55 protein-coding genes and 1 pseudogene (1 of these 56 running past the window's edge) are annotated in these 57,671 nt (G+C 46.8%); 13 read left to right on the top strand and 43 right to left on the bottom strand.

Translation table 11 applies throughout. From position 1 onward, the window contains the following. Positions 1-662, bottom strand: partial view of a polynucleotide kinase-phosphatase gene (locus tag LQZ19_RS02080; protein ID WP_411045977.1) — the start only. Its footprint begins 1,999 nt before the window's first position; the window shows 662 of its 2,661 coding nt (coding positions 1-662); the start codon lies at positions 660-662; its stop codon lies beyond the left edge, outside the window. Next, entirely contained in the window at positions 653-2,110 is a 1,458-nt protein-coding gene (locus LQZ19_RS02075) for a 3' terminal RNA ribose 2'-O-methyltransferase Hen1 (RefSeq protein WP_411045976.1), read from the bottom strand. The genes LQZ19_RS02080 and LQZ19_RS02075 overlap by 10 nt, the downstream gene beginning before the upstream one ends. A 268-nt stretch (positions 2,111-2,378) precedes the next feature. Between LQZ19_RS02075 and LQZ19_RS02070 the strand changes: the two genes are divergently transcribed. Beyond that, positions 2,379-3,032 (top strand): Abi family protein, encoded by a 654-nt coding sequence (locus LQZ19_RS02070; RefSeq protein WP_411045975.1) that lies wholly within the window; start codon positions 2,379-2,381, stop codon positions 3,030-3,032. A gap of 66 nt (positions 3,033-3,098) precedes the next feature. On the opposite strand, the gene LQZ19_RS02065 is transcribed toward LQZ19_RS02070, so the two are convergent. The 4 genes from LQZ19_RS02065 to LQZ19_RS02050 form a co-directional block, all read right to left on the bottom strand. Then, positions 3,099-3,425, bottom strand: a complete 327-nt coding sequence (locus tag LQZ19_RS02065) for a hypothetical protein (RefSeq protein WP_411045974.1) — start codon at positions 3,423-3,425, stop codon at positions 3,099-3,101. Positions 3,426-3,446: 21 nt separating this feature from the next. Further along, positions 3,447-4,472 (bottom strand): FliG C-terminal domain-containing protein, encoded by a 1,026-nt coding sequence (locus LQZ19_RS02060; protein ID WP_411045988.1) that lies wholly within the window; start codon positions 4,470-4,472, stop codon positions 3,447-3,449. Positions 4,473-4,532: 60 nt separating this feature from the next. Beyond that, entirely contained in the window at positions 4,533-4,901 is a 369-nt protein-coding gene (locus LQZ19_RS02055) for a hypothetical protein (protein ID WP_411045973.1), read from the bottom strand. Positions 4,902-5,156: 255 nt separating this feature from the next. Then, a complete protein-coding gene (locus LQZ19_RS02050) occupies positions 5,157-7,373 on the bottom strand; it encodes a leucine-rich repeat protein (RefSeq protein WP_411045972.1) in 2,217 nt (738 codons plus the stop codon). A gap of 281 nt (positions 7,374-7,654) precedes the next feature. Between LQZ19_RS02050 and istA the strand changes: the two genes are divergently transcribed. Beyond that, complete coding sequence (istA, locus tag LQZ19_RS02045) at positions 7,655-9,163, top strand: IS21 family transposase (RefSeq protein WP_411045971.1); 1,509 nt, start codon at positions 7,655-7,657, stop codon at positions 9,161-9,163. Continuing rightward, complete coding sequence (gene istB / locus LQZ19_RS02040) at positions 9,153-9,902, top strand: IS21-like element helper ATPase IstB (RefSeq protein ID WP_411045970.1); 750 nt, start codon at positions 9,153-9,155, stop codon at positions 9,900-9,902. The genes istA and istB overlap by 11 nt, the downstream gene beginning before the upstream one ends. Before the next feature lie 120 nt (positions 9,903-10,022). Here istB and LQZ19_RS02035 read toward each other — a convergent pair whose 3' ends face one another. The 4 genes and pseudogenes from LQZ19_RS02035 to LQZ19_RS02020 all read right to left on the bottom strand — a co-directional run bounded on the left by LQZ19_RS02035 (position 10,023) and on the right by LQZ19_RS02020 (position 12,629). Beyond that, positions 10,023-10,319 carry a leucine-rich repeat domain-containing protein gene (locus LQZ19_RS02035; protein ID WP_411045969.1) on the bottom strand — a complete coding sequence of 99 codons (297 nt, stop codon included), beginning with the start codon at positions 10,317-10,319 and terminating at the stop codon, positions 10,023-10,025. Between the two features lie 278 nt (positions 10,320-10,597). Then, positions 10,598-11,774, bottom strand: a pseudogene (locus LQZ19_RS02030) (PDDEXK-like family protein). A gap of 123 nt (positions 11,775-11,897) precedes the next feature. Beyond that, positions 11,898-12,200 (bottom strand): hypothetical protein, encoded by a 303-nt coding sequence (locus LQZ19_RS02025; protein WP_411045968.1) that lies wholly within the window; start codon positions 12,198-12,200, stop codon positions 11,898-11,900. A 96-nt stretch (positions 12,201-12,296) separates the two neighbouring features. After that, on the bottom strand, positions 12,297-12,629 hold the full coding sequence (locus tag LQZ19_RS02020; protein ID WP_411045967.1) for a potassium channel family protein: 333 nt from the start codon (positions 12,627-12,629) through the stop codon (positions 12,297-12,299). Between the two features lie 188 nt (positions 12,630-12,817). Here LQZ19_RS02020 and LQZ19_RS02015 point away from each other — a divergent pair, with 188 nt between their 5' ends. The 3 genes from LQZ19_RS02015 (at position 12,818) to LQZ19_RS02005 (ending at position 15,062) form a co-directional block, all read left to right on the top strand. After that, a complete protein-coding gene (locus LQZ19_RS02015; RefSeq protein ID WP_411045966.1) occupies positions 12,818-13,144 on the top strand; it encodes a helix-turn-helix domain-containing protein in 327 nt (108 codons plus the stop codon). A gap of 217 nt (positions 13,145-13,361) precedes the next feature. Next, positions 13,362-14,012: a DUF262 domain-containing protein gene (locus LQZ19_RS02010; RefSeq protein WP_411045965.1), complete on the top strand. Its 651-nt coding sequence runs from the start codon at positions 13,362-13,364 to the stop codon at positions 14,010-14,012. 3 nt (positions 14,013-14,015) lie between these two features. Next, positions 14,016-15,062 carry an HNH endonuclease family protein gene (locus tag LQZ19_RS02005; RefSeq protein WP_411045964.1) on the top strand — a complete coding sequence of 349 codons (1,047 nt, stop codon included), beginning with the start codon at positions 14,016-14,018 and terminating at the stop codon, positions 15,060-15,062. A gap of 73 nt (positions 15,063-15,135) precedes the next feature. Here the strand turns inward: LQZ19_RS02005 and LQZ19_RS02000 are convergent, their stop codons facing one another. From LQZ19_RS02000 to LQZ19_RS01980, 5 genes are all read right to left on the bottom strand, one after another. Beyond that, positions 15,136-15,414: a hypothetical protein gene (locus LQZ19_RS02000; protein ID WP_411045963.1), complete on the bottom strand. Its 279-nt coding sequence runs from the start codon at positions 15,412-15,414 to the stop codon at positions 15,136-15,138. Further along, entirely contained in the window at positions 15,401-15,688 is a 288-nt protein-coding gene (locus LQZ19_RS01995; RefSeq protein ID WP_411045962.1) for a hypothetical protein, read from the bottom strand. The genes LQZ19_RS02000 and LQZ19_RS01995 overlap by 14 nt, the downstream gene beginning before the upstream one ends. A gap of 199 nt (positions 15,689-15,887) precedes the next feature. Beyond that, on the bottom strand, positions 15,888-17,978 hold the full coding sequence (locus LQZ19_RS01990) for a formylglycine-generating enzyme family protein (RefSeq protein WP_411045961.1): 2,091 nt from the start codon (positions 17,976-17,978) through the stop codon (positions 15,888-15,890). 35 nt (positions 17,979-18,013) lie between these two features. Then, entirely contained in the window at positions 18,014-18,220 is a 207-nt protein-coding gene (locus LQZ19_RS01985) for a hypothetical protein (RefSeq protein WP_411045960.1), read from the bottom strand. Continuing rightward, the gene (locus tag LQZ19_RS01980) at positions 18,220-18,576 is read right to left on the bottom strand and encodes a hypothetical protein (RefSeq protein WP_411045959.1); all 357 of its coding nucleotides are present in this window, start codon (positions 18,574-18,576) and stop codon (positions 18,220-18,222) included. Before LQZ19_RS01980 ends, LQZ19_RS01985 begins: the two co-directional genes overlap by 1 nt. Positions 18,577-18,857: 281 nt before the next feature. Between LQZ19_RS01980 and LQZ19_RS01975 the strand changes: the two genes are divergently transcribed. After that, on the top strand, positions 18,858-19,106 hold the full coding sequence (locus LQZ19_RS01975; RefSeq protein WP_411045958.1) for a helix-turn-helix domain-containing protein: 249 nt from the start codon (positions 18,858-18,860) through the stop codon (positions 19,104-19,106). Between the two features lie 212 nt (positions 19,107-19,318). On the opposite strand, the gene LQZ19_RS01970 is transcribed toward LQZ19_RS01975, so the two are convergent. The 4 genes from LQZ19_RS01970 to LQZ19_RS01955 form a co-directional block, all read right to left on the bottom strand. Further along, entirely contained in the window at positions 19,319-20,443 is a 1,125-nt protein-coding gene (locus LQZ19_RS01970) for a hypothetical protein (protein ID WP_411045957.1), read from the bottom strand. Positions 20,444-20,635: 192 nt separating this feature from the next. Then, positions 20,636-22,684 (bottom strand): AAA family ATPase, encoded by a 2,049-nt coding sequence (locus tag LQZ19_RS01965; RefSeq protein WP_411045956.1) that lies wholly within the window; start codon positions 22,682-22,684, stop codon positions 20,636-20,638. Then, the gene (locus LQZ19_RS01960; RefSeq protein WP_411045955.1) at positions 22,681-23,295 is read right to left on the bottom strand and encodes a 3'-5' exonuclease; all 615 of its coding nucleotides are present in this window, start codon (positions 23,293-23,295) and stop codon (positions 22,681-22,683) included. The genes LQZ19_RS01965 and LQZ19_RS01960 overlap by 4 nt, the downstream gene beginning before the upstream one ends. Next, positions 23,235-24,236: a helix-turn-helix transcriptional regulator gene (locus tag LQZ19_RS01955; protein ID WP_411045954.1), complete on the bottom strand. Its 1,002-nt coding sequence runs from the start codon at positions 24,234-24,236 to the stop codon at positions 23,235-23,237. Before LQZ19_RS01955 ends, LQZ19_RS01960 begins: the two co-directional genes overlap by 61 nt. A gap of 336 nt (positions 24,237-24,572) precedes the next feature. On the opposite strand from LQZ19_RS01955, the gene LQZ19_RS01950 reads away from it, so the two are divergent. The 4 genes from LQZ19_RS01950 to LQZ19_RS01935 all read left to right on the top strand — a co-directional run bounded on the left by LQZ19_RS01950 (position 24,573) and on the right by LQZ19_RS01935 (position 28,489). Further along, positions 24,573-25,298 (top strand): DUF5058 family protein, encoded by a 726-nt coding sequence (locus LQZ19_RS01950; protein ID WP_411045953.1) that lies wholly within the window; start codon positions 24,573-24,575, stop codon positions 25,296-25,298. 13 nt (positions 25,299-25,311) lie between these two features. Continuing rightward, entirely contained in the window at positions 25,312-26,079 is a 768-nt protein-coding gene (locus tag LQZ19_RS01945) for a hypothetical protein (protein WP_411045952.1), read from the top strand. Between the two features lies 1 nt (position 26,080). Then, positions 26,081-27,517 carry an amidohydrolase gene (locus LQZ19_RS01940; RefSeq protein ID WP_411045951.1) on the top strand — a complete coding sequence of 479 codons (1,437 nt, stop codon included), beginning with the start codon at positions 26,081-26,083 and terminating at the stop codon, positions 27,515-27,517. A 171-nt stretch (positions 27,518-27,688) separates the two neighbouring features. Then, on the top strand, positions 27,689-28,489 hold the full coding sequence (locus LQZ19_RS01935; protein ID WP_411045950.1) for a carbonic anhydrase: 801 nt from the start codon (positions 27,689-27,691) through the stop codon (positions 28,487-28,489). A 10-nt stretch (positions 28,490-28,499) separates the two neighbouring features. Here the strand turns inward: LQZ19_RS01935 and LQZ19_RS01930 are convergent, their stop codons facing one another. The 23 genes from LQZ19_RS01930 to tssA all read right to left on the bottom strand — a co-directional run bounded on the left by LQZ19_RS01930 (position 28,500) and on the right by tssA (position 55,423). Continuing rightward, entirely contained in the window at positions 28,500-28,901 is a 402-nt protein-coding gene (locus LQZ19_RS01930; RefSeq protein WP_411045949.1) for an ATP-binding protein, read from the bottom strand. Next, complete coding sequence (locus tag LQZ19_RS01925) at positions 28,898-31,012, bottom strand: SpoIIE family protein phosphatase (RefSeq protein ID WP_411045948.1); 2,115 nt, start codon at positions 31,010-31,012, stop codon at positions 28,898-28,900. Before LQZ19_RS01925 ends, LQZ19_RS01930 begins: the two co-directional genes overlap by 4 nt. Beyond that, on the bottom strand, positions 30,993-32,027 hold the full coding sequence (locus LQZ19_RS01920) for a hypothetical protein (protein WP_411045947.1): 1,035 nt from the start codon (positions 32,025-32,027) through the stop codon (positions 30,993-30,995). Before LQZ19_RS01920 ends, LQZ19_RS01925 begins: the two co-directional genes overlap by 20 nt. Positions 32,028-32,052: 25 nt before the next feature. Beyond that, positions 32,053-32,352 (bottom strand): STAS domain-containing protein, encoded by a 300-nt coding sequence (locus LQZ19_RS01915; RefSeq protein WP_411045946.1) that lies wholly within the window; start codon positions 32,350-32,352, stop codon positions 32,053-32,055. 53 nt (positions 32,353-32,405) lie between these two features. Continuing rightward, complete coding sequence (locus LQZ19_RS01910; protein ID WP_411045945.1) at positions 32,406-32,942, bottom strand: hypothetical protein; 537 nt, start codon at positions 32,940-32,942, stop codon at positions 32,406-32,408. Positions 32,943-32,965: 23 nt separating this feature from the next. Further along, positions 32,966-37,513, bottom strand: coding sequence for a type VI secretion protein IcmF/TssM N-terminal domain-containing protein (locus tag LQZ19_RS01905; protein WP_411045944.1), 4,548 nt, complete (start codon positions 37,511-37,513; stop codon positions 32,966-32,968). Then, the gene (locus tag LQZ19_RS01900) at positions 37,513-38,217 is read right to left on the bottom strand and encodes a DotU family type IV/VI secretion system protein (protein WP_411045943.1); all 705 of its coding nucleotides are present in this window, start codon (positions 38,215-38,217) and stop codon (positions 37,513-37,515) included. Before LQZ19_RS01900 ends, LQZ19_RS01905 begins: the two co-directional genes overlap by 1 nt. A gap of 2 nt (positions 38,218-38,219) precedes the next feature. Then, entirely contained in the window at positions 38,220-39,581 is a 1,362-nt protein-coding gene (gene tssK / locus LQZ19_RS01895) for a type VI secretion system baseplate subunit TssK (RefSeq protein ID WP_411045942.1), read from the bottom strand. 24 nt (positions 39,582-39,605) lie between these two features. Then, a complete protein-coding gene (locus tag LQZ19_RS01890; protein WP_411045941.1) occupies positions 39,606-40,157 on the bottom strand; it encodes a hypothetical protein in 552 nt (183 codons plus the stop codon). Positions 40,158-40,174: 17 nt separating this feature from the next. Further along, complete coding sequence (locus LQZ19_RS01885; RefSeq protein WP_411045940.1) at positions 40,175-41,383, bottom strand: DUF6931 family protein; 1,209 nt, start codon at positions 41,381-41,383, stop codon at positions 40,175-40,177. Positions 41,384-41,402: 19 nt separating this feature from the next. Beyond that, the gene (locus LQZ19_RS01880; protein ID WP_411045939.1) at positions 41,403-41,792 is read right to left on the bottom strand and encodes a hypothetical protein; all 390 of its coding nucleotides are present in this window, start codon (positions 41,790-41,792) and stop codon (positions 41,403-41,405) included. Beyond that, the gene (locus tag LQZ19_RS01875; protein ID WP_411045938.1) at positions 41,793-42,293 is read right to left on the bottom strand and encodes a hypothetical protein; all 501 of its coding nucleotides are present in this window, start codon (positions 42,291-42,293) and stop codon (positions 41,793-41,795) included. 37 nt (positions 42,294-42,330) lie between these two features. After that, the gene (locus LQZ19_RS01870) at positions 42,331-43,923 is read right to left on the bottom strand and encodes a hypothetical protein (RefSeq protein WP_411045937.1); all 1,593 of its coding nucleotides are present in this window, start codon (positions 43,921-43,923) and stop codon (positions 42,331-42,333) included. Beyond that, positions 43,923-45,140, bottom strand: coding sequence for a contractile injection system protein, VgrG/Pvc8 family (locus LQZ19_RS01865; protein ID WP_411045936.1), 1,218 nt, complete (start codon positions 45,138-45,140; stop codon positions 43,923-43,925). Before LQZ19_RS01865 ends, LQZ19_RS01870 begins: the two co-directional genes overlap by 1 nt. Before the next feature lie 9 nt (positions 45,141-45,149). Continuing rightward, positions 45,150-45,440 carry a hypothetical protein gene (locus LQZ19_RS01860; RefSeq protein WP_411045935.1) on the bottom strand — a complete coding sequence of 97 codons (291 nt, stop codon included), beginning with the start codon at positions 45,438-45,440 and terminating at the stop codon, positions 45,150-45,152. Next, positions 45,440-48,094 (bottom strand): type VI secretion system ATPase TssH, encoded by a 2,655-nt coding sequence (tssH, locus tag LQZ19_RS01855; RefSeq protein ID WP_411045934.1) that lies wholly within the window; start codon positions 48,092-48,094, stop codon positions 45,440-45,442. The genes LQZ19_RS01860 and tssH overlap by 1 nt, the downstream gene beginning before the upstream one ends. Beyond that, positions 48,087-49,145: a type VI secretion system baseplate subunit TssG gene (tssG, locus tag LQZ19_RS01850; RefSeq protein WP_411045933.1), complete on the bottom strand. Its 1,059-nt coding sequence runs from the start codon at positions 49,143-49,145 to the stop codon at positions 48,087-48,089. Before tssG ends, tssH begins: the two co-directional genes overlap by 8 nt. Further along, on the bottom strand, positions 49,121-50,908 hold the full coding sequence (gene tssF / locus LQZ19_RS01845) for a type VI secretion system baseplate subunit TssF (RefSeq protein WP_411045932.1): 1,788 nt from the start codon (positions 50,906-50,908) through the stop codon (positions 49,121-49,123). The genes tssG and tssF overlap by 25 nt, the downstream gene beginning before the upstream one ends. Positions 50,909-50,917: 9 nt before the next feature. Continuing rightward, positions 50,918-51,430, bottom strand: coding sequence for a type VI secretion system baseplate subunit TssE (gene tssE, locus LQZ19_RS01840; RefSeq protein WP_411045931.1), 513 nt, complete (start codon positions 51,428-51,430; stop codon positions 50,918-50,920). A gap of 60 nt (positions 51,431-51,490) precedes the next feature. Further along, the gene (locus LQZ19_RS01835) at positions 51,491-51,985 is read right to left on the bottom strand and encodes an Hcp family type VI secretion system effector (protein WP_411045930.1); all 495 of its coding nucleotides are present in this window, start codon (positions 51,983-51,985) and stop codon (positions 51,491-51,493) included. Between the two features lie 59 nt (positions 51,986-52,044). Beyond that, positions 52,045-53,529 carry a type VI secretion system contractile sheath large subunit gene (tssC, locus tag LQZ19_RS01830; protein WP_411045929.1) on the bottom strand — a complete coding sequence of 495 codons (1,485 nt, stop codon included), beginning with the start codon at positions 53,527-53,529 and terminating at the stop codon, positions 52,045-52,047. 12 nt (positions 53,530-53,541) lie between these two features. Beyond that, positions 53,542-54,066 (bottom strand): type VI secretion system contractile sheath small subunit, encoded by a 525-nt coding sequence (gene tssB / locus LQZ19_RS01825; protein ID WP_411045928.1) that lies wholly within the window; start codon positions 54,064-54,066, stop codon positions 53,542-53,544. 298 nt (positions 54,067-54,364) lie between these two features. Further along, the gene (gene tssA / locus LQZ19_RS01820) at positions 54,365-55,423 is read right to left on the bottom strand and encodes a type VI secretion system protein TssA (protein ID WP_411045927.1); all 1,059 of its coding nucleotides are present in this window, start codon (positions 55,421-55,423) and stop codon (positions 54,365-54,367) included. A gap of 398 nt (positions 55,424-55,821) precedes the next feature. Between tssA and LQZ19_RS01815 the strand changes: the two genes are divergently transcribed. Then, entirely contained in the window at positions 55,822-55,992 is a 171-nt protein-coding gene (locus LQZ19_RS01815) for a hypothetical protein (RefSeq protein ID WP_411045926.1), read from the top strand. Between the two features lie 253 nt (positions 55,993-56,245). Here LQZ19_RS01815 and LQZ19_RS01810 read toward each other — a convergent pair whose 3' ends face one another. Then, positions 56,246-56,851: a TetR/AcrR family transcriptional regulator gene (locus tag LQZ19_RS01810; protein ID WP_411045925.1), complete on the bottom strand. Its 606-nt coding sequence runs from the start codon at positions 56,849-56,851 to the stop codon at positions 56,246-56,248. Positions 56,852-57,164: 313 nt separating this feature from the next. Here LQZ19_RS01810 and LQZ19_RS01805 point away from each other — a divergent pair, with 313 nt between their 5' ends. Further along, positions 57,165-57,488, top strand: a complete 324-nt coding sequence (locus LQZ19_RS01805; protein ID WP_411045924.1) for a hypothetical protein — start codon at positions 57,165-57,167, stop codon at positions 57,486-57,488. The last annotated feature ends 183 nt before the right edge of the window (positions 57,489-57,671 follow it).

The raw sequence follows: 57,671 nt of genomic DNA, 5'->3' as shown, positions 1-57,671 counted from the left end.
ACTGCCCTGCGCCCAGCGGGTGGGATGGCGGCATGGGCTTCCCGGTCCAGGGTATAATCCATCTTTTCAAGGAGGGCGCAAAGTTCATCGTAACAGCCGTGAACATCCCCGATAATATCAAAAGGACCCTTTTCATCCCGCTTGTCGTTCCAGAGCCTGGTCCTGACAATCTCCGCCGCTGCCGCCTCTTCCGGACTTGAGAGGACATACACATAGCGGAACCCCTCTTTTTGTAAACCCCGGATGCTCCGCTTCAGTTCCCGAATATGTCCCTTCACTACTTGCGGCCCGAAGTTACGGTCCGGCCGCTCCTTATTCCGTTCAAGACAGAGAGATTCATTCATATCAAATACAATTGCTGCTGCTAAAAGATTTTGTTCCCTGGCAAGGCGGAGCACCGCTTCCCGGGATTTTTTCTGCACATTGGTGGCATCGATGACCGTGAGTTTCCCTGCGTCAAGCCGTTTGTTGGCGATATAGAAAAGACTGTCGAAGGCTGCGGATGTAGCGCCCTGATCCGTTTCGTCATCCGAAACGAGTCCCCGGAAATAATCTGAGCTGAGGACTTCAGTGGCTTTAAATTTCCGGGCAAAGGTGGATTTTCCACTGCCTGAGGCGCCGATGAGGGTTACTACGCACAGTTCAGGAATAACTAATTGCATTTAGTAAATACTCCCATTTGGGTCGGCGCGCCCAGAATTTCGTCCGGGTCACCAATTTCCTCAATACGGAAAAGATACCCGTATCGGGCAGCGACCTTTTCCGCCCAAGTCCGGAACTCCGCCCTGGTCCATTCAAAGCGGTGGTCCCCGTGGCGCAGTTTTTCACTCCCCCCAAGGCCGGGATAGTTTTTATTGTACTCCCGGTTAGGGGTGGTAATCACCACGGTTTTCGGGGCGGCGCAGGAGAAAACCACCGAGGCAAAGGCGCCCAGGCGGTTTTTGTCCAGATGCTCTATCACTTCTACTGCCGCTACCGCATCATATCCTTCAAATCGCTTATCTCGGTAGATGACGGAACTTTGAAAAAGGGCGGTACGGTTTTTCTGCCCATCCTGACGACCTGTGTCCTCCGGCGTGATGATCAAATTAAGCCGCTCCCCTGCCCGCTCCAACGCCGAAGCTGACACATCAACGCCGGCTATCTTTTCAAAAGACTTTTCCTTCAATAATAAACGGAGCAGGTTTCCCTCTCCGCAGCCCAGATCCAGAATCGACTTGGCGCCGCTTTCCTTCAGCGCCCCCAGAACCGCCTCAAGCCGCCGGATGTTCAGGGGGACAAAGGGTGCGGCTTCAAAAGTATCCGCGCCGGTGGGTACAGGAACAGAAAAATCCGTAACCGCCGATTCCTCCTCACGTACAATATCCTGGGCGCCACCTTCGCCGTTGTCCAGCTGGTCCAGGGCCATCCGGGTATAGCGGTGCAGCTTGTTGAAATAACGGCGGGTGATAAGGGCCTTGGCGGGATGATTTTCCAGCCATCCCTCGCCATGGCGCAGAAGTTTCTCCACCTCATCATCCCCGATCCAGTAATGCTTGCGGAGATCAAACACCGGGATAAGCACATAGAGATGCCGGAGCAGGTCACGGAGCCGCTTCTTCCCCCGGAGATACAGGTTCACATAGCAGCTCTGCCCCCAGAGGGGATACTCCTCATCCAGCAATTCGGCAGTAAAGCTGATTTCATACCCCAGTGGGCCAAATATCCGTTCCAGTAATTCTGTATTCCCCCGACAGGGCAGCATTATTACCTGCACCGTCAGATCAAGCTCCGCCTCAGCAAGCTCAGGCCGTTTTTCACAGCGCCCACCCAGGGCGGTTCCGTAGACCCGGGAAATGGCGGTACTCATAAATGAGGAACTCACATAGGGGCGGTCGTTGACATAGTCGAAGAGCCCGCCATCCCTGGACCCAATTTTCCCCCTTGCAAGCTCCAGGGGATCAATATCCAGGAGCAGGGCTGCGGTACAGCTATCCTGCCGGACTTCGGGGTAAAATACATGAGCCTTCCCCATGGCAAGCTCCACAGTCTGGGGCCTTCCGGGGTTTTTGTGGAGCAGATACCCCAGATCCGGGGCATTTTCTCCTTTATAGGTAATGGTTAACAACATATTGGTTCCCTGTATAGTTTGTCAGAAAATGCCGGGTTTGAGAACAGGCATATCATCAACCGTAAGGCCGTAGATTCCCGTAAATAGAATCGAATAGGAAACCCTATTATGCCATAATATCTATTATTGTCATAATAAATTGAGGGAAATCCTCAAAATTCTGCTTGACCAATCATCTCAATCCGAGTTATACTATAAGTAACATACCTGCTAGGCCTATACCGGACGAAAGTCTGGCAAGCACACTCGGCGGGTTTTTTTATATTCTATGGCAAAACAACTATATGTTAAAAAACCCCTATCCGTCTCTGATCAAATAACCCTAATCCAAAGTCGGGGCTTGGTCGTTCCTGATACGGCTAAAGCAGAACGATACCTTGCCAATATCAGTTACTATCGCTTAAGTGGGTATATGTACCCATTTTTGGATGATCCGGTTCAGCATAAATTCAAGGCCGGGACTGCCTTTGAGGATGTTGTAAACCTTTATAAGGCGGACAGGGAGCTGCGGCTACTGGTATTTGCGGCAATGGAAAAGATTGAAATTGCTGTCCGGGCACAGCTTATAGACCGCTATTGTGTTAGTTCCGGCGATCCATTTTGGTACGAAAAACCGGCTTGTTTTAAAAACCCGCAGGAACACCGTGAGCTTTTACAAAATATTAAGACAAGTATCAATAGGTCTACAGATACGTTTGTCGGGCATTTCTACAGCGTTTATTCAAACCCCAATCCACCGTCTTGGATTACCTTTGAAGTTCTCCAAATGGGGCAACTTTCAATACTTTACAGCAAGCTTGCGCCATCCCCTGAAAAGAAGGCTGTTGCTGCTTACTTTGGCGTTATGGAGCCGGTTCTTATTTCGTGGCTTCACTCGCTTGTCTATGTTCGTAAGGAGTTAATCGCCCAATATTTTTACTGAATTTTTTCTTTTTTAATCCCTCAAAAACATGACAATTTACACATTCACGCTTCCTTAAAATACCCCTTAATCTGTCTTGATAGCGCAATACATTTTTTCAGGCCAAGACCGCCTAGAGCGCGCGGTACTCATAAATGAGGAACTTACATAGGGGCGGTCGTTGACATAGTCGAAGAGCCCGCCATCCCTGGACCCAATTTTCCCCCTTGCAAGCTCCAGGGGATCAATATCCAGGAGCAGGGCTGCGGTACAGCTATCCTGCCGGACTTCGGGGTAAAATACATGAGCCTTCCCCATAGCAAGCTCTACAGTTTGGGGCCTCCCGGGGTTTTTGTGGAGCAGATACCCCAGATCCGGATCGTTTTCTCCTTTATAGGTGATGGTTAACAGCATATTGGTTCCCTGTATAGTCTATCACTCCGGCAGTATCCCGCCTCCATACAATATATCACCTTTCACAATATTACTTCCGTCCATAAGGTTAAGGGCCAGTTTGGCGGGGGTGTATAGCAGCAGGTTGCTTATAAGCGTAGGCCTGGATTCCAGTTCTTCCAGCGCTACGTCATTTTTTACTACCTTAACATGGTCATTATAATAAATATTATGCCTGTTTTTTGTCAACACTTTCTTATTATTCTGTATAAAGCAATTTTCTATTGCTTCAACAGTCTGCCCTCTGCATAAAAACTGCACTTCGTTTTTTGGCGTGCCATCGGATATGACAAGAGACGGTAGGAAATATGATCCGCATTCAGGACAGCAGAACCTGGTATCTCGTCGGTATTGATCGGCCTTATCCCTAAACGCCGTATCTAGTTTGGGATTTGAATAGTATTCTGACAGTTCTTTAAAGGAGAAAATTCTGTTACAGTTGGGACAAACCGAATAATTTATAAGCTTAATCCGTGTATTCGGGATTCCGGAATTTATCAGACCCTGCTCCTCGTTTTTCGTTTCAATATCAGAAAGAATGTTTTCACCAGCCCTTGAACGAAAAAAACTACACATGGGTACTTCATTATGAAAAAAACCATAAGGTTTTTCCGGATATTCCGGTTTGCTTGTAAGAAGGGAGTCAAACATGTCGGTCAAATCGATTGAATCGCCAATGAAATCTTCACTCCAGTTTGGCGGACAAGAGATAAAATTTTTGATATTGCCTTCTACTTCGCAATTTTTTATCAATGATCTAATAATTCCAAGGATTTCCTGCTGTGATTCTTCGAGGTCTTTTAATCGGGCAGGGCCTAAAAAATCTAAATATTCTTTGTTTGCCGCTACTGTGCGTTTTGACATATTCCGAAATATTTTATTTACAACTAAATCATCCGCAATCTTAAGAGCTTTTGTCAGAGTTTGAGGATAGACCTTCTGTAAAACCTTCTGCAAATCCCGGTCACTCAATTTGGTTATATTATTGAGTGTAAATTTTGGTGACATTTCATACACAGTCTATATTTCCTTTTTAACCTATGTTTTCCCGCCGAAAAACAGGAATATTTAGTCGTATTTTTTCATAACTTCTTCTATCCCTATATTAACATAAGAATTCAATAATAATAAAATCATCATTTGGCTTTGCCTTTCCTGTATTGCAAGCACCGCTTCTTTTTGTATGGTTTTCAATATTTTTTTATCAGTGTCTGTTTCAAGATTCACAATATTGGTTAATATTTTATTAACTATTTCAGCATCAAAGCCATCAATAATTAATCTTGTGCCAAATTCCAGTATATCCCTTTTATAATATTTTTTGAGATCTATCATTTCTTCCAATGATAAAAAACCTTCACGGTGAACCTTTTCAGCTAACAATAAGGCCTTCTCCACGATGGCATTATATTCTTTTGAAAAATCATCGACTTTCATATTTATATCTCCTGAGAAAAAAATAAATTCCTAATCAGATTCCTGTGATTTCTTTGCAAATATGGCAAAAATGTTTCAAAACTGGTTTAAATAAGGTTTCCATGGTTTCCATACTCTATAATATAGCATATTGATCTGTCATATAATGATAGGTGATAAAAATATTTTTTGAACAAGTGGACCTCACAATCCTGTAATATGGTCCATAATATCCCTGAAAGTACAAATATTTAAGTAATATGACCATAAAACCCTTTAATAATTCATGGTAAACCCTATAGATGTCTCCTTTAGTCCATTAAAAATTCGTTTAATATCATTGGATTGGCAGGCATTATCAATATCAATAGCCAGTATTTTATTATCATCAGAACGCAGGATGGACTGTATTTGAATCCGTTCGAATATTTTACGAACAACACGGGCATTTGAAAAGTCTTTATCTTTATTTTGCACCACCCTTGTAAGCAATGACAAGATAGATTTTTCTGCTTCGTCTTCCAGAATCAACTGGTTTTTCGCAGATAAATCTTTAAATATTAAGATTAATTCTTCAACAGAATAGTCAGGAAAGTCGATGTAATATTGCATTCTGTCACGCAAGCCAGGATTCGATTTTAGCATTTGATCCATTTTATCAGTATAGCCCGCCATGATACATACAAAATCCTTGCGATTGTCTTCTAATCGTTTGACTAATGTGGCTATACATTCATGACCAAAATCCCTGTCAGAATCACTATACACTAAATTATATGCTTCATCAATAAATAAAACGCCACCTAATGCCGTATCTATTTGTATTTTAGTTTTTTGTGCTGTATCACCGATGTGTTCGCCAATCAACCCGCATCTATCTGTTTCAATAAAAATATCCTTTGATTTTAGTATGCCATATTGAGCAAATATTTTTCCTATAATGCGCGCTACAGTTGTTTTACCGGTACCGGGATTACCGCGGAAAACCATATGGAGGCAGGGAAGAAAATCTTTACCTTTAATTTCAACTATACGGCGAATCTCGCTGATTTTTTGCTTAACTTCTGTTAAACCTATCAAATTATCCAATTCCGATTGAATATCACAATCCTGATCCGGACTATTCTTTGAGGAAGTACCCGTCTTTATCTTCCCATCATTAAATGCTGATTCTCCAATATGAATAAGCCCGGCTGGTAGATTAATGCTTGTTAAACTATCGCATCCACAAAAAGCATAATCTTCAATATGAGTAATTGTCTGGGGTAAACTGATATTTTTTAGATTCTTGCATGAAGCAAATGCACATCTACCGATATGAGTTAAACTTGCCGGGAGTGCAATATGTTCAATATTTTTACAATCATTAAATGTACCATAATTTATATTTGTGATTTTTGCGGGCAAATTAATGCTCCTTAAAGATTTACATCCTGAAAATACTGAATTCCCAATATACTCAATATCCGCAGGTAGATTGATGCTTACCAGGCTTTCACAATATTCGAATGCACAATCCTTGATAAATATAATTTTAGGCGGTAAGTCAAGACTTACTAAATTTTTACATCCATAAAATGTTTCTTTTTCTATTTGGGTTAATTCAAAAGGTAGGATGATGTTTTCAAGTTTTTCACAATATTGAAATGCGGAACATCCTATAAAATTCACATTTGCAGGTATATCAATATTATTCAATATTTTACATCCAGAGAATGCCGCATTACCAATATATAAAAGATTTTCCGAAAGAATGATGCTACTTAAATATTCGCACTCATAAAATGCACAGTTATTAATACGGGTAATACTTTTCGGCAAACAATATGTCGAATGTTTTTTACCAGAAGGATAACATAAAAGAGTTGATTGTCCTTTATCAAGTAAAACACCACCATCATCTGTATACGAAGAATTATTTGAATCAACTATAATGTCTTCAATATTTTTACAACAACTAAATGCATTTGTACCGATATGGCCGACATTTGAAGGTATACTTATATTGTTTAAGCTCTCGCAAGAAGTAAAAGCATTATCTCCAATATGAGTTAGGCCAGAAGGCAAATTAATATTCCTTAATTCACTACAATTCCTGAATGCGTTATCCCCGATATGAGTAATATTTGAAGGTATGATAATATCAGTTAAAAGAGAGCATCCGCAAAATGTCGCATCATTAATCTGAGTCATATTTGATTTTAAATCAATGCTTATCAATTTAACACATCCGTTAAATGCATTATGGCCGATATGAATAAGTCCGTCCGGCAAGGTAATATTTACTAAATTCTTGCACTCATAGAATGCACTATTCCCGATATGGGTTATACTAACAGGTAAATTTATATTGCTCAGATTGGTACATTTATAAAATGCCTCGTCGCCAATATGGGTTATACCTAAAGGCAAAGTAATACCCATTAGATTTTTACAGCCATTGAACGTATTGTTGGCGATATGAGTAAGACCGGAAGGCAGGTTGATACTCATAAGATGCGTATTTCGCTCTGATTTGAACAGTGAATACGCAACACTTGAACAAAAATGTGAAATACTTGAACAGAAGTACGCAGGACTTGAACGCTGAATACGCACCATTTGAACACCAAAACGCTGACACTTGAACACCGATTACGCAAACATTTGAACACCAAAACGCGAACATTTGAACATCGATTACGCACCATTTGAACACTATGCCGCATATTGAGATAGAATTCCCCCGGGCGCGTTGCTGCCCAAGGGAGAATCTCATTATGAGGAGAATGGACATGGAAAAAGCGAAGGAAATCCTAAAGCTGTTCTGCGAAGCAGGATTGAGCCAAAGGGATGTGGCCAGTGCGACTGGGTGTTCACTGGGAACAGTGAGTGCCATCCTGGCACGGGTGAAAGGGGCGGGGGTAAAAGACCCCTTGGCGCTGGACACCAAAGAATTGGGGTCAATCGTGTATCCCCCTGGAAAGAATAACGGAGAGGACAAAGCCGAACCGGACCTCCCGTACATCGACCGGGAGATGAAGAAGAAAGGGGTAACCCTGTTTCTGCTCTGGGAAGAATACAAAGAGCAGCATCCGGAAGGATTTATGTACACCCAGTTCTGCAAGAAGTACCGGGACTACCGCAAGGAGAACAACGTCTACCTGAGGAAAGTATACAAGGCCGGGGAGCGGATGCTGGTAGATTGGGCGGGGCTCACCATGGCCTATACTAACGAGCAGGGGAAGGAATGCAAAGCATATCTTTTTGTGGCAGTCCTACCGGCAAGCTCGTATTTGTATACCGAGTCGTTTCGGGATATGACTTTGCAATCCTGGATCGAGGCGCATATCCATGCCCTTGAATATTTCGGAGGGACGCCGCATCTCATGGTCCCGGACAATGCCAAGACAGCGGTTGTCAAGGCAGACTATTATGATCCGGTTTTAAACAAGACGTATCGGGAGATGGCAAACTATTACGGGGCAGCTATTGTCCCTGCCCGGCCTTTAGCGCCAACCGATAAGGCTCCTGCGGAAACCGGAGTACAGATTGTGGAAAGGCGTATCATCGCGAAGTTGAGACACCGGCAATTGCTGTCCTTTGCGGAAGTACAGGAAGCGGTCAAGGCCGAAAACGAAGCCCTGAACCGGAAACCCTTTCAAAAGCTGCCGGGAAGCCGCCTGAGCGCCTTTCTTGAAACCGAAAAATCAGCATTGATGCGGTTGCCCATGCGGCGCTATGAGTTTGCCCAATGGAAAAAGGCAAAAGTCAATTTTGACTACCACGTTTCTTTCGGGAAAACCCTGTTTTACAGCGTTCCCTATCAGTTTGCGGGGAAAGAAGTGGACATTCGAGCCACTTCAAGCACCATTGAAGTATTCTGCGAGGGGGAACGGATTGCCTGCCATGTTCGCAGTTATGATACCCGAAGGCGGTATACTACCTGTAACGAGCATATGCCGGAGAAACACCGGGCGGTTACCGACTGGTCTCCGCAGCGATTTATCTCTTGGGCCGCAAAGACCGGTGAACAAACTAAGGCCTACATCACATGGCTCCTCGAACAGCGGGACCATCCCGAACAAGCATACAAATCCTGTGCCGGTATTCTCCGCCTTGCCGGGAATGTCCCTGCCGAAAGGATGGAACAGGCCGCCTCATTGGCCCTGACCCAAAATGCCTATTCCTTCAGGCATTTCAAGACACTGCTTGAAACGCTGGGGGAAGCATCCCCTTCCCCTATCCGGCATGAAAATCTCCGTGGCCCTGAATACTACCAGGAGGAAAGCCATGTTGAATAACGCAACTATAAACCAGCTTCACGATCTCCGCCTTCCGGTCATGGCCACAAAACTGAGGGAACAATTGGAACAACCGGATATAGCCGCACTCTCGTTTGAAGAACGGTTCGGCCTTTTGGTCGAGGCTGAATGGCTCACCCGCCATTCCAAACGTATTGAAAAGCTTATCGCCCATGCGGATTTCCGTTTCACCGCTCACCTTGAGGATATTGACTACCAGGGCAAGCGGGGTATTTCAAAACCGGATATCCTGCGCTTAAGCGCCGGAGGCTATATCAAGAAAAACGTGAACCTCCTCATCTCAGGCCCCACCGGGGTAGGCAAAACGTACCTTGCCTGTGCCCTTGGCAGAGCTGCCTGTTCCCAAGGAGTTCCAACCGTTTACATCAGAGTACCGGATCTTTTCCTCCGCCTTGCGGATGCCCAGACGGAAGGGAAGTATGGTTCCCTCAGAGACAAATTCACCAAAATCAATCTGCTGATCCTGGACGATTGGGGCCTGAGAAAATTCACCCTTGATGAAACCCAGGAACTTATGGAACTCGTAGAGCGGCGTTATGGCAGGGCCACAACAATCATTTCAGGCCAGCTTCCACACTCTGCCTGGCATGATCTGTTTCCTGACCCTACCTTAGCCGATGCGATTCTTGACCGGATTATCCATAACGCCTACAAGTATAATATCTCAGGCGATTCCATGCGGAAAGTCCTTGCGGAACGGGATCTCAAATCGTGCTAATTTAATAAAACAGCGCCATAGGCGCACCGCCCATATATGCAAAATTGGCGTGTATGGGCAACTCCTCATTTTGCGGCACAGTGTTCAAGTGTTGCGTATTTTTGTTCGTATATTTGCATATTAGGTGTTCAAGTTAAGCGAAATACGCATAAGACTTATGCACCCAGAAAATGCCCCGCTGCCAATATACTTTAAACTTACAGGTAAACTGATGCTTACCAGATTTTTGCATCCGGAAAATGCATTGTTACCAATATTTGTAAGATTCACGGGTAAACTTATGCTTGACAGGCTTGTATTTTTTCTAAATACAGTATCACCGATTTGCGCGACACTATCGGGGACCATAATATCGGTGTCCTTCCCGTTATATTTGATTAATGTCCCATTCTCATTAATTTCAAAATCAGAACTCATTTTCGCCCCCTTAATTTAGATGGATCCCTTTATTTAAGTTACAATATTAATATATACCAACCGATCTGTCAGGGAGTGATGGATCAAGAGAATTTATAAAAATTTTACTTTCAAGTATTCTTTAATGGTTTGTGATATGATGGTTTTAAAATTGTTTATATACAGAATAACAAAATAATTAGCCGTTCGTGAAACTAAATGCCGGGCTTATTTCTTTACTTAACTATTTGCTATATCGTTAATGGTAAAATGTCTATTCTACCATTAACGATATAGACTTATAATCCTTCTCCAATCTTTTCGGCTATTTTTAATAATTCCTTTATTTTTGAATCGATCTCATTAGTTATTTCATTCGTCTGCCCTTTGGCAAGTTCTGCAAATTCATCTTTACCCCAATCCCGATAAACATCCATATATTTATATAAAGGCAATCCTTCTTCATATTTATATAAAGGAAAGCCTTCCTCATATTTATAGTTTTTAAATTTATTTTTGATTTCATTGGGCATTTGCTTTTCCGGGTTATTATAAAATCCATAATAAAAATTCCTAAAATTCTCTTTGTCAAATTGAAAATGTATTCTTATATATTTCCAATCACAATTTACAAACTGAAATCCAAAATACTTAAGGTTAGAATCAAAAGATTCTAAATCCAAGCCATTATTCGATGCTATACCCTGTAACGCTGGAATTAAATGCTTGTATATTATGCGTTTTTGTAGATTAGGAATACTATCATGTATATCAAAGGCTGCCTTAATATTTTCTTCATCCTTCATTAAAATATCAACTACGTCATTAGACATTTTATCACTCCTTGATTGACCTGTTAATTTATTAATCAACAATATATATTGTTTAATGTTTTCCCTTACGAAAGGCAAATCAGCTACTTCCTGTTTGCACTTTTTCAACCAAGTAATTATTGTATCTTTATAAGCTATACATTGGTAATCTTTTTTTTTTAAATCAACAGCACTTTCTTCACTGGCCTTATCACCATATAAATTAAGATAAATCAGTTTGGTTTTTTTTTGTTGTTTTATATTTAGATAAATAATCATTATACCGTGAAAGTTGCTTAGGTTGATCGTTTGCATATATTTTATTCTCATTTATAATTTCAAATTTATCACTATGTAATAGTATATCAATACGACCTGATTCAATGGAAAATTCTTTATCGACTTCTATCTTTTTTAAATCATCATCAGATGGTACATCTTTGTCTATTAGGTTTAAAAAACATTTAAGGAAAATTTCCCCCTGCCCATGCGCTCCTTTAGGGTCTAACAATGTGGCAATAAATTTAGAGTGTTTAAGTTCATCTGTTGATAAATTTAATATTTCAAAAATATTGAAGTTTTCACCGGAAATTCTGGCTATTTCCTCATGCAACTTACATATTCCATATATTTGTTTTATCAAAGGTTCATAATTATTACTCATGTAGCGTACTTTACATTAGGGTTAATTTTTTGTCAAGTACAATCCAATTTTAAATAAAGTGGATATTCTTCATAACTAAACCTCCTATTTACCCCTTGATAAATCTAGGGGTAAATAAAATATTTAAACAGACCTATAACTTATTTCTTTACAACTTTTATCAAAAGTGTAAATAAAAGAACCTTTTTTTGTGGTAAAATTACTACCGGCTGCTCCCCGTACTTCATGATCTGACTTTGACATATAAGCGATCTCTTTGCACTGATCATCAAAGGTATAAATAAAAGAACCTTTAACAGTTACGAAAAAATCACTCCCAATTCCGACAACTTCATGATCGGATTCTGACATATAGGCGATTTCCTTACCAGAGGAGTCATATGTAGAAATAAAACTTCCCTTAACCTGAACATCTGAGATTGCCATTTTTTGGCCTCCTAAAAATATATTATTCCACAATAGTAAAAACCATTGCAAAACACAATGAGAACCGGAGCCGTTGATCCCCGCTTAAAAAACATCTCATGTCTCCTTCCCGCAATGAGGACATATTTGCGTTTGCTGTCCTTTATCGCTTACTTCTTTTAACAACCCGGAACTGATTATCCCGGAAGGCAGCGCGACCAAACCAATGCCCAAAAGCGCGATAACACAGCTCAGGATTTTTCCTGGTATGGTAACAGGGTACACATCGCCGTAGCCTACAGTCATGAGGGCAAAATCAAAGGACCCGACAATTACGGCAATAACATTCAGGGATATTAATATCATTAAAAAATAATCAAAAACAGAGCTTGCCCTATCATGGTCTTGGCATTTCTCAATTATTTCAAACACCCTTTTCTTTGTTATCATACCACCCCTTTTTTTTAGCATATCTAAGAGCTTATCACCCTTGATCTGTCATCTACTGCTAATCCTTTTTTAAAATTTCAATAAATAGTCTGTATTTTAATAATATCATTCATATTTTATCCCTATTGCATACATTTGTCAATCCAGATTAACCCCACTTTGCAGACTGATCTGTCATAATTTGCTATATGAATGCTGAATTCTTCTGGAAGATAGTTAAGAGGGAGGTAGACCGGCAACAGACCAGTTTTGAATGGCTGTACCGGAAGACGGGTATTCCCAAGGGCACCTTCTCTTCCTGGAAAACCCGGAATATCATCCCCCGGGCCGACGAAGCTTACCTGATTGCGGAAGCCCTGGGGGTGTCGGTGGAATACCTCCTTAACGGCAGGGATGGAACCGGCCATTCCTCTAATCCATCACTGGAAGAAATTGTAAAGACTATCATCCCCCTTGACCAGGTTGACCTGGACGCCGTAAACGCTTTGGTTAAAGCTCTGGATAAACGGTATTAACATTTTTAGTAATAAATATTTTTTGATCTGTCATTATATGATAGATTAGCTATTGTATAATAATATTCTATTGCTTGAGTCTGTCTCTATGGGCTCGTTTATGCCTGTATTTAGTTAGATAGAATTTTAATGCAACAAACATTTGAAAACAGCTATTGACAAAAACAATAAAATATAACCTAATGGTAAATATTTGTTTGAAAAGGAGATATATTTTATGGAAACATCAACTGATATTAGGTCCATGCTAAGTGGTAATAGAATATATGTTCCATCATATCAAAGAGCCTATTCATGGGATGCCGGAAATGAACAAAAACAAGTCAATGTTTTTCTCTCGGATATTAAAGACTGCATAAAGAGTTTATCTGCCTCAAAATATTATTTTGGTCATTTTCTTTTTGAAGAAAACGGCAATAAGACCTATGGTATTATTGATGGTCAACAACGACTTACTACTATTGTAATATTTATATCTGCATTGTTTTCAAAATTAAAAGCAATACGAGATTTGTCAGAATTTGAGAGCGAATTATTTGAAGACTTGGTAAAAAGAAATTCCACCTATCGCTTTGATACTGTAATATATGATGACCAATTATTCAAAGATTACGTTATTAATCAGAGTAAAAAAGATAAAAACGGCCTCAAGACTGAATCAGCAAAACGCATTATAAAAGCGTTTGATTTTTTTGTATCGGAATTCTCAAATACAGATGAAGAAATGTTGTTAAAAATGTTAAATACAGTTCAGGGAGCAAAATGTACAACACATCTTGTGGCCGACGAAACAGAAGCAATACAAATGTTTATATTCCAAAACAATAGAGGTAAAAGGCCGTCTAACCTTGAAATAATAAAGGCCTAATTTATGTATAATACGCATTTATATGGCGGAGAAGGTAAAGACGAACTCCTCGAAGAAATAAAAAATCGATTTCAGGAAATATATGAATCTATCACGAGTATTGAGAAATATGTGGATGAAGATGATGTACTGACTTATACTTTAAGAGTATTTTTTAATTCGCTGGGCGAATCAAACGCTTTGAATAAAATTACTTATATTCTTTCCGGAGTTGAATACGATCCTATTGTTTTTATAAAAGAATTTACTGAATATCTTGCAAAAAGTTTTGCGGCATTAAAAACATTCTTTTGCGAAGACGGAAAGGAATATATAGAAGTTCATTCTCTCGTAACATTGGGAAGATTTGGAATAGTAATACCGTTTATAGTTAAAGCTTATAATTATGGACTTTTAAAAGAAGAAATATGCAGTCTCTGCTCTGCATTAGAAACGTTGGTTTTGCGGCATAGATTGATTGGCACAAAAGCAAATTTAATAACAAGAATTGAGGATGTATACGAAAAATTCAATGCAGAAAATCATTCAATCAAAGATATATGCGATAGAATAAATTTGATGAAGATAGTTCCCGGCAGTAATTGGTGGTATGCATATTGGAATAATGATGCCTTGGAATATGCGCTTCGCGGCGGCTTGGAACATTCAATAGCAAAGTACATTCTTTGGAAGTATGAAAACTGGCTAAAAAATAATGGTAAATCCGGATATTCATTTACACGTTTTGATAGTATTGACAGACCCCATCTGGAGCATATAGCGCCGCAAAAACCAACGGATGGGGAACCAATTGCCGCTGGTTATTCTGTATATGATGAAAAATTTGTGATGGAGTGCATTGATTGTCTCGGGAATTATTTGTTATTATCTGCTCCCCACAATGAATCAATAGGGAATAAGTCTTTTAAACAAATAAAAAGACCAAGCTATACACAGCTCATACAACAACTGGAAATTGTAAAATTAACTGAAAATGATGAAGTTTGGGATAGGGCAAAAATAGAAACACGAAATAATGTGTTAAAAGAATATGTGTTAAACAACATCTAAACTACCGGAGAATCGGTTTCAGCAATTGTTGTTTGGAATTGGCAGTAAATCGCCCACATTCGCAAGAAAAATTTTACTGATTTGTATTCAGCTTCTTTTTAACAACAATCACCTTTCTTGGAACCTGTTCATTGCGTTGATGACCATAAGATTCCCATACCGCTTGTTCCCGGCGAATGTCTTCTTGGTATCGCAGGTTGTCTTTATAGTTTGCCCATTCTTTATCCGGCTTTTCTGAATATCCGGCTTTTTCTCGATCTTGCTGTTCTTTATAATATTTTGCTACATACTCATCTATACAATCTTCATACCACCCATCGGGTAATTCATCTTCAGTTTCAAAAAATTGCATAAATGTTCCTCCTTATACATGCAAAGTTTAGCATACTTACTATATTTAGAATTTCTTTATAATCAATTTTATTTTTCAGCCCATTATCAGCGCCTTCCTTCACAGGACTATCGATATATTCCACCAGAATAGCCCAATAGTGCTGATCAATAGCCGCGACCAGTTCTTTTCGTGTCTGAATAACGCGGTGTCCCCGGATAAACCGGTTCAGGGCTTCCTGTTCGGGGCTGTCGGCATAGAGGGGTAATAAAAACGGCGCATATTGTAGTTTCATGGCAGCTTATGACCAGTGTTGTTCCCTTTCTTGTTGTTAGAATTTGGGGGGCACGCCCCCCAAACCCCCCTAAAATTTATTCCCTCTATGCCTGCGGTCCCTGCTCCGCTCCATACCCTCTCCTTCGCCCCTCCGGGGCTTCGGTCGGGTATTTCGCGGCGCCGGAACCTTCCTTTTCTTGGAACCTTGCCGGTACCTATTATAAACTGGGGCGAACAAGACGGAAGCCCAGGTAATCGTACTGGCGAGACGGAATGATGCCGTACCGGGCCGCCGAACGCAGGGCCTGGGCATAATTGTACGATGTCCCGCCCCAGCTCCCGCCGCGACTCACGCGGAGCTGACCCGAGGACGCACCCACCGGATTGGTCTGCGCTCCGGAGTTATAGCTACCATACCAGTCCCAGCACCATTCCCTCACATTCCCGTGCATATCGTACAAACCCCAGACATTGGGCGCAAAACTGCCTATCGCCGTTGTCTTTTGCCGGTATATTCCTTTGGCGTTATTGTTATACGGATTATTCCCGTCATAGTTCGCCTGATCCGTGGTGATATTGTTTCCTGTGTTAAAAGGAGTGCTTGTCCCCGCCCGGCAGGCATATTCCCATTCCGCCTCCGTAGGCAGCCGATACCCGTTAGCGGCGTAGTTCCAAGTTACGTTATTCCCCTCTATCGTGTAAGCCGCCGTAAGCCCTTCCAGAAGGCTCCGTTCATTACAGTACTTAACCGCATCATCCCAGCTTACTTGCTCCACCGGAAGGTTAGACCCCTTAAACTCACTGGGATTTCTCCCTATCACTTCCTCGTATTCCTGCTGGGACACCTCGTATTTACTCATATAGAAGCTGTCCACCGTAACCGAATGTAAGGTTTCATTACTATCCCGGTTCCTCTCGGAAGCGGGGCTCCCCATGGTAAAGGTTCCACCCTGGATACGGACAAGCCCATTTCGTGCAATAATATTGGGTAAACGGTAGTATTCCGCTTGCGTTATAATATTGATCCCCTTGGTTCGTGCGGCAGTTTCAGCGGCGGTTCCGTCTATGCTGGTAATTCTGATGCTCAATTTGTCGGTGATTAAATCCGCCTTAACCGCAGGAAAGGTAACGGCCTTTCCACGATCCGCAGTAAGATTATAGGATTTGCCTATCTTCGCCGACCAATTCAAAACAATTTCCTGTCTGCCTATACTCACCCCCTGATCGTTCAGCAGTTCCGCCACCACCGCAAAACGGGCGCTCTTTTGCCGCTCCTGCCCAATGGCAAGCCCCCAGGATGCGGCTTTCCCGGTTGTCTGTAAACCCTCATCCACTGTGGTTATAACCCGCGTTATGGTATCAAACCAGGAGCGGTCCGGGTTCAGGCTGATAGTAAAACTGATAGGCAGGGTTTCATTCTGCCAATTAATAGCCCCCTGCTGTAAATCGGTGGAATAGACCAGATATACCGGCGGGTTAGCATTTACATAATTGCCGACATACTGTTCCAGCTCTTGCAGCCGCCCCAGCCAGGACCGCCGCCAGGCAATTTCGTTCCGTGCGTCCGCCCCGATATTGCCGCTGGAAACATTGGCCGAAAGGATATTGAGCCTGCTCGCCGCTTCCGCAGAGGCGGGGTCCAGACCGGCGGCCTGGATATAATAGGACAGAGCCTCCACCACCGTACCGCTTTTCTGGGCGGTTATCCCCTTTGAAAGTACCACCTCCGCATCCACCGTTTCCTGCCGGGCCATCTTGTGCAGTTCCGCTTTCCCCGCTTCCGTCAGGGTTACGCCCATCTGGACAAGCAGATCCTCCACCGCATCGGCGGCGGCTTTCCCGCTCTGAATTTCCGCAGCGGTGCAGTTCCGGGGAGGGTAGGAGAATTTACGTTCCCCGCTTTCGGCGTCCGAAATCCCCAGGTCCAGGATATACCCGGCGTTGATTTTGGTAAGATTCCCCGCCAGTATATATTGGGTATTGGTAAAGTTCCCAATTTTGATATAGTCATCGTCAGAAAAATTACCCCCGACGGAAAGATTCTGTTCATCCAGGATCCGGTCCATATTCTGCCGGTCCAGCACGGTGATAGCGGAAAAGCGGTTAAAGCCCCCGGTAAGGGAGCCCTGCACAAAAGCCGGGAGGTAGTCATCGTCATCGGTTAAGCGGACCGCCTTGGGCGCCAGCACCGCCAGCCGGGTTCCCCTGCCGCCCTCGCCGTTAAAAAAGACCGGCGGTTTCGCCGCATCCTCCGCAAAAGCAAAAACGCCGCACAAAAGCAAAGCGGCGGCTAATACCATTCTTTTCATAGAACCACTCCTTTTATTTGCTATGTCCATGAGGTTTACACACATAGAACTCTTCCGGTACTATTATAAACATCTTCAAATTTCTTTTGTAATTTTCGTAAACCCGCAAAAACATTTTTAGCCTCTAATGAATTATTTTCACCACGTAACAAATCATCTCTGAAATTTCCAAAATTGAAATCTTTTTTAGATTCCTTGCTATTGTTTTTACCTTTGAAATAGGATTTGACAAGTAGTCCCATTACTGATCCGTCAGTATGATAATGTTTTTGAATTTCATGTTGATTCCACCAATAAAGCCATTTATCCCATTCTCTGGCATATCGGCTTCGTAGTAGGTTTTGTTCCCATTTTTCAGCCTCTTGCTCTTTTGGTTCTTTTCTATTATTCCATCATCTTCACTTACGGTTACGCCTTGCAAAAATAATTCTTTCTTTGGTGAGTAATAATTTATAATGCTCTCCATGAAAAACAAAACGGAATCTTTTTCGGTTCCCCTTGATTTTCCCCAAATATAACCCCGTTGATAATAGGGTATGTAAAAAGGTAAGTCTTTTTCTAAGTAATCATTTAAAGTGATTAATGTGTTTTCTTCCATTATTATAACAAAAGCTCCTTATACCCCCCGACATCCCTGCATTGTGACACTCTGTCCCACAGTACTTACATGTTAAAGCCATAATTAACCCCCCTAAAAATTATCTACTGGTATTATATACCAGCTGATCTGTCATATAATGCTCTTCATTATCAGGCTTCTTCAAATTATTATAAAATAGTCTGTATTATCATAATATTTATCATATAATACCTCATACGCATACATCTGTCAATCCTTTTCAATCCCCCAATGCAGACTGATCTGTCATAATTTGCTATATGAATGCTGAATTTTTCTGGAAGATGGTTAAACGGGAGGTAGACCGGCAACAGACCAGTTTTGAATGGCTGTACCGGAAAACTGGTATTCCCAAGGGCACCTTCTCTTCCTGGAAAACCCGAAATATCATCCCCCGGGCCGACGAAGCCTACCTGATTGCGGAAGCCCTGGGGTGTCGATGGAATACCTCCTTAACGGCAGGGATGAGGCCGGCCATTCCTCTAATCCATCACTGGAAAAGATTATAAAGACTGCCATTTCTTTTGACCAAGTTGACATGGACGCTGTAAGCGCTTTGGTTAAAGCTCTGGATAAACGGTATTAACTTTATCAATCATTTTACAATATTTGTCTTTGGATGTTTGATACATCAATTTTGCTCCGATTATATTTCTCTTAAGTCAACCATGCAGTCCCGGAGTAGGGAGAAGATAATCATCTAATGCATTCTTCAAAAATATCATTTTGTCAGATCACGATATTTTTTCATAAACTCTTTAATTGACAGATTATCCTTTCTTGTTTTAGCTTCATTAAAATAAGTCTTTGCACGATTTGCTAATTCTGTACATATTGTATTAAAATTTCCTTTATACTGGTTGATATTATCGTTGAAAGACAATCTTATTTCTTCCGAAAATGAATTGCCCTGCGCACTATCGCTTTCTGTCCTTAACTGTTTATTTAGACAAGGAGGATATTCATCACTACAAGAGGATTTCAGCCCTAACAAATATCTATTCCATCCTCTTTGACCATTACGATATTCATCCACTTCCCGGATATAAGTTTCAATGAAAATTCCAAAATAAATATCTTCGTTATCCTTTGTATTATTAAATGGGCCAATGAATATCTTACAATCATTGAATATTTCTTCATTGAATTTAAAGCAAATATATTCTCCCTCGAACCCACCTTCTTCATGGCGTTCATATGTTCCATTTTGTATTATTTCTGCTTCTCTTACAAATATTTCATCCATCATTTTTAAAAGAGTCTTTCTAAATAATATAGGAAACATACAATCTTCTAATTCTTTTTGACCTGTTTCATCAACATACCCATCAAACCCCAGTTCTTTACTTAAAACATTAATTATAGAAAATATATTTTTTCTCAACATTTCATCATCATCTGCAGTACTATTAAGTTTTTCCACGTTGTTCCTAATTTCAATCAGACTTTCTTTTATTTTCTTTGATGAATCTTGTTTTAAATATATCATGAGTTTGCTATAATAATCTGAAATGAGATTTTCATATTCCTCGGCAGATAGAAATCGGTCCTTCCAGACCTCCCATACAAGATTTATATATTTTTCAAATAATTCTGATTTTTTTTCGAATACCTTTACATTCCTTTCTTTTACTTCCTCCGCTTCTGTCTGTCCTTTTAGCAATACAACGGTAATGACAGCCGTTATGATTGCTTCCAGAAGTGCGGCAACGATATTTAAGGGAAGCTCGTCAACTTTAAACAAATTTGATGTTGTAGCTACTAAGCAAAATACCACTACACAGAGAAGCGCCAATAAAGTCGCCTGTACCCATTTCGATTTAATCAAATTATTTGGCTTAAACATATTCTTACCCCTTAGTTTCAATTTTAACCAGCCCGATCTACCATCCATCGCCGGAGGACCCATTTCTCCTAAAAATTATTCAAAAAGGGTCTGCGATAGAATTGCACAAACAATATTGTGCCCTATATGCAGATATTCGTCAATCCAGGGATTCACATATATGTGTCCAATTTCGTATAACTGATTCCTACCCTATGTCCCAAACCCAATCCTTCCCGTCTGTTTTTCCAGCACCTCTTCCTGGCAAAACGAAACAAGCCGGTCAATCGAAGGTTCTTGCCCGGAAATTATGTTCTCCACCGTTCGCTTGCGGGCAATGTTCTCAATCTGCCCTCCGCTGAATTCAAACCGGGCGGCCAGTTCCCGGGCATCCGCATCGGATAAATCCGGTATGATGGACTGCCAGATAGATTGCCGCGCCGGAAGAGCGGGCTTCTCAAATTCTATCTTATACAGAAACCTCCGTTCAAAGGCTTTGTCCAAATTGTTGGTCAAATTGGTGGTGGCAATCAATATGCCGGTGAGGTTCTCCATTTCCTGCAGGATTATGTTCTGGATAGTGTTTTCGGTTTGATCCACCGCTCTGGAGCTATCGCCCAGTTCACGGCGCTTCCCGATAACCGCATCTGCTTCATTAAAGAGCAGGATAGGCGCGATTTCGTTTGAATCAACAAATGCCTTGTACTGGTTGAAAATTTCCTTGATCTGTTTTTCACTTTCCCCATACCACTTGCTTTTTGTTTCCGCAATATCCACCAGCATAATATCCCTGTCGGTCTTTTTGGCTATCTGGTACACGGTTTCGGTCTTTCCGGTTCCCGGGGGGCCGTAAAAAAGGCAGGCAAAACCTCTGCGCATACCACCTGAAGCCAGGCGATCCTGAATGGATTTAAAATTATTGTTCTGCAGGAGCGAGGCAAGTTGCTCTATTCTTTGAGTTTCCTTTTCATTGTAGAACAGTTTCTTTTCCGGGAGTTTTTCATGGAGCGTCAACCGCTTCTTGTTGCGGCCAAGTCTCATTTTCATGTCCAGCTCACCGAGCAATTCTTTTTTTGCCTTATCGGTAAGTTTAAAAGCTTCCTGATCGCCAAAACCGTCAGAGGAAACATTTTCTATAAATTCATTTTCCAGCAGAAAATGTTCCCCCTTTTCGAATTGCCGTTTTATTGAATTCTTGACCCAGGACTCTGCATAAATATATTCAAAATCATGATGCCGTATTTCATCATCGTTATTATTGGCAAAAAGATGGCAGAAACAAATCAGCAATACTTTATCCTGGTCACCTATATGGATATTTTTCATGCGCTGTGAAAAATGAAGGTGCATGTTATTGTCCATGAGGTCATACAATTCCCCTGCCAGGGTTTCAAAGGTTAATTCGTCATCTCCCCTTTCTTCAAAAAGAGTTTCCACGATAGTAAAAAACTTATCTATTGACAGGTTTGAATGGTCAGGGGGCTTAAATTCCTCCCCTTTCCTGATAGCGTTTTTAACGTCCCAGGGAACCCTGTAAGTAACCGAATTGCCCCTGCTGCACCGGATAAGTTTCTTTTTTTCCAGGCCTTCAAGGTCATTCATATATTGAAGGGTGCGTATCATATTGCAATGTATATCCTCGGCTATTGAGCTGATAAGGATAGTGTTCTCTTGAGATCTGTTAAGAAAATGGGAAAAAAATACCGCTTGTATTGGAGAAATGTCAAGCTTTTCAGTTATATATTGAATATGGTTATCAGCTATCTTAAAAAAAGTTTTTGTCAACCCGTTTTTATTTGAAAGTGTAATAATTTTATCCGCATGGTCCAGCAGGGTTAATTCTTTTGTTGTGGTGAATATATTCAATGCCTCTGAAATATTTTCAATTTTATTGCTGGTAACTGTAAGTTTTTCAAGGGAAGGGAGATTCTTGATTGTTTCAGGAATATCCCTGATAAGATTGGATGAAAGATCAAGGGTTTCAAGAGAAACCAACTTGCCCAGGCTGTCCGGCAGAGATTGCAGGCTATTATGGCTTATATCAAGGTACTCCAGGGAAACCAGCTCCCCAATAAAATCCGGCAATTCAGTGATCTTGTTATTACCCAGGTCCAGTACGGTGATCTGGGTTAATTCCGCTAATTCAGGGGGGAGTCGTTCAATCCCTTGCCCTGACAAATCAAGTTCTTTTTCCCCGTTTTTGCGGCACCGGCTTATTAAATTTTTCACGCCCGACGAATTGCCTGATTCTGTTACTATCATCCCAATACCCCCATTGTTACCCCTGCTGCCCCGATCAGCCCCTTGAGCGTTTTCCTGCCATAATTCTCCGCCGCCAAACACGCGATAGCCCCGCAGGTCCTGGCATCATCAAGGGCGTTGTGGGCTTCGTAGACAATGCCGAAGGTTTCTCCCAACCTGGTAAGGGCGTGGGATTCCAGTTCCGGCCAGGCGCGGCGGGCCAGGGCGAGGGTACAAAAATAGTTTAACTGCGGAACCGGCAATGCATACCACTCAAGTACCGCCCGGAGTACGCTCATGTCGAAGGGGGCATTGTGGGCGCCCAGAGGGAGGCTGCCGATAAAGGGGCGGATACTGCTGTCCCAAAGATCGGCGAATGTCGGGGCATCCCGCACATCGTCAACCGTAAGGCCGTGGATGTCGGTAAAATCCGGGCGGATATACAGTGACGGAGGACGGATCAGGGAATACCATGAATCAACCGGTTTGCCTTCCTTGTACTTAACCAGGCCCACCGCACAGGCGCTTTCCCGTGAGTGTTTCGCCGTTTCAAAATCAATGGTTACAAAATTCAATTTTTCCCCTCCGTCTTTTTTTCCCCTGCCATCTTCCGCATCCTTGCGGCGTGCCATTTCCAGTCCCTTACCAAGTCCTCCGGTTCAAGGGGTTTCGCAGTACAGCCGCGGGATAATACCCACTCAAGGACTTTCTCGTATTGGGTGCTGGTAAAGGTGATAACCGTTCCTTCTTCGGTTTCCTCAATTACCTGATCCGCCGCCCATTTCCGCTCCTCTACCCAGAGTTTCGATTCTCCGTAAAAGATGATGGAAAAGCGGTATTTTGTATTTCCCGCGAAAACGCCGAAGTTACTGCCATCGGCACGGGAACAGTAATCGTAATTGGGAGGAAGGGTAAAGGTATATTTTGTGAGGGCTGCATTTTTCATCCGGGAAAGATTAAACACCCTGATAGCCCGGCGTTCTTCCGCATAGCCGTAAAGAAACCAAACGCCGTTATCAAAAAGGAGCTGATAGGGCCGCACCCGGCGGGGTTTAAAATCATCATCCCAGGCGCCCCGGTATGTAAAGGCAAGGATCTTGTTCTCCTTAAGACCCGCAGTGATGGTGTTCCAGGTTTCGGTTTCCACATTGGCAGCGGCTACCGGGGGTACCACAATCCTGTTTTCATACAGCCCAGGGTTGTTCCGGTCAACCAGGGGGGCGGTAATGCTCTCCAAAAGATTCCGGGCGGCATCGTAAAGCGGGGTATCCCGGTACAGGGAAAGTAGTGTTTTGGCCATGCCCAGAGCCTGCATGTTTTCCGTGGTGGTAAAACTGCCGGGCAGGCGAAAAGTTTTTACCGAGTAATAGTAGCCCCGGCGCAGGGCATCGTATTTTATGGGCGCCCCCAAGCTGTACTTCATGAAATCAATGTCCCGGCTTATGCTGGACATACTGGTCCCATAGTCTTCCGCCATCTGGCGGGTACTGGGGTACCTGCCAGAGGCGATCATCTCGTCAATACGATACAGCCTGGGCAGGGCGGCCTTTGGAAGGGCTTTTCTTGCTTTCATACGTCCCCCTATATACTGCACCGCCATGCGGCGTTGCAAGGTCATATTATGAATATATCATATTGGTCTGTCAAATACTGAGGGACCAGTAAAAAAATGATATTTTATCTAATTGCGGAATAAGTTTCCCGGTATCCGAAGGGGGCTTTTCCCCATTGCCCCAGTTAAGGTATAATCTGAGCCGTGAACCGCATTGGGCTGGCCGTCGTAGTTATGTCTACCGGGATATTTGTTCAATAACTTCTTCAAAAAAATTTACAAATTTATTAAAGAGTGTGGTAAAATTACGTAGCGTTTAACCGTTCTTTGGTGAACGTATTTTTTTAGGAGGGTTTTATGAGTTTTTATGATGTTGCAAACCATTGGCTTATCTACCTGATGGTGAGCATTGGCATCCTTTTCGTAGCGGGCCTTGCGGTTGTATCCATGCAAAAATCCTGGAAACGGGCCGTAGCAAAGGGTTTCCCCCGGGAAAAACTGATGACCGTGGTTAAAAGCGCCGTTTCGGCCACGATTATCCCTTCCCTGGCCATTGTGATAGGGTTCTTTTCCCTGGTCACTATCCTGGGCGTACCCTGGCCTTGGTGGCGGCTTTCGGTGGTAGGGTCGGTTACGTATGAAACCATGGCCGCCGATTCGGCAGTCAAAGCAGCCGGGCTTGATATGACCAAATTAAGCATGGCCACCGCCGAAGATTTTGTGCTGGTGATGTTCGTCATGTCCATCGGTATCATAGGCGGGCTCTTTTTCTCCCCCTTTGCATCAAAATCGATACAGGCGGGAACCATGAAGCTTAAAGTCGGGGACAAACGCTGGGGCGCCCTGGGGAGCAGTGTTTTCTTCATGGTGATCCTGACAGTCTTTGTGGTACCCATGTTCCTTGACTACAGCAAAACCGGTATAGCAAAACTGTTGACCCTGGTAACCAGCGGGGTGATAACCGTCATTTTGAATGTTCTGGCGGACAAGTGTAAGCTCGGCTGGTTGCGGGGTTTCACCCTTGCCCTCAGCCTCCTCTTGGCCATGGCGTCTTCGGTCCTCTGGGTCGGACTTTTGAATTAAGGAGAACAGTACAATGAGTGATAAAAATAACAAGCTTGGCATTGATGCCGAAAGCAAAGCCCATATTGATTCCATGCACCGTCTCGGCCGTATCGGCGCGGCTTTTGCCGTTACTATTATGATCGGTATGCCCGTTATTGCGGGGATATATTTTAACGCCATGCCCGGTCTGGTCAAGATTATTACCACTTCCATCGGGCTTTTGGCGCTCTTTGTTCCCGGGGCTATTTCCGAAGTTATCGCCTATACCCCCATATTCGGAAGTTCCATATACCTGGCCCAGATAACCGGAAACATCATGAACCTGAAGCTGCCGGTGGCCAATGCGGCCCTTCAGCTTTTGGATGTGGAAAGCGGCACCGAGGAAGCGGACATCGTTACCTCCATTGCGGTGAGCGTTTCCAGTTTTGTTACCATCATAGTTATTTTCCTGGGGGTCCTTCTGATCCTGCCCCTGCGGCCGGTGCTGACCCTTCCGGTGGTTAAACTCGCCTCGGGGTACATCGTACCAGCACTGTTCGGTTCACTTGCCATCGGAGCTATCGGCAGTAATATTGGCGGCGGTATTAAAACTAAGGGCCGCTTAAAGGGAATGATACTTCCGGTCATTATTGTTGCTGTTGTTAACATTATTGTTGTGTATATTATAAAAAAGCCCATGCTGCTTGCGTTCTACCAGGGCTTCCTCATGCTCGCCCTGCTGCCGATTTCTTATTTTGGCACCAAAATACTGTTCAAAAATGGACAGATCCAGGTATTCCTGCCCGGAGAAGGAAAATAAAATGGGTGATAAAAAAAGACTTGTTGAGTTGATAGACGGGAAAAAAGAAAAGTTTGCGAAATTGAATGATCGTATCTGGGAATTTGCAGAAATCCGTTTCAGTCTCAAACAGTCCGCCGATGCCCTCTGCGAGGTTTTGGAAAAGGAAGGGTTTGCCATAGAGCGTGGGATTGCCGGGATGGCCCATGCTTTTGTCGCCAGCTACGGCAAGGGCAGCCCGGTTATCGGCATACTGGGCGAATACGACGCCCTGGCCGGTATGGACCAGGCTGCGGGGCTTACCGAAAAGAAGGCCCTTAAGCCCGGCGCCCCGGGTCATGGCTGCGGTCATGCCGCCCTGGGTTCCGGCGCGGCTGCGGCTGCGGTGGGGATCAAGGATTATATGAAGGAGAAGGGGCTGGCCGGGACCATCAAATACTTCGGCTGTCCCGCCGAAGAGAGCGGTTCAGGCAAGGCCTATCTGGCCCGGGCCGGCGCTTTTAACGGCCTTGATTCGGTCCTTACCTGGCATCCCATGATGGAAAACGCCCTCATGGGCATAAGTACCCTGGCCAATTACCAGATATTCTTCAGCTTTGCCGGGCGGAGCGCCCATGCGGCCATGAGCCCCGATCAGGGCAGGAGCGCCCTGGACGCAGCGGAACTGATGAACGTGGGGGTAAATTATCTTCGCGAGCACATCATCCAGGAGGCCCGTATCCACTATGCCTACACGGATGTCGGCGGCGGCGCCCCCAATGTGGTGCAAGCCTCTGCGGAACTGCTCTATTTTATCCGGGCGCCCAAACAATCCCAGGTGCAGGAAATCTACGAGCGGGTGGTAGACATAGCCAAGGGCGCAGCCCTGATGACGGGTACCGCCATGAGCCTGCGCTGGGACAGCGCCTGCGCCAATATCGTTGTGAATGAGGTCCTGAGCAAAGCCCTGTACTCGAACATGACATGGCTGGGACCGAACAGTTATACTAAGGAAGAGCTGTTCTTTGCCAAAACCCTGGTGGACAGTCTGGATGAATCTTCCAAAAAAGGCATCCCGGCCAAAGCCGCCAGGACCTTCTTCGACAAGAGTCCTGAGGACCTGGCAAAAATAGCCGTCAAGCCCCTGGTTGATGACATTGCCCCCTATTTCTTTACCGATAAGGCCATACCTGCCTCTTCCGATGTGGGAGATGCAAGCTGGCACGCTCCCACGGCGCAGTTCACCACCGCCTGTTATCCCTACGGTACGGTGTCCCATTCCTGGCAGGTTGTGTCCAGCGGACAGTCCGGCATGGTTCACAAGGGACTCGATCAGGCGGGGAAAATAATTGCCCTGACTGCTCTGGACCTTTTGGAAAATCCGAAAATGATAGAGGACGCTAAGGCGGAATACAAGGTACGTTTAGGGGGTGAGCAGTATCACTGTCCTATACCGGGGGAGGTAAACCCCGAGGGCTAAAACTTTTGTTCAAAAACGCCGGTGGGGTGGGGAATCCCCACCCCACCGGCGCCTATGCGCAGAGGTTTTACTCCGGCTGGTTCATTATACAAAATGGTAATTTTTCAAAATCTATGAGTTGTGCGGTGTTGTGCGCGTATCCTATTCTGTTAATACCTAAGAGGATCATCTATGATGAACAGAAAAAATAATAAGCTGGCGTTGGCGGTTCTGGTCTTTGTAAGCCTGTTGCTTTTTAGTTTTTGCGCGGGGAGCAAGGTTGTAAACAGCGCTGTCATGGGCCATTGGTCCTATGCGGGGAATACTGGCCCGGCTTACTGGCATACTCTGGATCCTGCTTACCGCATCGCCGCCGAGGGGCAGGCACAGTCTCCCATCAATATCAATACCCGCGCCCTTTCCGAAATGGCCGCTCCGGGGAAACCGGTCTTCCATTATATCTCAACCAAATATGAACTGGAAAATAACGGCCATACTATTGAGTTGATCCCCGAAGGAGAGGGTAACTATATTACCCTTGATGGTACGGACTATGTTCTGCGGCAGTTCCACTTCCATTCCCCCGGAGAACACCAAATTAACGGCGAAACCTTTGATCTGGAAGTACATTTTGTACATACCGATAGGGAGGGGCACAATGCGGTTGCAGCGATTCTGTTTAAAGTGGGAGCGGAGAATAGTACCCTTGGGGAAATTTTTTCGGCCCTGGAACGGGAGGCGCTACCTGCGGGGGCTTCAATTAAAATGGAGGAACCCTTTAACCCGGCGGAACTCTTTGATGTCCTTTCCCCCGTGTATCGTTACAACGGTTCCCTGACCACTCCGCCCTGCACCGAGGGAGTTGCGTGGAGTATTGCCTCTCCGTTCCGGGAATTGTCAAAGTCCCAACTTGACGCTTTTCAAGCGGTCTATAAAGGAAACAACCGTCCGGTGCAGGATACGCATGACCGGACGGTGTATCGTTCCAAATAATTTTAAGCGCCTATATGAGATGTTTTTTAATCACAAAAATATTTTTATTGTCCTCATGGCGGTATTCCAGGGTATCCATGATTTTTTTTGCTATAAAAATGCCTAAACCCCCTACCTCCCGCTCTTCTGCAGAGGCCGTGATGTCGGGGTCATCTTTTTCCAGGGGATTGTAGGGTTTTCCCGCATCCTCAAATTCTATCGAAATCTCACCGCTAACGGCAATACGTATAATTGCGTCTCCAATTATGGGGTTATATGCGTAATGCGCAATATTTACAAATATCTCCTCCACAGCGATATCGATCTGATGCTGAACCTTCATGGAGCAGTTTTTTCTATCCAGTTCGGCATTTATGAAATCCAGCACCGCATCAAGATTTTCGGTTTTAGCCTCAATTTTCAACTCTTTCACTGTGCTCTCCTCCCCTTGTATTGTAGTACCAGCATGGTGATATCATCCGCCTGTTCCGTATTCTGGGCAAATTGATCAATTTCATCTTTGATTGAGACTGCAAATTCCTTCAGGCTGTAATCTTTATACTTATTGGCGGCCTCAATAAGCCTCGAATCCGTAAAGAATTCCTGCTTTGTATTAAACGCCTCGGTGACACCATCGGTGTACAGGTACAGCACATCCCCCGCCTTAAGGACCGTTTCGGCCTGGTTGTATGCAATATCAGGCATACCGGCCAGCACAAGACCGGGTTTTACCTTTAGCCATTGAAAATTCTCCCCCTGTTTTATCAAAGGGGGATTATGGCCGGCGTTGACATAGGTTAATTTACCGGTTGGAATGTCCAGATAACCCATAAACACCGTAACAAACATGTTTTCTTCATTGTTTTCACAAAGTAGTTTGTTGACTATCTCAAAGACTTCTTGGGGATTTTTGTCGTTTTGCGCGTTGTTTTTAATAAGCGTCTTGGCAATGACCATAAACAGCGCCGCGGGCACCCCCTTGCCGGAAACATCGGCAATTAAAACCGCCAGGGTGTCCTTGTTTACCAGGAAAAAGTCATAGAAGTCACCGCCGACTTCCTTGGCAGGAAGCATGGATGCGTAGATATCAAATTCTTCACGATCGGGGAAAGGGGGGAATATACTCGGCAGCATGGACGCTTGTATTCTTGTGGCAACATTCAATTCAACGCCGATGCGTTCTTTTTCGCCGGTAATTTGTTTTATATTTTCTATCATATGATTAAAGCTTTCGGCAAGCATCTGGAGCTCGTCCCCGGTTTTAAGCTCCATTTTATGATTCAGGTTGCCATCGCTGATGATTTTAGCGTCCTTGCTCAATGATATGATAGGAGCGGTAATGCCATTTGAAAGACCTGTCGCAAAAAATGCGGTTGCTGTGCCGCCTATACCGATTACTATTAAAAGCCCCACGGTAGCCATGATGATATTGTGGTCTATCCTGTTTATTTCCGCCTTGGTAAGGGTTAAAATATCCTGCTGAATAAGATGAGCCGGGGCTATGACTTCAACCATGGGGGCTGCAACCGCCATGCTCCAGTTGATGGATTTCAAGGGATAATAGGCGGCAATAATATCTTCCCCATCTAAATTCAGATTCATGATGCCGCTTTCCCTGTTTATCATTTTTTGGGTAAGTTCCTTAAGCTCCGGACTGAGGTTGTTCAAATAATTCTCTCCGATATCGCCGGCTGCGCCGCCGCCTTTAGAGGTAAAAATAAGCTCCCCTTTCTCGTTCAGCACGAAGGCGTAGCCGCTTTTGCTTATTTTGGCGGAATCTATAATTTTATTTACATTTTCTGATATAAGGGAACCACTGCCTGCTACTCCTTTAAATATTTTCCTTCCATTTGAAAGATCATAAAAAGGCATGGCGCAGGTTATGGTTAAACCCCTGCCGGATGCATCCGCAAAAATATCGGTCCAGAAAATCCCGTCCTTTTCCTTAGCCCCGATATACCAACTTCGGGTTCTGGCATCATAATCGGTTCTGTTCGGACCGGATGATGCCTTGTCCACGGTTATAAAAAAACCGGACTCCCCCCCAATATAGTTTGCGGTAATACCCGTATCTATCGTTGTTATCTGACGCAGTATGGTTACCGCATTGGCCGCAAGATAGACTTCATTCCTGATATCATTAAGAGAGACCCCCTCCGCCGTCCGCAGATGGGGAATAGTTGTCCCTACCTGATCCGGCTGAAGATAATTAATAACCCTTGGCTGGTATTGGTCTTTGTTGGTATAAATATGGGTAATTACTTCGGCTATCATTCTGGTCTGATTCATTATTACGTTAAGTTTCTCATCGGTTAATGCCGCCTTATCCTCTGCAAGGCTCATAAGCTGCAGGCGTACCTGCTGTTCCAAGGCTGCTTCGCTGTTCCTGGCCGCCGTAACCCCTAATTGATCGCTTTCTTCAAGAACAGTTTTACGCATATTTAAAATGCTTATCATGGTGATAATACACAAAAGCAGCAATGCTCCCAGGGACGTCGATAAAATGACCCGCAATACTTTTGTTTTAATCTTTTTTGACAACATGAACCTCCTTATAGAGATTTTGAATATACCGTAATCTTTTTGTAAATTCCGGTATTACCATGATTTTATTAAAATCAACCACCAATCCCGGAGAATAATGCAGGATCATGTATTCCCCGGAGCCTGACAATGGATGTATGCCGGTAAAGAAAAAACCCTTTCTTTCAAGAGCGCTGCAGGCATAGGACGCCCCGGGATCGTTCAAATTAACAAAGGCATTAAATGTCTGCCCTTCAAGATGGGCATATTGATCCAGATATCCGGACAAAACATCTTCAAAATCATTCCCCGCCTCCTGCACGAATAATTCACCATATCGATGCATTTCATTTTGTGAAATATCAACTTTTGATCTTTGGACCGCCGGTTCCCCCGGTTCTCCCAAAGAATAGGTTACATTGAGATCCTTATACAGCTCCGCAATATACCGGGCATGGGAGGTTGGCGGATAAAGCGTCAGAACATCCCGTTTTAAAAGGGGGTAACAGGCCATAAGATGGGTCCGTTTAAGGGGTAAGGATAATCCTTTAAGGTTTTCAGCATTTACATCATAAATATAGCGGTTTATAAGCAGCCCCGACATCGTATATCCGAACTCGGCGTGATTTGACTGACTTATCGTATCCAGGGTAAGGCAATGTGCGTATATACAGGTATACTTACCCGTTAGGACCTCTTGTAAAAGATAATGATGGATTTTTTTTCCTAAGCTAAATCCGCGAAATTCAATTTTAACGGTAAGCAGGTTGAATATAAGACAACCGGGAAATTCGTTTTCCTCATCCGATCCAACCATGGCTGCCAATGTTCCATCAGAAGCAAGAACGGCCACAGCAAAACGCAGAATGCCGGATGCAAGGGCTTGACGCAGAAATATTTCATCATAAAATTTACGGTTTGGATAATTAAGGCCGTGTTGTTTGAGCAGTAAGGCTATCAGCTGCGGCGCTTCCTCCGGGCGAGCCAGGCGGATGTTAACATCCAGCGAATTTCCTTTTTTATTATAAAGTACCAACAGACACCTCCCAGGCCGTCTTGCCTTATTCAATGGTCAGGATGCCGGAGAAACCGGTCATCTCAAAAACCTCCTTTATTTCCGGTGAAATATTGACAAGGATCATCTTGCCCCCATTGGCCTTGGCTTTTTTTTCACCCACCAGAAGTACCCGCAGCCCTGCGGAAGACACATATTGCAATTTCTCAAAGTCCAGTTCTATATAATGTATGTTATCAAATTCCGGAATCAGTTCCGCCTGGAGTTGGGGCGCCGTGCTAGTGTCCAGTTGTCCCTCCAGGGCAAGGACAAGTTTGTCTCCGGTCTTGTTTTTGGTGATAGTCATGTAAACTCCTTTAAATTGTAATATACGGTAGATTAATCATACCGGCAGCGGCCCTAAATCCTGTCCAAATTTATGCGTATGGAGATCGATACGGGCATTGAAAAAGCGGAATCATTCCCGGAAGGGCTGGGTAATATGTCGAAAAGAAAAATATGGCCGGGACAGATATCCATGGTTACGGAAACAAGGGCCTCGGGGAAAAAACAGAGTCCCGCAAATACTGCGGCGTTAAGAAACAGCGGGATTGTTTCCGGGAAGTCCGGATTTTCATATATTCCCAATGAAACAGCAGCCCCGGCCCTCAATCCGATATATTTCCATTCCTTGGAGAAATAAAAATTATCTTTTGCGTAAAAAAGATATTTCTCCTCTTCTTTACCATCGGTGTCCTGTAGAAAAACATTGCCGATCATCAGGAGGGCGTCATTCTGCAGATAATTATTGAAAAGCCGGATGTTAAAACCTATTCCCGCTCCCCAAAAACCCGGTTTCATGATATTGTAATCACCGCCTATCATCAGCATATTCTGCGGATGGGACTTTGTTAGGAACGCCAGGCCCAGAATAAGCAGAAACATTGTTTTTTTCATCGTATTATTCCACCCATAAACAATCAGCGTTTTTCTACGATCATGCCGTCAGTGATCGTGATCTCAGGCCAAGTCCTTGAAGAATACCATACCGAAGACGCGGGGATTTCTACATTAAACTCAAGCTCAACATAGTATATATATTTGCCGGCTTCATCCTCGAGGTAAATGGGGATATAATTATTCCCCTTGTCATCCATGGCATAGTCTTCTGTCAGGTATAATTCAAAAATAGACCAGGGGTTATTATAGGCAATAAGCGCCCCGGGTTCCCGGTCCCTGGATGTTTTATAAAATTTGAAGCTTATACCCCCATTATCAACGTTACCCTGCAGAAGGATCAATTTTTCGTTCATATAGGTACTACTGGACCGCGGGTTATTGCCGGCGCTGGATACCTCCACATACCTGAAGCGATCCATAGCCATCAGACGGCTCCTGACAGGAAGCCTGTTTTGGACCTCCACCGGAGGCTGATGAATTATCCAGGAAAATGGTTTTTCCACGCCCGCGGCGGCTGAGGCTATTTGATAGACCGTCCCGGCCCAATTCTGAATGTCGGAACCGCTAAACAGGCTGTGGTGCAGCGCCGCATGGACCGGATCTCTCCCGGTTTGATCCGGAGGAGCATCTTGTCCCTGCGGCAGGGCTGCGCCCATGGCTTCAAAGAGGGAAGCGATTTCCTGCATGGTTTTGAAGTCAAGGGCATTTGCCGGCAAAGCATTACTGCATAAGGGATAGGCCCTGTACTTTTCATAATTCTCAAGCAGGCGGGTTCTGTTTGTTTCATCGGTATGGCGGGCAAGAATTTGAGATCCGTCTATAACAAAACTGTTCCACCATCCTATGCCGATGGCGGCATTCCCTGCATCCTGAGCGCCGGTATACACCGTGAGATACGAATTTTTTAAATCTTCTTCCGATACGGAACGGAGTATGGCATAGGCCTCAAGGGGATCCCGGGGAAGTGATGCCCAGGCCGAGAACATCCTTTCCGCATCGGCGCTTAAAAACTGGTTCATGAGGGCAAGTTTATCCCCCAGGGAGGCGGCATACCTGTTTCTCAATGCCACGAGGGTATCATTCAGCAGGGTATTATCAATCTGGTTCAGGAATTCCAGGCTTTTGGCATAGACGGAAAGCAGCACCGAATTTATCTGAAAGGATTTGTACTGCGAAGCTCTGGACATGAACCGGTCCCATGTTCCGGCGGACACATAGATACGGTCAGGATAATTTCCCCAATACATAATATAGTTCGAAAGATAATCCATAAAGGCCCGGGGCTGATACATCCTTTTATCAACATTTCTCAAGAACGGAGGCTGGTTCTTCGCATCCTCCCCGGTTTTAAAAAGGGCCGCAAAAGAAGCGACATTATCAACAATAAATTTAAGCTGCACCGGATCGTAGCCCTTGTTATAGTAGAATCCGCCGAAGAGGTTCTCAATGGTACTGCCGGAAAAGGAAAATAAACCGGAGCCATCTGCTTCGGCTTCTATTACTGCGGCAATGTTGCCTTCAAAGGAATTAAGAAAAGCATAGGAAGTGGTAAAGGTAATATATCTGTTATAATAGGCTTCCGCCAGCATCATTACCCTGGCATTTGCAATCAGGGCGGATACCTTTTCATTTTCACCATGGGGTTTCACAAAAGACTCAAAGGCATCCGTTGCCGTTTTGATGGTGCTCTGTCCGGTCTGCCAGTTTACATTGAAGCCGCTTTTTTGAAGCGTATTCCGATTCGGTACAGGAATATCTGAAGCAAGGGTTATTATTTTCTCAACGGTCATAAAAAGGGAAGGGGCGTCGGGTTTTTCGTCCAGCCTGTCTGACAAAAGCGCATTGTCCTGGAGAATACGGGCATTCAGACGGAGCGCTTCCACCTCCTTTTCCAGATTGCCGCTGAAGGAATTCTGTTCCGCTATAACCTGCCCCCGCAGGCCGCCATCGGTGTTTCCTGTTTTCAGTTTTATGAATTCCATGTCGGCGTCGAAGAGCCGCAAATATTCCTGAACCGCATAGCTTATCACCATGTCATTAAAAAGATAGTCATTGATAAGATTATTGTTGAACGCATCAAGGGAGACCTTTTTCTGAACAATGGCTCCCTTCCCTGACATATTAAGCGTCGGCAAATTGGCTTCAAAGGGCAGGGGAATATGGGCCGCCTTTAATAAAGATCTTACCTCTTCAAAGATAGCCCTTCCCCGGGCCGTAAGAGCCTTATGCCTGTCCGTAAGACTTTTCCACTCATACACAGCCTCTTCCACATCAGAGAGGGAAGACACCCCGTTAATTTTTTTAAGGGCGTTTTCAATATCCCGGTAATTGACGGTTATTTCTTCCGATATGGCGGCGAGATTTTTTATTTTTCCATATATTGAATCGGGATAGACTGCCCCTCTTTTCCAGGCTGAAAGCATGGTGTCCAGGGCCGCCTGTTTCGCCGCGGCGTAATCCGGGGAATAAATATAATCAATATCCATTTGCGGGGCATTGGAACGGTCATACCCCGGTTTATAATTACTGAGCAACTCCATGGTATCGTTTGAAATATCAGGCACAAGATAGCGGATCATGGAATCAAGCTTAAAATCCCGGGCGGTAAAAAATTTATAAAAATCCACCCCCTGAACCTCATCGAGGGAGACAAAGGAGACAATAACCCCACGGGTATCATGGTCAAGAATCTGGGTGTCGACCTCTTCAATCAGTTTGCTGCCTATGTTTTTTATCACCGGAATTCTCACCATGGATTTTTGCAGTTGGTTTGCAATAAAGGCTTTCTGCCTGTACCCCATATTCCGGTTAAACCCAAAAACCAGGACCTTCGAAAGACCGAAGCCGAAGGGAACGGGTGTCCCTAAATCGCGCTGGGTAAGGGTATTGTAATAAAACTGAAGCCTGGATGAGAGGGATTCACCGTAGAGCGGAGCCCTGTCCAGCGTAAAACGGCGGTACTCATCTTCTTTTATAAGGGGAGACCGGGAAGGGGCGTTTTTTTGCAATACCGGGTCCAGCCAACTGTAATAGGACTCATGCATAATCAGGGAGGAGCGCAGCTTGTCCCTTTCAAAAAGGGCGCTGAAAAGAAAAACCGAACCCAGGGCGGCCAGGGCGGCGCAAAGAAAGTATTGGGGAATATGGCGGCGCATGGCCTCGCTCCGGACAAAGTCTGCATGGGGAGAGGGAACAAAGATCCGTTTGTGGAGCAGATCCCGGATAAAATAACCCTGCAGCAAATTCGCCCTTTGCAGATAGGGCGCCAGAAGCGTTCTGGAAGCATTTACCACCACCAGGGCGGTAGAGGGAGTATTTAATTCCAGGGCTTTGGACGCGGTATCGTTGGCGGAGGATGCCCGGGAAACGGGTATAAATACATCCTCGACATTTCTTCCCGCAAGGGACGCGATTTCAGGACTAAAGGAAAAATCCATATCTTTGGAGGAGGTAAAAAATACGCCTTCAAAAAAAGTATTTCCGGTTCCATGAAAATTCTCTTCGCCAAAAAGTATTTCCAGGTAGGTTTTTAAATTCCCGTACAGGCCTGAAAAATTATCCGGAAAGAGCCATATCTTGCCAGTCCTGTCCATGCGGTTTTCCCCGGTGGAACCGGAAAGGCCCGATGCGGGGAAGATAAGCTGCTTTGAACCGGAGCGCAGCCTGTCATACAGCTTTGCCCAGAATTTGCCGAAGGTCTCTTCAACAAACACCCGGTTGTCGCTCTCGAAACCAAGGATCTGATGCCGGAGATCCCCGGTAAAAGCGCCGGAATATTCCTGAAAACCGCTTACCATGTCGAGTTTGGTTACCACCACATAACAGGGCAGCCGCATTCCGCTTTGCCGCAGAAGGTTTCCCAATTCATTGGCCATTAGAATAGCTTTTCTGGAGGAAAGATTTTCATCGTCGATCAAAAGGGCATCGGCGGGAATGGTCAGGATAACGCCGTCCAGAGCCTTCCGCCGTCCTCTCCGGCAGATTTGCCGGACAATGTAATTCCATTCGGCGCTGGAAGCGTCAAGCCAGCGGTCAAAAAAAATTTTTCCGCTTATATCGTATAGCACCGCTTTGGCGCCGGTCCAAATCCGCACCGGCAGACTGTTGTTGGGATCCTCCTCAGGGTTTTTTTCCTCCACCGACGGAACCAGTTCCAGATCGCTTGCCGCCAGGAGGGAGGATTTTCCCGACCGGGGCTCGCCCAGAACCACATACCAGGGAAGGGCGTACAGATTCGGAACGTTCCTTGCCGCATGGCCAAAACCCTGTTTTAAAAGTTCGTTTATACGAACGATATTATCCGAAAGATCCTGCTTGGCCCTGTCATGCTCCTCCCCGCCCTTGACAAGCTGCGCCAGGTGACGCCAGGTGAGGAGATCTTTCATTATATTCCTGGTTTCTTTGTTTTTTATTCTCTTGAGTCTGAGCTTCCGGATCAGGGGAATTACAAAAAACAAAACCGCCAGCAGAACTGCCAGAATGATAATAATGGGGCCAAAGGGACTTGTTTTTAAAAAATTCATGGCAATCCCCATGGTACCGGAAAGGGAGGAAAATAAATTGGGCATTATTGAATTCCTTGATCCGCAGGAGAAAAAGCCGTTCCGGCTGTGGAGTCTTCCGCTGTTTTTTCCAAAACAGTACGGTAATTTTCCGTGATATCAAAGAAAACCACCAGGTTGACGATAAAACCGGCAAGCAGAAACAGAGCGCAAGCCAGCAGGGCGGCGCGGATATTCAGTTTTCCCTGTCGTCTGTGAAAAAGATTTTTTTTGGGAAAGGTCGTGATGGGTTCGGAATAAACATCATACTCTATAACGGCCTTTTCCATGCAAAGCCGCATACACTGTTCGATGTATTGTTGGTTGTAGCGGTAGGCTCCGTCAAAACCCAGGCCGAGCATGATATAAAAAAGCACAAAGGAATTTTTGAATTCAGGATATTCAAGGGTTTCCGTAAGCAGGTTAAAAAATTTCTCGTCCCCCGAAAGCTCGTTATAATTCCGGGAAAGTTCCCGCCATTCCTGCCTGAAGGGAAAACGGCCCTCCTTTACAATATAGTCAATAAAGAACACCAGGGGTTTTTCTATCCAGGCAAATTCCCGTTCAAGGAGGGGGTCTTCCTTCGACTTCTCTTTTGCTTCCCCAAGGCATTTTATCAAATCCTGCTGAAATTTTTCTTTTTCAACAAAATTCGTGATACAGCTGAGCTGCCAATAGTTACAAAGACAGAGAAAAACAGGATTACAGATTTTTTCCAATCCTGACGCCATATTTATTTACTCCCAACGATAAGGTACAGGGATAGTTCCAGACCGGAAAAAAATCCGGACACAAAATCTACCGCTATCCCCTGTTCTTCCGTAATTTCACGCCATACCCTGGCTGATTCTTCCAGGTCCAGGTGGAACCAGATCGTTTTGCTTAAAACGGGCAAGAAACGCGGCGCATAGGGAGTTTCTACCAGTTTTACCCCGCGGATGCGCAGCTGTTTTGATTGGGGGTTTATCAGTTTGAAGGTATCTCCCTCTTCCACGGCCTTGATCACATCGGGTTTGCTGCTGTCGGTCTTGAGGGCCAAATAAAAATCCTTGGCCCGGAAAATATCTTCGGCCTTAAGGGCGGTATAAAGATAATTACCGTCTCCGTCCTGGGTAAAATCCAGCTTGATGAAGTCGGCGCTTCCTTCCTGTAGAATAAAGGAACGAATATCCTTGATGATTTCAATAAACTGGGGGGCGCTGTCCAAATGGTTATACTGTTGAATTTCCCGAATATTGTGCATGGGGTCATAGGCCATGAGTTCCGACAGAAGGGAGCTAAGCTCCATATAAAACTCGAAGGGCGTTATGTTCCCGGCGCTTAAAAGGGCGTTAAGGCGAATTTCGTACACATTCAAGGCCCGCAGGCGTAAAACAGTATAGGCCGTATACCCTGAAAGATCATCATTCTTGAAATTTGCCGTGGTCAGAATGTCCAGAGCCTTGTCCCGGCAGCGGCGTATATCGGCGATAAGTCCCTGGATCTTATTGTAAAGGGGGTTGTCGGAACCGGTGAGCAGGAAGGGTGCAAAATAATTTTCATTTACCTTCAGGGCCGTCTGCGCCTTATCGTGGCTTAAAACCACCAGGCGCAGTATGGGAAGAATTTCCATGTCCTTTGCATCGTCCAGATTACTGATCAGACGGGCATTGAGCCTATGGGTGATAATCGTGATTTCATTGTCCCCTGAATTTTCGTCCCGGATACTCTTTTTTTGCGTGGAAAAATGCCGTTTTTCCCCGCTTTCCCCAAGGTTGGGCTCGAACTCCGACCACAGGGGAAGGGCGAGGTAAATGGTCAATTCGTCGGGGTTCTGTTTAAGGGCCTCGCTTAGATCCAGTGTGCCGAGGAGACAGTTGCCGGGCATGGACAGGGGTGTTCCATCCGCAAGGACAACGGAAAAACGCTTAACCGTTACCCTTGCGGCGGCCAGGGCATCGGTGTCGATCTCGAAATCCACAAGCCCCCAGGGATAGGGGCAGGAAAAGGTACGGAAAGATTTTAAAAACGCCAAATTCTGCCGCTCTAAATACTGGAAATGATGGGGCTGCAAAAATTCCCCGTCATTCCAATGTAATAACTCTTCAAAACGCATTTGTTTCTCCTTAACGGGCCTTCATTAACGGACCTCGATCCACTGACCGGAGGAAGCCGCTTTCCCCTCCTCCGCACTACCTGAGATTTTACTTGCCTGTACCACCTTTTGGGGCTCTACCAGAAAGTAGAGGGTTTTGGCCAGGACATAGGTTTGCTTCATTTTGACCAGTACCAACCGGGGATCTGCGTCCTTGCTCATGGCAGAGTCATAGGGCAGACTGGCAATCACCAGAACATTCTCCGGTTTTTTTAACGCCCACTCCCTCCAGACCGGGGCCCGGGAGGACAGTACAAAGAGGCCGTTGTTTTCGCGGTAGAAAAAACAGGTCTGGCTCCGAAGCCGTTCCCGCAGTCCGCCGCCGGGGGCGAAATACTTTTCCACCCCTTCCTGTTTTACCTCCGCAGCTTCGCCCTCGGTTACCGCCGCTATATCAACTTCTATAGTAGGATATTCATTAAAGTATTCCTGCAGCTGGGGCGAAAATCCCACCACCACCTTGTACTGGCTGACACAGCCTGAAAATAACAGGAATATACCCCATAAAAACAGGGTATCAAAAAAAATCCTTTTCATTTTGATGCCGTACCCATTTATAGATTCCCCTCCGGCTTCCAGCGTTTATAGCCGTTCCCGTTTTGTATACCCTCGGCGGCCGGTACAGCGGGCGATGCGGATGCAACGGGTGCAGCGGGCGCCGTTTTGCTCTCCGGCTTATTGACGGGTGTTTCCCCCGGGAAGGAAATTTCCTCGTGGGGCATTTTCCCCGAAGCCAGGGAAGTCTCCCAGTTATCCGCTCCGGTCAGGACCTCAACGCCGATGCGAAAATATTCTTCGTAACGTTCCTTAACCTTACGGGTTCCCCCCTTGTGCAGGGCGCTTAACAGAAACACCTGGTTAAGCCCGTTCGCCGCAAGCCCCGGCGGGGTGGGCACGGTCTGTTCTCCCAGGGGCATAAGGTTGCCATAGGCCCAGAAACCGGAAAGGCAGAGCAAGCCCGCAGGGGTATCGGCGCACTCGTTGCCGATGTCCAGGCACTTCTGGCTGTTCTCCGCGTCCGGGGCGGCCACCCAGCGGTAAACCGCCGAGAGGGCGTTGTCACGCAGTTTTTTTTCGTGGGCGGGAACTTTGGAAGGAAGAACGGCCTTAATGGTTTCCACCGTTTCCTTCTGCACCGCCGCAAGCTGGGCCTTGAGTTCCGCCTCCGCCTTGAATATGGGGGAAGCGGGGTCGATAACCACCCGGGGCTCGTTGATCCGTTCACCCAACTTTTTCGCCAGGTCGATGGGATGAATGCCGTGTATCTTTTTAAACTCCTGGAAGGCCACTTCAACGGCATCCCTTACCAGTTTGAGGATTTCGGGGTTAACCAGGGCCTCCATCTCTTTATTCTGTGCCCGCAAATCCGCAACCTGGGCGGAAAGGGGCGAGGTGTCGGGGGGAGGGGGCAGCTCTATTTTGGCCCAGTCCGGCACGGTAACGGTAAAATCGGCGGCGATGTCCGCAATATCCCGGTCCACCGCCGGATTTTGCCGCAGCTCCTCCAGCAGAGAAAGGACGCAGCGGTACCCCCACCAGATCGCAGCCCGGCGGTGGGCGATATAAGCCAGGAGGGCGCAGGCTTCCTTAAAATTCCCCTTGTCCGCCAGATGGAAAACGGCGTCTTCCGCACCGGGGTTTAGGGCAAACAGTTCTTCCTCCTGGGGGGGGATTTTATAGCCCTCTTTTTCCGCAGCATCGGCCACGGCTAGGTATCTGAGGAGCACCAAGTGTCTGTTCAGCCAGTCAATCTTATCCGCCATCATGTCTCCTTTTTTTTGATCAGGTCATTTTGAGGGCCTTGGTCTCTATATCCGCGGCCCCGGCCTTGGTACGCGCAGCCGCCGCCCCGGAGTCCAAAGCTTTGGCTTCGGCGTCCTGGGCGGCGGCGTCGGTGCGGGCGGCGTTCAGCTCGCCGTTTTGGGCGGCAAGGCTGTCCTCCGAAAGGGCGCCTTCCTTTTCCGAGGCGGCAACTTCGGCCTTACTCACGGAAACAGTATCTTCCGTGGGGTGTATGGACTTATCGCCCGCCATGCTGCTTGTCTTCATGTTGGTTCCCACAAGCGCCAGTACGCCCGCCGCCGCCGCCGCCACAATGGCGCCGGCTATACCGCCCATGAGGGGCGCCACATCCCTGGCAATTTCCGCTTTCATTTGCGCATCCACATCCATTTAGAGCTCCTCCGGGAGCTGCTTTTTCGCATCGGCCCCTTTAGCAATCGCAATACTGGCGGTTACCGTTTCCGCCACAATCCTGGTCAGGGTCACCCCGTCCTGCACCAAAGCTGTAATGGCGGCGAATTCCCGAATAGCCAGACTGGGGGTTTCAACATTTTGTTTATTCATGCCGACCATGTTAATGCTCTCCCCCGTCAGGGTGAGTTCCCCGCTGGCGCCCAGCTCCACCTTGCAGATCTCCCGGGTACCTTTGACGGCAAAAATCGAAGTGAATATGGCTATGATGTCATTGTCGGTAATGGCTGCGGACATATAGAGATTGTCCCTGAAGGCGTCCGCGCCATCGTCGTACCGTCCCGTGGTTTGTGATGGCAGCATACGGTAGGAACCGGCTTTTGATTCCAGCCCTGAATAAACGGTGTCCGTTATTTCCAGTATCAAGCCCAAAAGGCTGTTCAGCTTATAGACTGCAGAGTCACTCTTTGATATTACCATTTTTTACTCCTCCTAATATTACGAAGACGCAATTCAATCAAACGCCCTCGTCTTCGTCCGATATGGGCGCCGGGGTGGTGTTAGCGTTGTTAGCTTCGTTAGCTTCGTTAGCTTCTATGGGCGCCGGGGTGGTGTTAGCGTTGTTAGCTTCGTTAGCTTCGTTGATCTTTTCCTTAACCTCTGAGTATTTTTTCCAATGAGCGGTAAAACTTTTTACCAGATTCGCTATTTTTTTGAGGCTATTCACTACCAGTCTCGCTATATCCTGGCCATCACCGCTGCTGGGATTTACCCCGCCCCGCGCAAGGCCCAACAATATGTTATTAAACACGGTCTCACTATCCGCTATCGCCATGTTAAAGAGGTACTCCGCTTCGTTATAGGTTTGCAGCGCAACCTCTCTGCCCGCAATCTGGACCACCCCTATGCGGCTGCTCAAGCCTCCGCCGTAACTGTCTCCCATGCTCGCCTGCCGCGTTCCGGTTATATTGACGTTCTGCCCGCTCATGATTATACCCTGCATGGGGTTCACGTTCAGTGAGGCGTCCCAGGATGTACCCCATTTGCCGCTGACCCTCCGACTCGTTACCCGGAAGCCCATATCATCTATCACCAACGATGTACGGCCTACCTTCAGCTGGATCTCCTTACCCGCCTCGATTATTATCCGTTTCTTCGCACAAATATAGATCTCCCCCTTGTTCAGGCTATTGTCAGCGGACCGGTGCGAAACGGGACCGCAATCCGCCAGTATCTCTACCCGCTTTCCCGTTGAGAGGTGGTGGTTCTCCGCTCTGCTGTGGAGGTCCCCGGCGGACTGTATGTTCATCCGGTCAATAAGGGGATAGCCATCGCTGTCGCAGTACTTTTTGCGCCACTCATCAGCCTTTGTCTGCTCTTCTGCGGTAAATTCAGTTTCCTCGTCATCCTTTTTCCGATAGCCAATGTACTTCCCTGATTTCTCCTTAAAGACCAGACTGGAACCTTCGTCCAGGGTAATACCCAGTTGGTCGGCGGAGGGGTGCGCCACCCAGTCGGAGGCGGCATCATATATGGATACTTCGGAATATTTAGTGTCCACCGAGTGCGGCCCGCTTTTTTGGCGGCGCAGCACGAGTCCCCCGGCTTCGCCCTGGAGTTTGGATCGTTCGTTATCCCAGACCAGAACCTGGGCCTTTTCTTCCTCCGTCCATACATCCTTGCTTTTCTCCTTTATGGCCTCGATTTCCTCATCTGTTTTCTTTATGGCCTTGATTTTATCAGAGCTGTAGGGCAGCAGGGAATTTTGAATATCATTTTCCGAAGGTACGTAGCCGGAAAGATACCAGGCGCCCCCTGATTGCAGCACCAGCACCTTGTCCCCTATCCGGGGGAAGGAGTAGAGTCCGGACAGTTCGCCCCCCAGGGGCAGGGTCATATTGACCTTAACGACGGGTTCCACGCTGGCGCTTTCACCGTCCTCCTTCTGCACATAAAAACCGTAGGGGCTCCAGGACACCTGGGTTTGGCGTTTGTCCACCCGGCCCTGGGCATCGCAGACCGTTCTAATCACCGGCACCCTTGACTCGAGTTCATTGATCTTTGACTTGAGTTCGTCGATCTGTGACACGAGTTCATCGATTGAAGACATCAGTTCCTCCTGCAATAACGTTTTTCCGAATCCCGGCCCCAGTCGGCGGCGTTGAATTCTACCTGTACAAGTTCGCCGGTTTCCGCATCGACAGGCGGGGATGCCATATCTTTGGGCCACAGGGAACGGACATGGAGATGCGAGGCGATTACCAGCACGCCAAGAAGGCCCTTGTCTTTAGAACCATAGAAGTGGCCCAGTTCAAACACCAGGCCGGGCATGAGGAGGATATTCTCCGCCCCGCCGGACCATGTTTGTTTTTCCAGGGCCAGGGCAAGCCGCTGCCCTTCCAGGATCTGCTTAAGGTCCCGGTCGATTTCGGCAGGGGGAGTATGCTGCTCGTAACCGTGAAAGAGGGAACTCCGGCTATGGTACCGTTTGCCCGGGCCAATATCTCCCCAGCGCCATTCCTTAGAGCCGTAATTGAATTCCGGATAGGAGGCGTTCAGCTCCATGCCGTCGACGCCCAGGGTGTTTTCCATGCGCCAACTGTCCATCTTCCAGAGGTTCCCCCCTTCGTTGTAGTTTATAAAGTCGAATTGCTCGATACCCGGAATTTTCCGTTTGTCCGAGTATTCGTAGAAAGGCGGGGGAAACTTGTTTCCTTCGGTAAAAAACAGTTCCGCAGTTCCGATGCCCTGGGGGGCCGGACCGTGTACAAAGGTCCAGGAGATGCCGTAGAGATTCATGACATGGCGGATAAAGTCCAGGTCGGATTCGCCTGCCTGGTCAAACTTCAGGTTTTTACTGTAGCCGCTGCGGTTAAAATAGGTTTCGGCGAACTGTCCCCTGATCCGGTACCGGGCCAGGATCTCTTCAATAATATCCGCCGGGGTTTTACGATAAAAAGGATAGCTGAGCCGCGTAGAGCGGAGGAGAGCAAACTCGCTTTCTATGGTGATGATGTGGCGGTAACAGGGACTGCTCTCCCCGCCGCTTACCACTCCGGGACTGGCCACCCCGGTAATAATGCTGTGGAAACGGCGGCTCCGCGTTACAAGTCCTCCGGCTATGGGCTGATTAATTTGAAGGGAAACCTGCCTTTCCAAAAGACTTGCCAGATCCTTTTGACTCCGGCAGGTTTTGGTGATAACCGTAAGCTCTCCCCGGCTTACCCGGGAAAAACCTTCTTCCAGGGTCAGCTCGTAGGGAAAGAAATCATCGTATCCGCCGCCGGCGATCTTCATCGCCAGATTCATAGCGCCGCTTTCTGCCATGGCCGCCACCTAAACGATCACGTTAACGTTCGGGCAGACAAGGACCGGCGTGGCTATGGGTATGCCGATGGGGGTAACACCGATAACAATGCTGCCGATGCAGGCTTGTGGCCGGCCTTTTGCCAGCTTATTGAGGGCCGTGGTCATGGTAATAACTCCGGCAACGCAGAGGGCGCCCGCCACGGCGTCCCCCATGCAGGCGCAGGGCAGACCCTTCACCATGGTGGTAAAGGCGCCGGGGCCGATAATAACATCCCCGGTGGCGGTTAAATTGGCAATGGTTGCCACAGGTGTAGGCATTATTCTGCCTCCTTATCTTTAAAATCGTAGGTAAAAGACTGGTCTTTTGCGCCTATGGTAACGGCGCTGAACTTTTTCCCCTCCAGGGTACTGCGGAGGAATTCGGCGCTGATCTCCGGAAGCAGGCTGTTATTAATAACTGCGTCGATAAGGCGCGCCCCGGAAGCGGCATTGTCGCAGCGGCGGATGATCTCGTCCTTTACCGCGTCTTCTATGAGGAGCTCTGCGGCATAATTTTCCGTTACCCGCTTTTTAATCTTTGCCAGCTTAAGATCGATGATGCGGTACAGGGCTTTCTTTCCCAGGGGATAATAGGGCACGATCTGTATGCGGCCCAGAAGGGCTGCGGGGAAAACACGCATCATATCTTCCCGAATGGCCTCTTCCAAAACGGAAGTATCCGGCAGGTTTTCCTCATCGGCGCAGAGTTTTTCGATGGTCTGGTCGCCCACGTTGGTGGTTAAAAGGATAAGGGTATTACGGAAATTCACCCGGCGGCCCGCGCCGTCCTCCATCTGGCCCTTGTCAAAAACCTGGAAGAAAATTTCGTGTACATCCGGATGGGCCTTTTCGACTTCGTCCAAAAGTACCACGCTGTAGGGTTTGCGGCGCACCGCCTCGGTAAGGACGCCGCCTTCCCCGTAGCCCACATAGCCGGGGGGAGCGCCCTTGAGGGTGGACACCGTATGGGCTTCCTGGAATTCGCTCATGTTGATGGTGATGATCTGCTCTTCGCTGCCGTAGATCTGTTCTGCCAGGGCAAGGGCGGTTTCGGTCTTGCCGACGCCGGAGGGGCCCGCCAGCATGATGACGGCAATAGGCTTGTTGGGGTCCGCCAGGGAGGCCCGGGCGGTAACCACCCGTTTGGATATGATCTTAAGGCCGTGGTCCTGGCCGATAACGCGGCGGCAGAGTTCCTCGTCCAGGGTCAGGATGGATTTTATTTCGTCCTTTACCATGCGGCCCAGGGGTATGCCGGTCCATTCGGAGATAACCGCAGAGACCGCCTGGATATCCACCTGGGGCAATACCAGGGGATGTTCCCCCTGGAAATCCGTAAGGGCGCTGCGTTTTGTTTCAAGTTCCGCCGATAGTGAGGATGTTTCGTCCTCCTTTGCACCGGCAAGTTTTTGGCGCAGTTCCGTTATTTCGGCGGCCAGGGTTTTTTCTTTTTCAAAACGGGTATTTATCCCGTCGCGGTTTTCTTTTTCCGCTTCAAGCTCCTTGTCCAAGGCGGCGATTTTTTCACGGTGATTTACACCGCCTGCTTCTTCGCGCTTTAAAATATCAATTTCAAGTTCCAGGGCTTCAATGCGGCGGCGGGAGTATTCCAGTTCGGCGGGCTCAGCATTCTGGCTTAAATGTACCTTGGCGCAGGCCGTGTCGAGGATACTCACCGATTTATCGGGGAGCTGCCGGGCAGGGAGGTAACGCCGCGAAAGCTGCACGGCAGCCTTAAGCGCTTCGTCCAGAACAGTAACGTTGTGGTGTTTTTCCAGGGTCTTTATCATGCCCCGCATCATCTGGGTTCCCTTTTCGTCATCCGGCTCGTCCACCAGGATGTTCTGAAACCGCCGGGCAAGGGCGGGGTCTTTTTCAAAATATTTTATATATTCCTGATAGGTCGTGGCGGCGATACAACGGAGTTTGCCCCGGGCAAGGGCGGGCTTTAAAAGGTTTGCCGCATCGTTTTGTCCGGCCTGGCCTCCGGCGCCTATCATGGTATGGGCTTCGTCAATAAAAAGAATTATCGGCGTTTCGGAACCCTGTACTTCTTCGATAACCTGCTTCAGGCGGTTTTCAAATTCGCCCTTCATACTTGCCCCGGCCTGGAGGAGACCCATGTCCAGGGAAAGGAGCCGTGTTCCCTTGAGAACCGATGGAACATCCCCTGCGGCAAGGCGCTGGGCAAAGCCTTCCACAACGGCGGTTTTTCCAACGCCGGCGTCTCCGGTTATGATGGGGTTGTTTTGGCGGCGGCGGAGCAGTATGTCTATGACTTTGCGGGTTTCTTCGTCCCTGCCGACAATGGGATCGCTCCTGCCGGCGGCAGCTTCGGCGGTCATGTCCACGGTGTACTGTTTCAGGGCTTCGCCCTTGCCCATGGCAGCGTTTCCCATAAGCGAACCGGCCTGGCCTGTGGCTGTGCTCTCCCCTGAGGAAACCGCCACGGAAGTCTCCGCCGAATCCTTGACGATCTCTGCGAATTTTTCCGCCAAAAGGTCGCCGTTAATTTTTATGAATTCAGAACTCATGTCATGGAGAATACGGGCCAACTCCGGGGACTGCTTGATAGCGCAGAGGAGATGCCCCGTACGTATAAGCCCTTCGTTGAACACAAAGGACGAAATCATCCAGGCGTCCTTGATAACAAGCTGGATGTTGTTGGAAAAATCCGATATGGAAGACGCTCCCCGGGGCAGGGCGTCCAGGGCGGCTATCAGGTCCTTGGCAAGTTTCGCCTCGTCCAGGGCAAAGTACCTGATGGCCTCGTGCCAGTCGGTCTCCTCGCCCAGAATTATCTGGTTTACCCAGTGGGTCAGTTCCACGTAGGGATTCCCCCGGGTCTTACAAAGGATGGTGGCGCTTTCTACAGCCTGATAGGCCTTTGCGTCAAGCTTTGCAAAAAGCTGAATCCTTTTCAATTTAGCCATAAATTTTCTCCTTTTCTATGTGCTTTCCCCGGTTAAGCCGTACGGCAGGGATACTGAGTATTACTTCACGATCTTCCTGGTTTCCTATCCAGCCGGTATAACCCAGACAGGCAGGTTCCCACCGCTTCTTTACCAAATCGAAACCCAGCTGGGCCAGCGGAATGGTATGCCAGATAACCGAAAATACCACCGAATAATCCAGCGGGCGGTCCAGATACCGATCTACTACCTGCGAAAGACGGGCCAAACCGTTTGAGCCCCTCATAAAGCCCTGATACTCTTCAAAAGAAAGGGGGCCTATATGGATTTCAAATTTTCCCGTCAGGCTTATATAACTCCGGCCTATCTGCAGATCAAATCCCAAAACAGTATTTCTTTTTCCCAAAACGGCATAATTTTCAGGGGGTATATCGTTAGCGGCGGGAACAAATTCCTCAATCCTTAATTTGGATATAAAGGTCCTGCGGAGTATATCCTCCAGCCCCCAGCGGTTTTTTACCGGCATTGAGAAATACCTGGCTGAATCAAGCATAACCCCCGCAGACTCCCCTCCTCCCGGGGGAAGCCCCGCAAGGCTCCCGATAATGTCCGCAAAAACATCATCTTCGGGACGGTCGGCGCTTATGGCCTGCTGATTGGCCGCAAATGCCCGGTAATAAAAGCTGAGAAAACGGTGATGAATAATATCCAGAAAACGCCGCCAGGTATTGTCAAAATAACTGTGGGATCTTCTGAAAATATAATTGGTAAACTCCAGGGGCATGGGTCCGCTTACTCCCAGAAGGCCGAAAAAATAAACGATCAGGGTTGCATCGACACCGGGGTTTTTGCCGCCTTCGATTATTTCGGCAATATCCGTGGTTGGGAAATACAGGTATGGCATCTGCCCGAACCGGACATTCTCCTCCCCGGGGTTATTGGCCCGGCCGAGCCGGGGTTTTGTTTTATCCGCATTTTCCAGACTGCGGACAAAGGCCCAGAAATCCGGCGCAGAGATACCCTTGCGCAGCAGCTGGGAAGCTTTTTTTACTGATTTTCTAATGTCTTCCATACCGCTATGTTCCCCGACTGCAATGTGTCTAAATGAATTTCCAGAAAAGTGTTTACCGGTGTAAATGATCTGAGAATTTCGCTTACGATACGACCGAATATATAAAAACCCATGCCGGCGAAGGCATTTTCATCCAGGATCAGCCGGATCTTCCAACCCCATTCATAAAATACCGCACCTTTTCTGATGAACCGGAAGGTATCGCCGGCGCTGGTCAGGGCGGTAATACCGTTTATTGCCCGTTCCATCTCTTCCGCCGGCCGTATGGGATAGGAGCGCAGCATATTCCGGAGGATTTCCAAAGGCCGCTTCCCTTCCTCCCAGAGCATGGCCGAGAGGTTCATAACGATGTGGCTGAGACGTCCAAAATCGTCCCGGTCCCCCCGCTCCGCCAGAGGATAATTGGGCCGGGTGGGAAGGGTTATAAAGGCGGCCCCGAGCAAAAGGAGGGATGAAGAAGTAATAGCCGCCCCTGTCTGCAGAAGGAGCGGTATATCCCTGTTGGTAACCAGAAGGTCCGCCGCAAACTGGTAGGCCTCTGCCTCCAGAGGCCCAAAGGACAGATAGACCTCTGTCCCGCTGTAGGTACTGCGCGCCGTGGAATGCCGTTCTATCAGTTTTCTGCGCCGCCGGGCGCTGAAAAAATTCCGTTTTTTTTGCTCCGAACCCAGGTCATAAAAATTTGCGGCGCTGAAAATAAGACTGTTCTTCTCGTCGTAAAAATCAACATTCCTGACCGCAGCCACCTCATAATCCCGCATGGAGGTCCTGTCGGGAACAAGGTGAAATTCAAAGGCGTCCCGTTCTACATTTATCCGATTCGAACGTTTGGAAAACAGGTTCAACACGGGAACACAGTTAAGTTTGATAGAAGATGTTTTTACCAGGGCCTGCAGGGCGGGCTCACGGCGGCGGAAGGCAAAAACCAGTTCCAGCCTCCCCTGCCCCGCAGAAACGGCGTCAAGCCCCCGGATACGGAAAAACTTAAAAAAATCAGGGTACGTAAGATAATTTTGCAGAATACGTAAACCCCGGGGATTGGATTTTACCTGTATACCGAAAAGTTTTTCCCCGGTCATCATGGGAATATCAATGCTTACTCCGCTTACATCTTTATATTCCCCGTCTCCCTGTTTTACGTACACCCCCAGGGTGTCATGGGCAAGGAGACGCAGCAGCAGGGACACATCCGCCTCGGCGAGGGTTACATACAGCTGAACAGCTTCGGTAAGGGGAAGCGCCCCATTGCCGGGGCCGGAAAATGCCAGACACAGTGCCGATTCGGCATCGTTGTTTTTGATTCCCAGACCGGAGACATCATGACTGATATAATCCGCCCGGGTCAGGGAAAAGGGGGCAAGGGGCGTGTCTTCGGCGCAGGAAAAACGGCAGGGGGTATTTATCCCGGTAATAACCGTTTCAAAGACTGTTCCGGCCTTGAGCATGGTCCCCTTCCGGACATTCTCGTCTGCGGTATTGGGAAATACTTCCAGAACAGCCCCGGAGGGAACAGGATAGAGTGCATCGGGGGCAATGGAACTAAGCACCGACTCCAGAAAAGGATAATATCCATCGTCGAGTTTTTTCTCGACCTTTGCCGAAAGATAAGCCGTGCCTTCCAGAAGCCGCTCAATATAGGGATCCATACAGTCAAATTCGCTGAGTAAAAGCCGGCGGGCTATTTTGGGGTACTCCGCCGCAAACTCGGCGGATAAGCCCCGGAGGTAGCTCAGATTGTCCCGGTAGTAATCCAGCAGATCCATCGGCTTTTCCTATTTTGTATCCGGGCGCAGTTCGGCGCTTCCGGATTCAAGATTCAATTTGGATATGAAAAAAATTTCTTCGTTTACTTCTTTTGTGTTAATGACCCCGCCGATGCGGAAATTCATACTCATCCCATCGCCGGCAGAGGGGTCCAAAAGTTCGATGGTTATGGATTCCGGATTAAGGCGCGGTTCAAAAAGGCTTATCTGCTTAAAAATTTGAGCGCGAAGTTCTTCCCTGGAAGAAGTGGAGCTTTGACGCCCGCAGAAATCGGAAATACCAAAACCCAGGACCGAATCCGCCACATCGTCATAGCCCTTTAAATCCGCAAGGTCCGCATGGGATCGGGAATTAAAAAGCATATCTATGTTTTCAAAAATATCCTCTTTAATCTGTTTCTCCGTTATGAGGCTTTCGGCCGCTTCGGTCTTTACGGAAGGATCAAAATCGGTCAGCCGCTTTAAAGTGTACGGCTTATACCGAGCTTCTTCTTTTGCGGAGTACGCTGTATTATCCGGCATTCCTTTAATCCTTTATGCCGTGGTCCCAAGGTTTTGGAACCACGGCGATAAACAAAATTCTTAACTGTTCGTAACCTGATTCCACTTGGTCTCGATGGCGCCGTCTTTGGAGCCGTCGGGTTTAATCGGTGTTACCTTTACGGTGATCTCGGCGGCCACGAGCTGAACTTCTTCAACCGGCTGCTGGGATGCGGCATCGTCCGGTTTAGGATTGATGGTCTTTATTTCAGTCCGGGCAACCCGGACACTGTTCATAACAAGCTCATACACCGCAGTCTGGGCTCCGCCGAGAACCCGGCAGTATTCAAACTTTGCCGTCTTGATTACTTCGCCCTTCATACATGAAAGCTGCAGTTTTGGTGTAGCCTTATCTACCGCGTGGGTAAAGATAAAAGGAATGTACTGACCCCGGCCCTGTACATCCGACGTAGCCTGCACATTGATATTCTGCAGGGCTCCGTGGGAGAACGAAATAAGGTCGAGCCATTTCTCGTGCTTTGCATCCGAAGCCTGTCCTTCAATTCCGTCGATCTGTAAGAAATAAACACTTGCCATAAAAATCCTCCGTACTTGAAATTTAATACCCAGGGTATTAATGGTTTATTGAACCGGATCTATTTATTCCCGCTGGGAACCTTTGTAACCAGGCGCAGGGAAGCGGTAAGCCCTTCCAACTGGTAATGGGGCCTGAGATAGAACCGGGCATTGTAATAGCCAGGCTGGCCTTCCACATCCTCGACTTCCACCTTGGCTTCCGCCAGGGGGTACTTGGCCTTGACTTCCTCCGATGCGTTGGGATCGCCTGTCACATATTGGGCAATCCAGTCCCCGAGGAAACGCTCCATATCCACCCTTTCCTTGAAAGAGCCGATTTTATCCCTCACTATGCACTTAAGGAAATGGGAGAAACGGCTGGCGGCAAAAATGTAGGGAAGCCGCGCCGACAGGGACGCATTGGCGGTAGCATCCGGAGAATCGTACTCCGCCGGTTTATTGACCGTCTGACCCCCCAAAAACACGGCATAGTCGGTATTCTTCCAGTGTATGAGGGGGAGAAAACCGTTCTTTGAAAGCTCAGCTTCCCTCCGGTCGGTAATGGCAATTTCCGTTGGGCATTTCTGGACCAGACCCCCGTCTTCGGAGGGGAATGTATGGGTGGGCAGCCCCTGGACAGCCCCGCCGGACTCCACGCCGCGTATATTGGCGCACCAGCCGTAATTGGCGAATGAACGGTTGACATTCACCCCCATGGCATAGGCGGCATTCATCCAGTTGTACTTTTCGCTGTCCCCGGCGCCGATATCTTCCTCAAAATCAAATTCCTCCACCGGGTTGCTTTTTGCTCCGTAGGGAGCGCGGCTTAACACCCGGGGAAGGGTAAGGGCGACATAACGGCTGTCGTCGGATTCCCGAAAACTCCGCCAGGATGCATACTCGGGGGTGGAGAAAATTTTGGCAATATCCCGGGGATTAGACAGCTCCTGCCAGGAACCAAGGTTTAGAATGGAAGGGTCAGAGGCGGAAATAAAGGGCATATGGGAAGCTGAAGCAAACTGGGCTATGCCTTTCAGAATTTCCACATCCTGGGGGGTGTGGTTAAAGTAATAGTCCCCGATGAGGGCGCCGTAGGGTTCGCCCCCGGCAGTTCCGTATTCGTCTTCATAAAAACGCTTGAAAAGGGGACTCTGATCCCAGGCTGTTCCCTTGAAACGTTTGAGGGTTTTACCCACATCGTTTTTTGATATATTCAAAACCTTGATTTTCAGGGTATCGCTGGTGGCGGTATTGCTTACCAGGTAATCCAAACCCCGCCAGGCGCCTTCCAACCCGGTAAATTCGGGGTGATGAAGCACAATGTTCACCTGTTCCGAAAGTTTTTTGTCAAGTTCCGCGATAATCCCCTCTATGGTTTTAATGGCGTCATTGGAAACCAGGGCGACATTTTCCAGCGCCTGGGCTACCAGCGTTTTTACCGCGCCCTGGACAGCCGTCTGGGCTTCTTCCGACTGGGGCTTGAATTCCTGCTGGACGAGTTTTTCAAAATCGGACATTTCCAGGGATTCCGCGCTGAGGGCTTCAATTTTTTGTTCACCGGCCATATCTATCTCCTCCTATTTGGCTTTTTCATCTGTTTCGGTTTTCCCGTCATTTGCCTTTGACGAGAGGGCTTTGAGCAGGGCGGGATCAGACAGAACCTTGTTCAGGAGATCCTCCGCCCCTGCCTTGCCATCCATATAGGAAAGCAGGTTTGCTAACTGCTGCCTGGATTCCATGAGCTGCTTCAGACCATCCACCTTGGAGGCCACGGCGGCGGGAGAAAAATCGTCCATGCTCTGGAAAGTCATATCCACATTAAGGTTGCCCTCTCCGGTCAGGGTATTGGGAACCGAAAATGCAACCCTGGGTTTGATGGCCTTTAACCGATCGTTAAAATTCTCGGAAGTAAATTCCAGCATTTTGCGATCGTCAACCTTGGGCAACGGCTCTTCGGACTTTCCCGAAAGATCCGACATGACCCCCATGACAAAGGGTATGTTAACTTTTTTCTGCGCTCCGTAAACTTCCACATCGTAATCAATCTGGACCCGGGGCGCCCGGTTCTTGGCTATAAAAGCCTGGCTGCTTCCTGAAGCCATTTTTCTGCCTCCTTAGCATTTTACTAGTAGCAATAGAGCGCACCTAAAAACTGAAGCTTTTAGGGGTTCCCAATATGTAAACAACCGAGTCTCGAAGAAACTCTTTATGATTACCACAAATAAACAGATCGGATTTCGAGTGGCAGGGCAAATTTTGGGCCCGAAGGCAGTGATTGTGACAGACCGGCCTAAAACTTTGAGAGGTATATATCTCAGTAATACTAACGCTACATATGATGGGGGGGGGGGGGGGGGGTACTAGCGCGCTACTTATAAACATATAAACTGTTTTAGCAGGTTATTGACCGGCTTCCCCTTTTATTCCAAGAATTTCCTTGCCTCTGGGCAGGGCGTCGGGCACAAGATCTTCAAGAAGATCTATAAAACTCATCTCGGAGAAGCGCAGAGCCCGATTCACCAGGAGGGGAATGGGGCTGTTTGGCTCATGGTAACGGAAATATTCCGCGCCTTTTTTAAGTAAAAGGAGGGCGTCGGCCCTGCTGGCCGGTTTGTAGGCAGAGAGATTGGAAAGCGCAGCCCCGGAGGAAAATCCGGCCTCTCCCGCAACGTCCGGATTTTCAGCGGCCGCCGCATCGGTATGACCGGAGCCGAAGGAATCAAGAAAAACACCGTAAGTCCTGCAAAACCGGTCTATCTCTTCTGTCAGGGTCTGCATGGTCAGAATACCGGCGCCGGCCATTTTTTCGCCGGCCACGGCGCAGACAGCCTTGATGGTTTCCTGCAGGTCCCGGGCGGCTGCGGCCTGTTCCTCTATTTCCGCCAGGGGCACACCCATCACCTCACCCAAAATGAGGTTGGGATCTATGCTCTGTCCATCGGATGTTTCAAGCTCGTTTAGGGAAATAAGGCGATCCCGAAGCGAATACGGCAGAGACGGGGTCAATTTCAGCGCCCTGATTTTGGAGATGAACATGATGGGATCGTTAAAAGCTCCCGATTCGGGGGAAAGCATGGCAAGGATATTGAGTCTTTCGATAGGATCGTTGTCATCCTCTGGGTCAAGCTTTGGATACATGGCATCCCACATATCCCTGACCAGAAAAAGGATGAGTTTAAGGGCTTCCGAACAGTCTTTTATGCCGCCCAAAGCGGTTTCGGCGATGGACAAATACACCGCCACCCGCAAATCCCGGGTTTTCCCCCAGAGACTAAGGCAATTTTCGCGGAGTTTTTTCCAATCCGGCTTACGACCCTCGATCCTGGATTCCCCCATCACGCTATCCAAGGTTTCCACCGCCAGGGAATCCAGCTCAAGATAAAGGGGATCGTATTCCAGATTTTCCCCTGCCGGATTTTCACCTTCCAGAGGGACTGCTAATTCGCCAAGGTTAATCATGAAATCTGCTAATCTCCTTTTTCCCAATGTACTAGTATACGCCTTGGGCAATTTTTGTCAAGTCTGCGGCGCTAAAAATTTTGTTCAAAAACGCCGGTGGGGTGGGGAAGCCACAGCGCGGGATGCTTGTAGAGTCCGCTTCCGCAGCCCCGCTACGCGGGTCTACTACAGCGGGGAATTCCAAATATCCCGCGCTGTGGCTTCCCCACCCCACCGGCGCCTATGCGCAGAGGTTTTAACTCCGGCTGGTTCGCTTCACTATACAAGATGGTGTGCGGGGAGGGCATTGAAATAAACACTACGAACCGGTATGCGATCCTGCCGGAAAGACATTGATACAAACCCTGCGAAATAGTATGTGATTCAGGTGGGGAAGGCATTGATACAAATACTACGAAATGGTATGTGATTCAAGTAGAGAAGGCATTGCTACGAACACTACGAACCGGTATGCGATTCAGGCCGGGAAGGCATTGATACAAACCCTGCGATCCGGTATGCGATCCTGCCGGGAAGGCATTGGTACAAACTCTGCGAACCGGTATGTGATTCAAGCGCAGAAGTTATAATAAAAGCCGCTTCCCATCCTTCCGACAAAGGCGGACGGGGGAGGGGCATCCCTGGCCGAGCACATTTGGAATTCCCTGCTGTAGTAGACCCGCGCAGCGGGGCTGCGGAAGCAGACTCTACAAGCGTGCTCGGCCAGGGATGCCCCTCCCCCGTCCGTTTATGCCGATAAGTTCGGAAACAGGGACTGTGAAAGATATATTAAATCCGCCGCGTGACTTCTCCACCCTGCCGATAGTTTACCCAACAAGACAATTACTGTTTTATCTGAGACGTTAAATTGACTATAAGTTTAGCTAATTCGTGTATTGACTTATTCATGCCGTTATTTATCCAATGATATATAATGCCAATAGTACCCGTAACGAAAAACATAAAATAGTATTCCTTGGTTTGCTCATCAGGCAATTTATCAGTAAGATATTTAAAAATATTTTTCCGGTACAAAGAGCTGAAAAGGGTTTTAAGGAAATTTACATTTCCATTTTCGCTAAATAACACATAGACTGATTTGTTATTATCCGCAATATGTTGCAAAATTTCTTCCAGGATTTGTAATGCGCCATGCTTGTCATTCTTATAAAAAGTATTTTTATTAAGTATACTATCAAAAAAGACAAGCATTTCTTCTTCGGTTTTTTGGAGTAAATCATTTTGATCGGCATAGTGGGCGTAGAATGTTGAACGGCTTATATCGGCAAGTGCGCATATTTCTTTGACAGAAATGAGTGAAATTGGTTTCATTTTCATCAACTCCATGAGACTTTCTCGCAAAACCATCCGTGTATAGCGAGCTTTTCTGCTTTCCTTTACCTGTTTGTCCTCCATAAATGGCACTTCCTCCGTCTCTTTTCCTGACATTTTCCGGAATTTTATCCAGAAATGGACATAAACACAGTGTAGTGTATTCATTCACTATGTATTTTATTGGACACGTTGTTAAGATTAGCGTATAAAGATTTTAAAGTCAATTATTTTTTGAAGGTGCAATTAATGAAGATGAAAGCTTGTGTCATAGCCAACATTCTGCTTTTTGTAACAGGAAGGATTTTCCGAAGCAACCGTCAAATTCAATGACGAAAACATTGGGCATCATCTTTGGAATATGCTCGCCGCTAACACCGGTTATAAACATGGAATTTTATCCAAATAAATTCAGAAGGAGATTAAGGATATGAAGACAAAGTTTGGAATGCTTTTATTATTTGTATTGACCGGCTTATTTGTTTCATGTGCAACCGGGGAATACATGAAAATGAGTTCAAAAGAAAATGCGGAAGTACTTGGTTATGTTCAAAGTACATTCTTGGTGACCGGCTCTTTCAGATACCGAAGTACCATTAATACACAAGCCTATATCACACTATTGGCTGAAGCGCAAAATAAATACCCCGATATAACCATTGATATACGGGATATTGTATGGGCAATTGGACAGGGAGATGCCGCTAATAATAATTATGAGTATACCGCTATCGGAAAAATTATTAAAAGGTAACCGAAAGTATATACTAGGTCCGGAAGTATCAGGCACACTACTTCACTATACAAACGGCATGCGATTCAAGCGCAGAAGTTATCATGCCAGCCGCTTCCCATATCCTTCTGACAAAGGCGGACGGGGGAGGGGCATCCCTGACCGAGCACATTTGGAATTCCCTGCTGTAGTAGACCCGCGCAG

This window comes from Treponema primitia (assembly GCF_046533075.1).
GTDB lineage: Bacteria > Spirochaetota > Spirochaetia > Treponematales > Breznakiellaceae > Termitinema > Termitinema primitia_B.
The sequence above is the reverse complement of the archived record's forward strand: the minus strand, read 5'-3'. Positions and strand labels throughout refer to the sequence as shown.

Bases quoted from the DNA above. Each gene is read 5' to 3' on its own strand.
- LQZ19_RS02020 (WP_411045967.1), bottom strand. From the start codon at position 12,629: ATGATAACAAAGAAAAGGGTGTTTGAAATAATTGAGAAATGCCAAGAC.
- LQZ19_RS01805 (WP_411045924.1), top strand. From the start codon at position 57,165: ATGAAGACAAAGTTTGGAATGCTTTTATTATTTGTATTGACCGGCTTA.
- LQZ19_RS01860 (WP_411045935.1), bottom strand. From the start codon at position 45,440: ATGCCTACACCTGTGGCAACCATTGCCAATTTAACCGCCACCGGGGAT.
- LQZ19_RS02075 (WP_411045976.1), bottom strand. From the start codon at position 2,110: ATGTTGTTAACCATTACCTATAAAGGAGAAAATGCCCCGGATCTGGGG.
- LQZ19_RS01915 (WP_411045946.1), bottom strand. From the start codon at position 32,352: ATGACTATCACCAAAAACAAGACCGGAGACAAACTTGTCCTTGCCCTG.
- tssG (WP_411045933.1), bottom strand. From the start codon at position 49,145: ATGGAAGACATTAGAAAATCAGTAAAAAAAGCTTCCCAGCTGCTGCGC.
- LQZ19_RS01935 (WP_411045950.1), top strand. From the start codon at position 27,689: ATGATGAACAGAAAAAATAATAAGCTGGCGTTGGCGGTTCTGGTCTTT.
- LQZ19_RS02055 (WP_411045973.1), bottom strand. From the start codon at position 4,901: ATGAAAGTCGATGATTTTTCAAAAGAATATAATGCCATCGTGGAGAAG.
- LQZ19_RS01885 (WP_411045940.1), bottom strand. From the start codon at position 41,383: ATGGCGGATAAGATTGACTGGCTGAACAGACACTTGGTGCTCCTCAGA.
- LQZ19_RS01865 (WP_411045936.1), bottom strand. From the start codon at position 45,140: ATGGCAGAAAGCGGCGCTATGAATCTGGCGATGAAGATCGCCGGCGGC.
- LQZ19_RS01910 (WP_411045945.1), bottom strand. From the start codon at position 32,942: ATGAAAAAAACAATGTTTCTGCTTATTCTGGGCCTGGCGTTCCTAACA.
- LQZ19_RS01925 (WP_411045948.1), bottom strand. From the start codon at position 31,012: ATGTTGTCAAAAAAGATTAAAACAAAAGTATTGCGGGTCATTTTATCG.
- LQZ19_RS01940 (WP_411045951.1), top strand. From the start codon at position 26,081: ATGGGTGATAAAAAAAGACTTGTTGAGTTGATAGACGGGAAAAAAGAA.
- LQZ19_RS02010 (WP_411045965.1), top strand. From the start codon at position 13,362: ATGGAAACATCAACTGATATTAGGTCCATGCTAAGTGGTAATAGAATA.
- istA (WP_411045971.1), top strand. From the start codon at position 7,655: ATGGAAAAAGCGAAGGAAATCCTAAAGCTGTTCTGCGAAGCAGGATTG.
- LQZ19_RS01810 (WP_411045925.1), bottom strand. From the start codon at position 56,851: ATGTCAGGAAAAGAGACGGAGGAAGTGCCATTTATGGAGGACAAACAG.
- tssF (WP_411045932.1), bottom strand. From the start codon at position 50,908: ATGGATCTGCTGGATTACTACCGGGACAATCTGAGCTACCTCCGGGGC.
- LQZ19_RS01970 (WP_411045957.1), bottom strand. From the start codon at position 20,443: ATGTTTAAGCCAAATAATTTGATTAAATCGAAATGGGTACAGGCGACT.
- LQZ19_RS01980 (WP_411045959.1), bottom strand. From the start codon at position 18,576: ATGGAAGAAAACACATTAATCACTTTAAATGATTACTTAGAAAAAGAC.
- tssA (WP_411045927.1), bottom strand. From the start codon at position 55,423: ATGATTAACCTTGGCGAATTAGCAGTCCCTCTGGAAGGTGAAAATCCG.
- LQZ19_RS02050 (WP_411045972.1), bottom strand. From the start codon at position 7,373: ATGAGTATCAACCTGCCTTCCGGTCTTACTCATATCGCCAACAATACG.
- LQZ19_RS02025 (WP_411045968.1), bottom strand. From the start codon at position 12,200: ATGGCAATCTCAGATGTTCAGGTTAAGGGAAGTTTTATTTCTACATAT.
- istB (WP_411045970.1), top strand. From the start codon at position 9,153: ATGTTGAATAACGCAACTATAAACCAGCTTCACGATCTCCGCCTTCCG.
- LQZ19_RS01945 (WP_411045952.1), top strand. From the start codon at position 25,312: ATGAGTGATAAAAATAACAAGCTTGGCATTGATGCCGAAAGCAAAGCC.
- tssC (WP_411045929.1), bottom strand. From the start codon at position 53,529: ATGGCCGGTGAACAAAAAATTGAAGCCCTCAGCGCGGAATCCCTGGAA.
- LQZ19_RS01905 (WP_411045944.1), bottom strand. From the start codon at position 37,513: ATGCCCAATTTATTTTCCTCCCTTTCCGGTACCATGGGGATTGCCATG.
- tssH (WP_411045934.1), bottom strand. From the start codon at position 48,094: ATGGCTAAATTGAAAAGGATTCAGCTTTTTGCAAAGCTTGACGCAAAG.
- LQZ19_RS01955 (WP_411045954.1), bottom strand. From the start codon at position 24,236: ATGAAAGCAAGAAAAGCCCTTCCAAAGGCCGCCCTGCCCAGGCTGTAT.
- LQZ19_RS01890 (WP_411045941.1), bottom strand. From the start codon at position 40,157: ATGAAAAGGATTTTTTTTGATACCCTGTTTTTATGGGGTATATTCCTG.
- LQZ19_RS01900 (WP_411045943.1), bottom strand. From the start codon at position 38,217: ATGGCGTCAGGATTGGAAAAAATCTGTAATCCTGTTTTTCTCTGTCTT.
- LQZ19_RS02065 (WP_411045974.1), bottom strand. From the start codon at position 3,425: ATGCTGTTAACCATCACCTATAAAGGAGAAAACGATCCGGATCTGGGG.
- tssK (WP_411045942.1), bottom strand. From the start codon at position 39,581: ATGCGTTTTGAAGAGTTATTACATTGGAATGACGGGGAATTTTTGCAG.
- LQZ19_RS01995 (WP_411045962.1), bottom strand. From the start codon at position 15,688: ATGAAACTACAATATGCGCCGTTTTTATTACCCCTCTATGCCGACAGC.
- LQZ19_RS02035 (WP_411045969.1), bottom strand. From the start codon at position 10,319: ATGAGTTCTGATTTTGAAATTAATGAGAATGGGACATTAATCAAATAT.
- LQZ19_RS01950 (WP_411045953.1), top strand. From the start codon at position 24,573: ATGAGTTTTTATGATGTTGCAAACCATTGGCTTATCTACCTGATGGTG.
- LQZ19_RS01990 (WP_411045961.1), bottom strand. From the start codon at position 17,978: ATGAAAAGAATGGTATTAGCCGCCGCTTTGCTTTTGTGCGGCGTTTTT.
- LQZ19_RS01870 (WP_411045937.1), bottom strand. From the start codon at position 43,923: ATGTCTTCAATCGATGAACTCGTGTCACAGATCGACGAACTCAAGTCA.
- LQZ19_RS01875 (WP_411045938.1), bottom strand. From the start codon at position 42,293: ATGGTAATATCAAAGAGTGACTCTGCAGTCTATAAGCTGAACAGCCTT.
- tssE (WP_411045931.1), bottom strand. From the start codon at position 51,430: ATGCCGGATAATACAGCGTACTCCGCAAAAGAAGAAGCTCGGTATAAG.
- LQZ19_RS02070 (WP_411045975.1), top strand. From the start codon at position 2,379: ATGGCAAAACAACTATATGTTAAAAAACCCCTATCCGTCTCTGATCAA.
- LQZ19_RS02015 (WP_411045966.1), top strand. From the start codon at position 12,818: ATGAATGCTGAATTCTTCTGGAAGATAGTTAAGAGGGAGGTAGACCGG.
- LQZ19_RS01835 (WP_411045930.1), bottom strand. From the start codon at position 51,985: ATGGCAAGTGTTTATTTCTTACAGATCGACGGAATTGAAGGACAGGCT.
- LQZ19_RS01985 (WP_411045960.1), bottom strand. From the start codon at position 18,220: ATGGGACTACTTGTCAAATCCTATTTCAAAGGTAAAAACAATAGCAAG.
- LQZ19_RS02005 (WP_411045964.1), top strand. From the start codon at position 14,016: ATGTATAATACGCATTTATATGGCGGAGAAGGTAAAGACGAACTCCTC.
- LQZ19_RS01975 (WP_411045958.1), top strand. From the start codon at position 18,858: ATGAATGCTGAATTTTTCTGGAAGATGGTTAAACGGGAGGTAGACCGG.
- tssB (WP_411045928.1), bottom strand. From the start codon at position 54,066: ATGGCTTCAGGAAGCAGCCAGGCTTTTATAGCCAAGAACCGGGCGCCC.
- LQZ19_RS02000 (WP_411045963.1), bottom strand. From the start codon at position 15,414: ATGCAATTTTTTGAAACTGAAGATGAATTACCCGATGGGTGGTATGAA.
- LQZ19_RS01880 (WP_411045939.1), bottom strand. From the start codon at position 41,792: ATGGATGTGGATGCGCAAATGAAAGCGGAAATTGCCAGGGATGTGGCG.
- LQZ19_RS01965 (WP_411045956.1), bottom strand. From the start codon at position 22,684: ATGATAGTAACAGAATCAGGCAATTCGTCGGGCGTGAAAAATTTAATA.
- LQZ19_RS01815 (WP_411045926.1), top strand. From the start codon at position 55,822: ATGGTATGTGATTCAAGTAGAGAAGGCATTGCTACGAACACTACGAAC.
- LQZ19_RS02060 (WP_411045988.1), bottom strand. From the start codon at position 4,472: ATGTCACCAAAATTTACACTCAATAATATAACCAAATTGAGTGACCGG.
- LQZ19_RS01960 (WP_411045955.1), bottom strand. From the start codon at position 23,295: ATGGCACGCCGCAAGGATGCGGAAGATGGCAGGGGAAAAAAAGACGGA.